Source organism: Antarctobacter jejuensis (assembly GCF_052266595.1).
GTDB classification, from domain to species: Bacteria; Pseudomonadota; Alphaproteobacteria; order Rhodobacterales; family Rhodobacteraceae; genus Antarctobacter; species Antarctobacter jejuensis.
The window spans coordinates 1-54,993 of the sequence record NZ_JBQQXJ010000024.1 but is presented as its reverse complement, the minus strand read 5'-3'; the positions used below and the strand labels follow the sequence as shown (position 1 = coordinate 54,993).

Below are 54,993 nucleotides of genomic sequence, written 5' to 3'. Positions count from 1 at the left end.
GTTTGATCAACGAACTCATCCATAGCGGCCCGGTCAGGCAGCGGCAGCTTTCCAGCATCGTCAGAGGGCGTTCTGCTATTAGGAAGTGTCCAGCGGGGATTGCTGCCCACGCCGCGGATTAAGCAAGCCTCGACGTAGCGGGCGTGACTCTTGGTAAGGTTCTCGTCCTTGCTGATCAGAACGACCGTGTCGGTCCAAAAGCCCTTAGCATCGCGACCGGCTTCGTTTGAATTGTGATAAGAGAGGCGAATTCCGACGCCTTCGGACTCGCCGATATATGCAAGCTGCCGGTCCTGCGCTTCTTCGTCGGCCCCGATGAGGATGTACACGCCTGGACGTTCGATCTCAGGGAAAGCTTCACGAACCCGACGAAGCTGGTTGCGCCGGAAGGCGATCGCCTGGATCGTCGACATCGAGATTTGTGCCACCCGGATGCCATTCGGATCGCCGTCGAGTAGGAATATATTGATGGAGCGTGGCTTCAAGTCATTGCTTCTCAATTGGTATTTCCGGAACTTGGCTTACGTCCAGCCAGTCCTCATGAGCTTTGCGAAGTCTCGCCGTGAAAGAACCTCTGTGCATTCCCGCCAGTCTCGATCGGAGGGTTCGGCGGTTGCATTGTAGCGAAGATCAAACCCCGTCGCTTCACGCTGTGCATTGATGTATTCATCCATCTTCTCTCCCAGCGTCTCGATGTCGTCTATCCACTCATCTCTAATTGTGTCTGGCAGCGAGCCAAACAGGTCAAAGCGATCTCGCATGCGCTCAGAGAGCCTGTCGTACACCTTCTCATCAACAGTTTGCTCGTTTACGAGGTTAAGCATATCGACCTTTTCTCTGGCTTGACCGAAACGCTTAATCCTTCCAATTCTCTGCTCTAGGCGCGTTGGATTCCACGGAAGATCGATATTGATAAGAGTGCCGAGGGTTTGCAGGTTCAATCCTTCACACGCGGCATCTGTCGCAACCATGATCTTTATTTCGTGCTCAGCGACCATTTTCTTGAGTGTCTCGCGCTCGATGCTGACGCTGTCGCCCTTCTGGTAAAGGCGACTCCGAGATGCGCCTGCATAAAGCCCTATCGCCAAGTCGGGATATAGAGCCGCCAAAGAGTCGGCAATCCACTTTGCGGTATCGTAGTATTGACTGAATATTATTGTCCCGTGGTCTAGCCACTTTTCTCTATCAAGAAAGTGAATTGTGGCCTGGAGCTTGGGATCGCCATCAATTCGTTCTAACCGGGAAATGAGGCGCTCCAGTGCCAATTTTTCCTCGGACCCCTCCGCAGTCAGTTCGATAACCTGATCCTCGGTTTCTTCCTCGACAGTTCTGCCGGCCAATAGAGTTCGAGCGGTGTTCAGGCCTGCTGCGATGCTCGAGCAAATCCGCTGCTCCATGAGATTCTTCATAAAGCCGCTCCCCTTCCCGCGCTTGGAGAGAGCCTTGCCGAATGCTCTAGCCTCTCGATACGCTTCCCGGAAATCATCATTGGTCCTAAGCGCCTTACCTTCGAATAGTGCGTCGAAACGCTGTGTGTCGCGGATGTATCTGCGATCAGGATGCAGATCGACACCGATCCTCGGCAGCAACCCTGAGGCTTCGAGGTCAGCGCGTTTTCGTAGAACGATGTGTCGGATGAAGGGGTTCTCTCGCTGAAAAAAAGTGGCACCCGATATCTTCCGCTCAAGATCTTCTTCTAGGATTTCTCGCGTATCATCACTCAATTGCGTGATGGGGGCAGAAGTTTCGGTCTGTCGTTCGTTCAGGCCCAGGTCCTGGCGGATGGCGCTGAAGAGCTTCCGGGCACGCAGTTCATCCGTGGAATTGACAACGGGCAGTGGTGAGCGAAGCAGTTCCCATCCGAAATCCGGGTCGTCTACATTGGTTTGCCCGGAGATAAGCGGCAAGACCGCATCTGGCTGGTGCCATCTCGAATACTCATTACCAAGGACGAAGCGTCCCTTGCCTTTGTGGAGGATGCGCATGAGGTCCCACAAATCCTCTGACCGTGTCTGGATCGGAGTTGCGGTGCCGAGCAATACATGGTCGCTGCGTTCTGCGACTGCGTTGACGAATGCGAGGAGCTCATTCGGGGTACCTGCGTCTCGACCGAAGCCTTGTCGACTTCGGGCCTTGTGCGCTTCATCGAGGATCACGAGCGCGAAGCGCAGACCTAGAAGATGCTGTTTTTCGAGGCTGTCGCGCATCATGAGACCTGTGGACACAATGCCGATCCTCAATGGGCAACGCGCGATCTGTTCCCGCCCCGCAGGAGAGATCACCCGGTCTTCGTGATCGAGCCAGACTTTCTTCTGCGTCTCCCACCTCGCGCAAGGTATCCCGAGCTTGTCGACCATCTCGGTCTGCCACTGCTCGCAGAGCGTTGCCGGCGCGAAGATCACGACAGGCTTTTGGCTCCCACTATCCTTGTCTTGGACTAAGCAAAGGGCGAGCGCCGCAGTGCCGAGCGAGAGTGTCTTCCCAAGACCAACTTCATCGGCAAGAAGGAGGCGGACGATGCCATGGTTGGAATAGTGGCGCAGGCACTCAGTCAAGAAGTCTTGCTGCCACGGCTGTAGAGAAAAACCTTCTCGATAGAGCGGCGACTCTATAAGGGCAGCAGGTGCGATGCCTTCTGGGTCATCGAGTTCGTCGAAAAGCACTTCACGGCGATAGCCGCGCCGATGCACCTCACGGATCACTGCGCGCGGCAATTCCTTTGCCGCTCTCCAGAGGAAGTCGAACTCCTCCTCGATCCAGGCAACGCCCTCTGGGGACGAGTCCTCCCACAGGATTTCATAGTGGCGCTGCCAACCGCTGCTGGTCTCATTCATAGATCCGATGAAGCCCAGCTTTCTGCCGTCCGCGCACTCGATCACGCCGGCCTTGCCATGGAGGAAGCCACAGACGTTATCAGGGGCGACCCGAACCGCCTGGCCGTGCTTCTTCAGAAATGCGTCTAGCCGCCGGTACCGCTCTCGGTTCAGGAGAGCTTCAGCCTCCAGCGCACGCTCGTTCCAACGCCCGATCATCTTGGCTTCGCGCAGCTTGGCGACCTTCAGATCATCGGGGTGAATGTCGACGTTGCAGACGATCTTCACCTCGGGGATCTGATCCAGCAACTCACCGGCCACCTCGAAGAGCGAACTGGTGAAGTAGCCGGCGATCCGCTTGTAACTGCGGGCACCCTTGAGGTGCTCGAGAAGGATCGTCTGATCGAGACGATGCTTCCGTGAAGAGAACCGACGTATGGTCATGTCGCGGGCCCCTCTCTGAGCGCGTTACTGGTTGAACGCGCGAAGGTTCTTGAGACGTCCGCCGAGGACCTCGGCGGCATCACGGACCTCTTGTTCGGGGGCTTTCCGCTCGATGAACGAGAGCATGTCGATCAACAGCGGCCGGATTTCGAGGAAGTCCGGCAGGTCTTCCTGGATCTGGCCCACGACGACCGCCGGTTCCGTTTCCGCCAAAAGCTGCTGCAGACCGATGATCAGTCGGCCGAGCCAGGTCGGACCGATTTCGGTGCTGTCCGTCAGGTCGCGGGAGGCGAACTCGGTCACGCGCTTGAGGCGCGCGCTGTTGGCGGCCATGGTACCCATCACCTTACCGTAGTCGGCAACGCGGAACGCCTTCGCGAAATTCTGGTAGTTGTCGAGCTTGCTGGCGCCCGTCGTCTCCATGTCCATCATGCGGAAGTAGAACCGCTGAATACCGGTCAGGCGGGACCACGTCTCAGCCTCGAGCCCTTCGGGTACGAGAAGGCTGTTGGCCGCTTCTGCAGCTTGCTGGACGATCTCGTCGACGACGGTCTCCTCACCACGCTGGCGCGGTCGCAGCGCGAAGCTTGTCACGTCGTCTCCGCCGATATGGGTGTAGGCGGTGAGCACCTTCAGCGCGGCGGCATATCCCGCCATCTGCAAGTCGGAGTCGTTGAAGACCGGCTCGCCGAGCTTGTCCTTCACCTCGTCATTGAGGTGCATCATGCTCTCGATCTGTCGTTCCACCTCGGTGCGGACGGCGGGGAGGATGCGCTGTTTGAAGCCGGAGCGTTCTCCGGCCGGCCGCTTGCGCAGCATCAGGATGACCGTGCCCTGGACGTAGCCGCCCTTCTTCAGCTCAGAGGTCGTTTCGGTGGCGATGTACCAGGCCGCCACCACCTGGAGCCCTGCAGCCCAGAAGATCCCGACCATGTCCGACCACACACCAGTGTCCTGATGTGTGAACATCACGCACTGCATGCCATTGTCCGGCATGTGCTCAGCCATGGCGCGATAGGCGTCGACCATGCCCCGCCTGAAATCGTCGCCAGTGCCCTTTATGGCAAGCGCGCGACGAGAGTCCCAAACCCACTCATCGAAAGGCGTCGGTGGATTTCGCCGAAGCCATGCTATGAAGTACTCTGTGATTTCATGATAGTGCACCGCATCAGCGTAGGGTGGGTCTGTGATGAATAGGTCGCAATTCATCTCGACTTCAGACGCTGGAAGCGAACGAACAACTCGCCCGGTTTTGATGTTCTCTTTCTTTGCAATCGGCGACTCAAATAGGTCGCGAAATGCAGAAATTGATGCTCGGCATCCGTAGTTATAAAATGTGTTCAGTGCCATGTTGTAGAAAACATCGAGCGCCAGATCGTGTCCAACCGCCGGTGACCATCTCGACATTTTCGACTCAACGTTAAGAATGCGGCATAGTAAGATGTTGAAGTAAGCCTCATGTTCCGAACGCATTTCCTCCTTCAAAGTCGCGTTAAGTAGGAGGTGCCTAGCATTGAAAAGATGGTGCCAGTAAGTCCAGCCCCTTGTTCTAATGGGCTCATCTGTTTTGTCACCGGGTTCAATTGCCATGTCTGGCAACAACCCATCTCGCTGCCAGCGCTCGAGGTTGTCTTTCACAATAGTCTTTACGCGCTCTTCTCGAGCAATATCCGCTTGTGTGACAGCGGCGAAGTAAGTCTGCAGCCGGCCTTGTCCGAGGCTATCTCGCTTAATCCAATGAACCGCGTAGAGGCGCTCTTGGAATACATCGTCAGCGCGAGGCTCAAAGTCGGATTTCTCCCATTTGCGAATCCTATTTATTGTAATGCCGTCTGGTCCGCGAAAATCGCCTCTCAGGCTCTTGATCGAAGTTCGATAGGTTTTTCCATCGAGATCATAAACCATATTGCCATCTTGAACTGTGCCTTTGTCCGCAAGTCTCATGTCGTCAGCGGATACTCCGGAATGCACCTCTATTGAGAAGTTCTTCTTGGCATGGTCTGGAACCAGTCGCGCGATGACCTTTTTGCTTTTCGAGATTATCCAACTTGGCGACAAAGGAACCATCCAGCCTGTCTCTGGGCACCTGGCCTCTAGGCAGTAGATGTACGCCTTGGCGACATTTCCCTCATCGTCGGTTTCAACTCCGAGGTCGCGGATCTTTCTCTTAATGCTATGGGCAAGTCGCTGTTGAGCCCTTTCAATTTCAGCATACTCGGTAGGGCTGGCACCAACGACATTTAGGGCACCCCAAGTCAACATGCACGCGATAGGGTTTAGGTCAGATGCATACACGTCGCACCCAATGCGTGCGGACTCGAATGGAATCGAGCCGCCACCTGCGAACGTATCGCCGACGCGCGGTCGATGCCCGAAGCGCAGTTCGCCCATTTGCCCAATGAGTTCCTGGATCGACCGCGCCTTGATTCCCCACTTGGCAAAGTGGTCGTTCACTGCGGGCCAGATCGGTGCGTATAGCCAAGCCTGATCAACTTCTTCAGGTCGCTTGCAGAAACCGGCTTTCTCTTCGTAGGTCGAGAATGTTTCAAGTGTTCGCTCAATGAGCCGGATCTTGGCGTCGTCGGAAGTGTCCCGATCCCAACGCAGAGAGATGCCTTCCTCATCTGCGTCGAACGGACACTCGAGGTTCAGAAGGCGATCACCAGCGTCAAGCTCGTCGCGCCCTGTGAATGTGAAGTAGTCCCAAGGGTTAGACAGCGAAATGCGTGAAGCGATATGCTTCGGCTTGAGATCATTTTGAACAAAAGCACGTCGCGCGAGTCCGTGATCGTCGAAAGCCATCAATTTCTCGAAGATCTCGAGGTCCTTCTCGCTGTCGCCGGTCTGCGGCAGTAGCGAGCCAAGGACGATGGCGCGCACCAGAATGAGCGGTTTGCGACCTTTCCAGTACGAACCTAGGCCCGTGAGGGTCTGGCCAAGATTCGCCTTCCTTTCCTTCTGAGCCTCGAAAGAAATCTTTTGTGCAGGAAAAACCGCCTCGATGAGGGCGGGCGCGTCCTTCAGCGAGACGGGGGTCAAGTCGTTCATTCAGATCTCGTCGTCAAAAAGGTCGAGGGTCGGCCGGTCACTGGCCTTCCCGATTTGTCTTCTGGCGCGGGGCTGCATCAGATCGCTCTGTGCGACATCTCCAAGCGCGTGTCGAAGGGCGAGCCGCCAGCCACGGCCGGCGTCCTTTACCGTTCCGGTGGCCATTGCCGTCATGCCAAAGAGCCACCACCGTTCCTCCGGGCGAAGCGCCAGCCAGTTGCGGACCGCGACGGCGATCTTGTCCATCTCCATGTCCTCGACCGCCCATGCCAGAACGCAGAGTTCCTTGCCGAGCAACCGGTCAACAGGGTTCTCCCCGACCTTCCAGGCGGATGTCTTCAGGTCATGGGCCTTCAGCCGCGCGTTGAAGGCGCGCTGGACTTCGCTGCGGATCGCGGTCCAGCGTGGGCGGTCCAGAACGACCCGGTCCATCACCGCAAACTCGTCGCTACTGGCCTGCAGTCCGAGGTATTCGCTGATCTGGACCTTCCCGGAGTTGGCCGGAGGGATCCTGACCTTGAAGTGGTGAGGGTCCGACGTTGCAGGCACACCGAACCCGAGCGTCGGCTTGGCATCGCGGCCATCTCCGGCGTCCAGGTTCGTCTTCTTGCCTGCCGTCTGCCCTTTGGGCATTCTCTACGCCTCCTGCACCAGGTCCCCGGGTTTCAGATCCAGCCCCGCGATCTTCGCGAACTCCTTCACGGCAAAGCCGTTCTCGAACTCCACGCCGTCGCTGATCGTGATTGCGACCGGCGCCTGATCCTCCTTCAAGACCTCGCGGAGACTGTTGACGACGCCCTCGATCATGCCGGCTGTCACGGCGCGCTCCTGGAAGCGCACGGTTACGGTGTTTTCGCCTTCGCCGATCTCGATGCGTACGCCCCTGAAGAGCGTGTTGTCATTGTCCTTGAATTTGTTGATGACGCCGTAGACCCGGTCGGTCGTGTCGAGAGAGACACGCTTCCCCTGAAGCCTCGCGGGCTTAGTGTCATCGATCTGAACCCGCTTGTCGCCGCTTGCGGGGATCTGGAAGTCCGCCGTCTTGTTGGCTTCGCCGGCACGTGCATAGACCAGTAGTCGGAGCGCCTCCGGACCGATCTCGAATGGCTGCGTGTAGTCGATGCCATCCTTCGGGTTAGAGCCGTCGAGCGAGTACGTAATCGCCGCCCTAGGTGTCGACTGCAGAGTGACGCGGCGCTTGTCTCCTGCGGGGTCAACCTGATGCCGTATCTTCAGCTCAGCCACCCAGCGAACGGGTGGGCCGCTCTCGAACTTGCCGGTCGGATCCTTGACCCAGAAATACAGCGATCCTTCACTCGTCGAAAAGTTGTCCAGGTCGTCGACCTTCGGATCGGCCTCAGTGACCTCGGCCCTTGGAGAGTAATGAACTACCGGGCTGTCTCCTGCGTTGCGGGGCGTGAGGCTCAGGAGGGACTCGCCTGTGTCCGTGCTTCCCTGCAGCGAGACATTGATCGTCGTCTTTTCCTTCGGGAAAGGGCCCTTCTCGATGTAGCCGTCTTCGCCAAGACGCCACCGCCCTTGCTTCAGAGCCTCAGTCTTTAGCGCCTCCAGACCACCGGCGCCCGGCATCCATGGCCATACCGGATTGCCCTTGGCCCGGCTGACGACGTCCTTCCATGGTGTGCGCCGGTTGTCCTTACCAGAGGGCCAGAGGTACTCCTCGGCCATCGCGAAATACTGGCTGAATTCCTCGGCCATATCGAGCGCGAGCTTGTAGTTGGCGCGCGGGCTCGCAAGCAGGTTCTCGATCTGCAGCTCCGCCGACTGATCTCCTTGGCCAGTTCGCAGCCCATTGTCGATGGTCACCGCCATCAACCGTTCGCTGCCGTCAGTCTCTTCAAGCGCCGGGTAATAGATCCGATTGTACCCAGCTGACAGAGCCTTGTGAAAGCGATCTTCTGCGTCTTCCAGGCGGTCTCGCGCCTCTTCGAACAGGGTGTCGCCAGGCTTAAGCCGCTTTGAGATTTGTTCGATAGCGTACAGCTCCCGAAGCCGATCTTCTACGGCATCGGCGAGATGACTGTCCTGACCAGTAAGCACAAGGAGATTGTTCTTCTCTTGTTGGTAGTCGAAGAAATTCTGCAATTCGTTCGGCGGGACCCGACCGTCCGGGCGGATCACAATCGTGGTGCGAGGGCCGCTGAGACGCAGGTCGTCAAGCTTGGGGAGAACTTGAAGCTCCTGATATGCGCGCTTGCTGGACGGCTGAAGGATACCCGTCAGTCGATTTATCAGCGCTTGGTCGATCTTGGGCTGCGGTATCTCTTTTGCAGTACGCTCAATCTGCCGTGAGAGATTCTCCGTCTCTTTCACGAAGAAGCGCTGTTCCTCTCGATGTAAGTACCAAGCCTGCTCGCGGAGACGTTCGAGTGCCGACAAGAACTCATCCGGCTTTCGATTGGGTGCGGCAAGAAACTCGATAATCTCGCTGTCTGACAGGCCGATCCTGCCACCCACAGCGCGCGAGAGTGACGATGCAAGCAAGAGGGTCATAACCTGCTGGGCGGCGTCGGCTCCGAGCTCGTCATCGATCGTTTCTGAGATAGAATTGCCGGAGTCGGCTATGTCTCGGGTAACAGCAGGGAGAAGCTTGGGAGCGATGCGTTCAATTTCGTCGCGTACCTGGTCGTCGTTCAGGTCCAGATGCTGAGTGCCAATGAGGAACACATCATCTGACTTCCGCTGCTCGACACTCTTCAGAAGTCGTGCAGTGAATTGCATCAAGCCACGGGTCTGCCGGAAGCCTTCATTCTCTTTGAACAGCGCGACAAGATGTTTGAACGAAGGATGGAAAGGATACGTCTCGCGTACTTGCTCAGCAATCTGCTCGATACTTGAGGCAACGATGTACCCGCCATCTTCCGCCTTTTTCACCTGCTGCGCATATTCCTCAGCGATGTCGGCGACCGTTCTTTCGTCCGGCAACTGATCGATCAGGCGCTTCTTAAGGATTTCGTATATTTCGTTTCCCGCCAGCTGGACTGGGGTAATCGTCATTGCCTGGCGGCGCGCCTCCTGCTGCAGATTCCCAACGGCTTCAGCGAGTGCCTTTATTTGAGACTTGTAACTGCCTGATAGGTTAGCGATCACAATGGCGCAGTTCGGAAGCTCTAGAGCTGCGCTCATCAAGGAGCTCAGAGAGTAGACCACCATATCCGCAAGCGTGCCAGCACCCACGGATTGAGTGGCAGCGTTTTGAAGATAAGGTGGTAGCTCGTCCAGTAGGATTAGCGTTGGCTTATCGCCAATGATCTCTTTCCATTTTCTTTGGTCGACTGCCCGGGGGCCGTTCGCCCAATGCGGCCGTATGGCTTCATCGGCACCAAGTTGGGAAGCTATCTCGCCCCAGATGTAGTTGTCGGGGCTGTTGCGACCATTGAAAGCGGCAATCCTTGCCTCTGCAAAGTCGACCCGCTTGTTGAGCTCCTCCGGGAGGACTTCAGGCCGCAAATGCGGATGGCGTGCCAGCAACCCAAGGGCAACCATCATGTGGGTCTTACCACCACCCATGGCTTGGGTAAGCTCGAAAACCGCTTGGTCTGATTTCCCGGATAGACGTAGCATGCCCTCCTTGAAAAGCTGCTCCATTCCGTGCGTCACGAAGTTCCGGGCAAAAAAGTCGCGCCCATCACCATTATCAGCGATCAAGTCAGCGAGGTTTTCGATACCCTCGGCCATCCGATAATCCTTGATCACCGGATTGAACATGCAACCTTGCTTAACTGTCTTGATCACTTGGACTGCTCCCCACGCTTCGTCTCTTCCGCAGCGTTTGGGACCATATGACCGTGGCGACCGCAATAGTCCAAGATCATGACTTCGACCATGTTGGCCAAGGACCGGTGCTCTCTTTCGGCAGCATTTCGCAGCGCGTCCTTGAGGGCTGGATCGAGTCTCAAGGTGAGCGTCGCCGTTTTGTTGCTGGCCATCATGGGGATCCACATGTGCTGCAAAAGTAATGCACACCGCAGTATCACACGCTAGCGCACCATGTGAAAGCCTTGAAAGCGCTCTATCTTGATCACTTGCGTTCATCTCGCGAGCGTTTGGCTGACCGAAGCCGTCTTTGCACCCGCCGACACCTGCTGCGCATCGGCCGCAAGGCGGGTTAAGCCTTCCGTAGGCCCGACTTGCGGCTAGCGGAGGAGATTCCAGAAGCACTGCCGTGGAAGCTGCAAGCTCAAATAGATATGGGAGAAATCTTAACTCTGGATGATTGCTCATGGTTTGTCCGATGCAATCAGAGATCCGAAACTTGCGAGCTGCGCAATCCACTCCTTGGGAAACGACTGCAGCACCTGCGCGAGCGTCACCTCCGGCGCCTGATTCCCGTCCAAAACCGCCTCTACGATTTCAGGCGCGAGCAGGGTCAGGCGCAGGACGCGGGTCATGTAGGAGTGCGCAATCCCCTCGCGCTCGGCCAGTTCGGCGATGGTGGCGAACTCCCCGGATTCGATCATCCGTTTCCACCGAAACGCGCGGGCGAGCGCCTTGACCAGCGCGCTGTCCGCCCGGCGCGACGGCGTGGCGCCGTCCGGCAACTGCATCTCCTTTCGTCCGCCGCGCTTCACGACGCGGAACGGGACGTGGAGCGTCACAGTCTCGGCGATCGGCGCGCTGCGGGTCATGCAGCGGCCTCGATATCGCCGGCCAGCATCTCGCGCGCGAGACCGGCAAGGCCGTCGATGCGCATCTTGACGTTGAGCCCCTCGGTGCCGATGTCGACGCGCTCGACCAGCAACGTGACGATGCGCGCCTGTTCTGCTGGGAAGAGTTCGTCCCACAGCGGGTAGAGTTGCATCAGGGCCATGCGGGCGTCGGCATCGGTGATGTCGTCGGCGTGGGAGCGTGCGGCCTTCCATGTCCCCGCCACGATTTCGGGTTGACGGAACACGGCGCGGAGTTGGTTGATGACGGCTGCCTCGATCTCGCCGGCGGGAACGCGGCCGACCGGACATGATCCGGCGCCGTGTTTCAGCACCGTCTGGCTGACATAGTAGCGGTACAGTCGGTCGCCCTTCCGCGTGTGGCTCGGCGAAAAGGCCGCGCCGTCCGGTCCGAACAGCAGTCCCTTCAGCAGCGCCGGCGTCTCTGCCCGGGTCCGCGCGGCGCGCTTGCGCGGACTCTCCTGCAGGATGGCATGGACGCGGCCCCACATCTCATGGTCAATGATGGCGTCGTGCTCGCCGGGATAGCTTTCGCCCTTGTGGACCGCTTCACCGATGTAGGCTCGGTTCGAGAGCAGCCGGTACAGGTACTTCTTGTCGATCCGGTTGCCCTTGGGCGTCCGGATGCCCTGCCGGGCGACTTCCCGCGCCAGTTCCGTGCATGAGCCGATCTCGAGAAAGCGCGAAAAGATCCAGCGGACGTGCTCGGCGCGTTCGTCATCGATTACCAGTTTCCGGTTTTCGACCCGGTACCCATAGGGCGGCACCCCGCCCATCCACATCCCCTTCTTGCGGCTGGCGGCGACCTTGTCGCGGATGCGCTCGGCCGTTACTTCGCGCTCGAACTGGGCGAAGGAGAGCAGGATGTTCAGCGTCAAGCGGCCCATTGAGGTGGTGGTGTTGAAAGACTGCGTGACCGAGACGAAGGTCACGCCGTTGCGGTCGAACACTTCGACCAGCTTGGCGAAGTCGGCCAGCGACCGGCTGAGACGGTCGATCTTGTAGACCACCACCACGTCTACCAGCCCGTCCTCGATGTCCTCCATCAGCCGTTTGAGGCTGGGGCGCTCCAGCGTTCCGCCGGAGATGCCGCCGTCGTCATACTGATCGCGGACAAGCACCCAGCCTTCGGACCGCTGGCTTGCGATGAAGGCCTCGCAGGCCTCGCGTTGGGCGTGGAGCGAGTTGAACTCCTGCTCCAGTCCTTCCTCGGAGGATTTTCGGGTGTAGACCGCGCAGCGGAGTTTGCGGACAACCTTGGATTTGTCGGCCACCTTTGTCATGACCGGCCTCCCTGACGCTTGAGTCCAAAGAAGACGAGACCGTTCCAACGCGTGCCCGTGATCGCGCGGGCGACCGCCGACAGCGACTTGTAGGGCCGCCCCTGCCATTCGAAACCGTCGACCATGACGGTGACGACATGCTCGACGCCCTGCCACTCGCGCATCAGCCTTGTGCCGGTGATCGGCATGGCGTCCGCGCGGATGCGGCTCTTCTTACGGTCGCCGCCGTCGAGTTCCTCCCCCAGCCGCTCCAGCCGCCGTATGGTCTCGGGCTTCAGCCCGCCATAGGCCAGTTCCTGGATGCGGTAGGCCAGGCGGCTTTCGAGGTAGCGGCGGTTGAAAGGCGGCGGCTCGCTGTCGAACAGTTCGCTCCATTGGGTTTTCAGCTCCGGCGTCGGGGTGGTTTTCAGCGCAGCCAGGCGCGCGGGGATCGTGTCGGTCATGCCGTTCTCCGGTCAGTTGGACCTGCACTACCGCTCTGAAGACCCGAGTTGTGTAGCGGAAAATCTCCGGTTTCGACCGGAAGTTCACCCCTCTCTCGCAGGCGCAAACGGATGAGGCCGAGAGCCAGCAGACCGCACAACTCGGCGCGGCGTTCAGCAGGCGACATCCGGTCGGGATAAAGGGCGTTCGCGTGAACGCGCGGGCGGCGGAGGGAGAAAGCGATCTTGTGTTCCATGCCTGATCGCTGACGTCGGCTGCAGGATTCGACAAGCGATCTCAGATGGTTGTGGGGCTCCAGCGAAACCCTGCGGGGTCTTTCGAAGGTTCACGCGAGACTTGACAGACGCTGAGATTTCTCGGCGCGCCGCATCGGGAATCGTGCCGGCATTTTGCGCGTTCTCAGCTTGATAAAATGTCGATTGCGGGTCGCCGCGCCGGGTTCTAGTCGACTTGAAAACCAACCCAAAAATGAATCGGAGGCGGGATCTATGTATATAGAAAAGAAATACTTTTCTCTCGAGGAAGTCATGGAGCGCTGGCAGATGCCCGAACGTGACGTGGGGTATCTCGCGGAGAACGACGAGCTCAGTCTTTCCGTGCGCGTCAGCCGTCTCTGTCTGGAAGTCGGCCGGCTGATTGCGTCATCCGATTTGGGGCGTTGGGTTTGGGATGCTTGCCAACGATACTCCGGCCTCGTCGATCTGCATGCCGATGACGCCTGCATGGTGTTTCGGTGTGCCGAGCAGCATCTCACCGAGTTCAGAGACCCGAACGGCGACCGCCTCCGCATTCCCGAAGCCAGTCCGTCCGTGCACGTCATGTTGGGTGACCTGCTGGTGCGGCGCGAGGAGCGTGACCGGGTCGAACAGGTGCAAGGATTTGGCGCTGGGATACTCAGATCCGGAAACCTCGCCTTCTCGACCTCGACGGATTTCCGAAACGTCAGCTGGAAAGGCACGCATTATCGCTTTGGCGAAGTCCAGGCGCGTGTGTTGCGAGAGTTGCGCCGCGCGGCCGATGAAGGCGAACCGTGGCAATCCGGAAAGCACCTTCTGACCCAGGCGGGGTCAAGGAGCATGCGAATGGCCGATGTCTTCAAATCGCAGCCCGTTTGGCGCGAGTTGATCGAATCGAACGGCCGGGGCCACTACCGGCTGAGAGCCGAACTGGGCCTGCCCGAATAGAAACCAGGTGGGATGCCGCTCCCCCGTACAGGGGGAGCGCTGTGGGATCACGATCCCCCACCAGACGACAACCATCTGATTTTCCGGAACGAAATTTTTCACGCGTATCCCCCTGCGATCCCCACGACATCCCCCTGGCCGATTTCGCATCCTGATCTCCAACGCAGTCCACGGAGATCACGATGCAGCCGCGTCACCTCAACCAGATCGAGCTTTCCCGCCGGTGGAACATCTCCCATCGCACGCTGGAGCGGTGGCGGAGTATCGGACAGGGCCCGGACTTCCTGAAACTCGGCGGCCGGGTTCTTTATCGCCTGAGCGACGTCGAGGCCTATGAGCAGGACCAGCTTCAGCGCGCGATCAAGGTCAGCAACGCCGTCGACCGGTCCGGCGCGGCCCCGCGTCGACTGACCGCCGATCCCGCCCGCGCCAGCTTCCGCTCTGATCTGGCCCTGCGGGCTCCGCGGGCATGCTGATGTCGCGGCCAATACCATGCGGTCGCCCGGTTCAACCGCCGCGACTCACCGACATCGCGTTCTGCGCCTGGGTGGCGCAGGCCGAGCCGGGTGACCGGCTGATCTATCACACCGGCTTCCTGGCGCTGGATACCTTCAAGCTCTTCACTCGGCTCGACGAGCGCGCGCGCAAGGATCTGATCGACTTGGCAGGCCGGGCGTTCCAGGCCTTCGAACTGGGTCTCGTGCACCTCGTCCAGGAACGGCTTGATATCGACAGGTTTGTCTACGTTGCCGTCGCGCGGCCGAGGTCGAAACACGGCAATGCCGGGTTAACCGAGCTGCTGCTCGAAGGCGCCGAAGCCGCCTGATCGCCTCTTTCTTGAAACGCCCCTCACGGAGATCAATCCATGCCTTTCCCCGAAAACGCCCCCGGCGTCGATGACCTGCCCGGACTCAGCCCGGCGGAGATCGCGTCCCTGCCGGTCGAGTTGCTGGCAATCCTGCAGCGCGAACTCGACGCCCGCCTGAAACAGATCCGGGCCGCGAAGGACCGGTTCGATGTCGGCCTGACCACCCGCTATGCACACGATGCCGCAGCGGCACGCCGGGCGGAGGGCAAGGATGCCGGCACGGTTCGCTTCGCTGACGGCGATTTCACTGTGGTGGCCGACCTGCCCAAACGCATCGACTGGGACCAGGCGCAACTCGCCGCGATGGTCGAGCGTATCCGGTCGGCCGGTGACGATCCCGACCAGTATGTCGACATCGCCTACAAGGTGCCGGAGCGCAAATACGCGGCCTGGCCGGAAGCCATCCGCGCCGGGTTCGAACCGGCACGGACCGTCGGCAGCGGCAAACCGAGCTTCCGTCTGGAAGGGGCGGAGACCGTCTGACCGTCCCGAACACGGCGGTGGGGAAGCCCGGTTCGCAAGGCCGGGCAGGTTCCCCTTCGGCTCCCGGTCATCCCCCGCCGCCGTCAACCCTGTCTCAATCGCAAAGGAGCGCGCCTTGGCATTGCGCATCATCACCGCCGACGAACGCCTGTCGGCCGCCGAAAACAAGACCTCGCTGGCGGTCTTCGGCCCGCCCGGCGTGGGCAAGACCACGCTGGTCAAATCCTTGCCCGAGGACAAGGCCGTCTGCTTCGACCTCGAAGCCGGCATGAAATCCGTTCAGGACTGGCGCGGTCCCAGCATCCCGATCCGCAGCTTCTCGGATTTCCGCGACCTGGTGATCCTGATCGGCGGACCGGACCCGGCGCAGCACCCCGGCAGCTATTACGGTGCCGAGTACCACAAGCATGTGCAGGCGACATACGCCGAAAGCGGTCTGGAAGCCTTCCTGCAGCAACGCTCGATCATCTTCGTCGACAGCATCACCGATCTGACGCGCCAGGCCATGGCCTATGCCAAGCAGCAGGCGGAGGCATTTTCCGAGCGCACCGGCAAACCCGATGTCCGCGCCGCCTACGGCCTTCTGGGCCGCGAGGTCATCCAGGCGCTGAAACACCTCCAGCATGCCCGAGGCAAGACCGTGATCTTCGTGGGCGTGCTGGAAAAACTGACCGACGAATTCGGCACCTCTTCTTGGCTGCCGCAGATGGAAGGCTCGAAAGCCGGCCGCGAACTGCCGGGCATCGTCGACCAGGTCATCTCCATGCAGCTCTTCGCGAAGGACAGCGAGGGCACCTGGGTGCTCGACGAGAAATCGACCGAGCGCCGCCTGGTCTGCACCTCGGGCAATCCCTGGGGGCTGCCGGCGAAAGACCGCTCCGGTCGGCTCGACACGACGGAACGGCCGGACCTCGCCGCACTGCTGGCCAAGATCGATGGGCGGCCCATCCCGGCCGCGCCCCTGAACCCCGCCTGATCCAGAAAAGGATGACCCACATGAACTACGATCTGAACGATGCCGGCCCGCAGATGGCGCCGATGGGCGAACTGATCCCCGACGGCAGTTTCGCCAGGGTGATGATGCGGATCCGCCCCGGCGGGGTGAATGGCGCCACGCCCATGGACGCCGGCCTCCTGAAGGCCTCGCCGCACAGCGATGCCAGGATGCTCGATTGCGAGTTTACCGTCGTCGAGGGGCCCTATGCGCGGCGCAAGTTCTGGCAGAACTTCACCGTTGCCGGCGGCAAGCTCGACGACAAAGGTCAGTCCAAGGGCTGGAACATCTCGAAAAGCACCTTCCGGGCGATGATCGACAGCGCGCTGGGACTGATGCCGGAGGATGCCAGCCAGTCGGCGCGGGAGAAACGGGTGATCGGCGGGCTGAAGCAGCTCGACGGGATCACCTTTGCTGCACGGATCATGGTGGAGACCTCGGACAACGAGACCTACCGCGACAGCAACAAGCTGGCCAATGTCATTCTGCCCAACGAGCCGGTCTATGCGGCGATCATGCGCGGCGAGAGCGTGGCACCCGATCCGGTCAAGGCGCCGCCGCGGAAATCCGCCGCCCCGACGCCTCCGGCCTGGTCGGCGGCCTCTCAGGCACCGGTCGCGCCATCACCTTCAGGCCCGGCAGCGCCTGTCCCGGGGGCAGCGCCCGCCTGGCTGAACAGCTGACGCGATGACCCCGGATGAGTGGCAGGCGCATGTGACGCGCGCGGCGGCAAGGGAGATCGGCAAATGGCTCGAGGCCCGCGGAAGACTGGATCGACCCATCGCAAGCCTCGGGCTTTCCGATCTCGACGCCATGGCATCGCGGGCGATCGGCCGCTACCTGCTCCTGTCCGCGCAGAGGCCGGCGCCACCGGCGGACCCATTCGGCCTCGACAGCCTGCTGATGGGGTGACGCCCGGCGTCTGTGCTCTCTGCGGCCGGCAGGCCCGGGGCTTCGGCTTCTGCCTGCAGCTGAAAAGGGCGCGGTATCCCTCCTACAGTTTCTGTTCGCGCCGGTGCCAGGACATCGGCGCGGACCTTGCCCAGAGGAATTTTGGAATGATCGACAAATCCGACCGCGAGGCCCAGGCCATTCGCGACGCCCGAAAAGGGTTTGCCGCGGCGCTGACCGAGCTCGGCCTGATGGCGCCGTTTTTCCACCGGAGCGCCGCCGAGATCGACCGGCTGATCGAGGCGGCCGTCACCGGCTACATCGACAGCATGCAGTCCCAGGGCGCGAGCCCCGACAACAAGGGTCGGCCCTTCGACGACCCGATCCCCTTCTGAAGGTGCGTGATGATCGACATGAATCACGGCTCGGGAGCGCAATATCTGCCGCCGCTGGGGCTCCCTGACATCACCGCGGCCCTCGGCGCCGCGATCGACGGCGCCCTTACATCTCGGCAGGCGGGTGAGCGGCCCCGGACCTATGTCAGTTCTTCCGGGCTGGGTCGCGCCTGCCTGCGGCAAATCCAGTATGACTTCCTCGCGGTGCCAAAGGATGCGGGCCAGGACTTCGCACCCAGGACCCTGCGGATCTTCGAGGCCGGCCATCGCGGCGAGGACATGGTGGCAAGCTGGCTGCGCCTCGCCGGGTTCGACCTGCGCACCGAGCGGGCCGATGGCCGGCAATTCGGCTTCACCGCCCTGAACGGTCGCTTCAAGGGTCACATCGATGGCTGCCTGGTCGGCGGACCCGTGGCGATGGACTATCCGGCCCTCTGGGAGACCAAGGCGCTCGGCGCGTCGAGCTGGAAGGACACGGTCAAGCGCGGCGTGACGGCCTCGAAACCGGTCTACGCGGCACAGATCGCGCTCTACCAGGCCTATCTCGACCTGCCCAACCCGGCGCTCTTCACCGCGCTCAACCGCGACACGCTGGAAATCTATGCCGAGCTCGTCCCCTTCGACGCGGCGCTGGCGCAGCAGATGAGCGACCGGGCGGTCGCGGTTGTCCGGGCATCGGACGCCCGGGAAGTGCTGCCGCGCGAAGCGATCGAACCCACAGCCGCTGTCTGCAAGGGCGGCATGACCGCCGGGCACTGGCATCCCACCTGCGCCTGGGCGCAGACCTGCTGGAGCGCCCGCACATGATCCCCGAGGCCTATGAGTTCAAGCGGCTGGCGTCGGAGTTCCGGCGGACGTCGATCTATGGCTTCCTCTTCGAGGGCATCGAGGAGGCGCCGGTCTACCATTTCGCCGATCAGGCGGCCTTCGACAGCGACGAGGTCGATGCGCTGGGTCCGCTGATCATGGACAAGCCCCTGCTGCTGCCCCACCCGGCGGTTGTCTTCGAGGTGAAGGACCGGGACCCGATCCGATCCTCCCTGCTGGTCTACGCGCGTCAGTTCGACGATCGCGTCGAGGCGGGCTTTGTGTTCCGCGACGGGAAACGGCGCAAATGGACGGATTGCCTCGTGCATGCCGTCTTCGCGGAGCCGGGCGTGGCGGAGGTCACGGCGCATCCGAAGCTCTCGACCGACGAGGCGAATGTCTATCACGCGGTTGCCACCGGCATTGTCTGGCGGGCGCTCAGCATTCTCGCCCATGCCGGCGAGGCCCGGGACCGCAAGGTCATGCCGGCGCAGCGCGCCGGATACGCGAAGGCCGGCGTCCGGGGCTGGACCTGGCACCAGGTCACCATCGACCTCGAGCGCGCCCGCGCGAAACAGCCGCCGGCGGGAGGGACCCATGCCAGCCCGCGCTGGCACATTAGACGGGGCCATTGGCGCCAGCTGGCCGATGGGCGCCGCGTCTTCGTGCGGGAATGCCAGGTGGGCGATCCCGCGCAAGGCGGAGTGGTCAAGGATTACATGGTGAAAGGCCGGGCCGCATGAGCGACTTCATCCCATCGGCCGAGCAGGCCCGGGCCATCCGCACGGTCAGGACCTGGTTCGAGACCGGGACCGGCACCCAGCAGGTTTTCCGGCTTTTTGGCTATGCCGGATCCGGGAAATCCACCGTCCTGAAGTTCGCGCTCGACGCGCTTGGCCTCGCGCCACATCGCAGCGCCCGCGACGGCATCTGCGTGCCCGGTGTCGTCATCGCCACCTTCACCGGCAAGGCAGCGCTGGTGCTGACCCGCAAGGGCACGCCGGCCCGCACCATCCACAGCCTGATCTACTCGGTGATCGAGGCGACCGAGGCGGAGATCACCGCCGCGACCCGGAAAATGCGCGAGGCCGAGCAAGCTATTCGGACCCTGACCGGCTTCGACCGCACCGCGGCCGAGGCGGGGATCGAGGCGATGCGCCAGGCACTCTCGGCGATGAAACATCCGCGTTTCGCACTGAACCCGCAAAGCGATGCCGCCGACGCGCGACTGATCGTGCTCGACGAGGTGTCGATGGTGGACGAGGAAATGGCGCGCGACCTGATGAGCTTCGGAAAGCCGATCCTGGTGCTGGGCGATCCCGGCCAGCTGCCGCCGATCAAGGGCGAGGGCGCCTTCACGAATGTCGCCCCCGACATCATGCTGACCGAGATCCACCGCCAGGCCGCCGAGAGCGCCATTATCCGTCTGGCGACGCTGGCGCGGGAAGGCGCGCCGATCGGCTTCGGCAGCTACGACGATCACGTCGCCAAGCTCCGCAAGGGCGACATCACGCCGGACCAGGCGCTGCGCGGCGGCCAGCTGATCTGCGGCATGAACGCCACGCGGCTGCAGCTCAACAACGCGATGCGCACCGCCGCCGGGCTTGGCGGCAGCACCTTGCCCAGCGGGGGTGCGGAGAAGATCATCTGCCTGAAGAACCAGAATGACCTCGGGCTGATCAACGGCATGTTTGTCACGCTCGAGGAAATCGTCGACGAGGGCAGCCTCTTCTTCTCGGCCGTGGTGACCGATGAGGACGAGCGCCGCGTGGGACCGCCGAGCCGCGACGGGCGTCCGGCCCGATTGCGCCTCTACAAGGGGCATTTCGAAGACCATGTTGCCTATGACCGGACCCGCCATGACCGCGACTGGAAGGAAAAACGCCTGCTGACCGAGGCGACCTTCGGCTGGGCGATCACCGCCCACAAGGCGCAGGGCTCGCAGTGGGAGAACGTGATCGTCTGGGATGACGGGCTCGGCCGCAGCGAGATCGACCGCCGCCGCTGGCTCTACACCGCCATCACCCGCGCCGAACGCGGGCTCGTCCTCCTGGCATGAGCGCATCATGATCGATCTGAACAATGTCTGGGCCCCGCCGTCTCGCCACGACCTCGGCGCCATCAAGACCCGTCTCGCCGACACTGCGCGCGACTGGCTGCCGGTACTCTTTCCCGAGGCGCGGCTGACGCCCGACCGACGCGCGCTGCGCTGTGCCGATCTCTCCGGTCGTCGCGCCCGCGGCGAGGGATCCTGCCTGATCCATCTGGATGGGCCCTATGCCGGCTGGGGCTTCGACTTCGCCACCGGCGAGCGCGCCGGCCCGGTCGATCTTCTCTACCATGCCACCGGCATGACCGATGGCCGACTGTTCGACGAGGCGGCGCGGCTGGCCCGGATGGAACTGGAAAGCGGCGCGCGCCAGCGGCCGTCGGCACCAGCGCGCCCCGACCATAGCCTCGAAATCCGCCGCATCCTCGAGGATTGCCAGCCGCTGGCCGGGAGTGTCGCCGAGACCTACCTTCAGGCCCGCGGAGTACGGGACCCGGGATCTCCGGACCTGCTCTTTCACCCTGACCTGACCGACTACGACAGCCGACGAGGCTGGCCCGGCATGGTGGCCATCCCGCGCCTGATCACAGGCGGGGCCGTCGGCGGCATCCATCGCACGTTCCTGCTGGACGATGGCAGCGGCAAGGCCCCCGCCGGCAAGAAGATGCTGGGCTCCATCGCTGAGGCCGCGGTGCGGCTGTTCCCGATGTCCGACGATGGCCATCTCGGCGTCGCGGAAGGCATCGAGACAGCGCTGGCCGCTCGGGCGATCTTCGGCACGCCGGTCTGGGCGGCGCTCTCGGCGGATGGCCTGGCGAGATTCAAATGGCCCGACGGCACAGAGCAGCTCACGATCTACGCCGACGCCGGGGACGCCGGCCGCCAAGCCGCCGCCGCGCTCGCGGATCGCCTGAACAGCGCGGATATCCCGAACCGGATCGTGACCCCACTGCATGGTGACGACTTCAACGATGACCTCCTGAAAGGCGCTAGCTGGGCCGATTATGAACCGGCCGCGGTCGATGCCAAGGACCTCGCCGCTGCGGAGGATCTTGCGACCAGCGCGCCGGAGACCGCCGAAACCCTGGCTGCGGCTACGCAGGCGCTGACCAACCCGCCCGATCTGACGGCACTGGGTGCCCTGATGGGGCGTCTTGTGCTGGCCCGTCTCGAGCCCATGGAAGAGCGACACATTCTGTCACAGATCAAGGCGCGCACCGGCATCGCCATGTCGATCCTCGACAAGCAGCTTGGCGTCCTGCGTCGCCGGCTGAACGGAACCGGCGATCTGTCCAAACCCACCGTGCGCCCGGCCTGGGCGCATCGGCTCCGGCTCGATCTTTCCGGCACGCCCGAACGCAACGAGGCCAATGTGATCATCGCGCTGAACTCCGACCCGGACTTCGCCGGCACCATCGCATTCGACGAGTTCCGACAGGAAGTTGTCACGCTGCGCCCGCTGCCCTGGGATGCCCCCGATGCCGAATGTCCGCGGCCCTGGGAGGACAGCGACGATATTCGCCTGGCGGAGTGGTTGCAGCATCGAGACGTGAATGTCGCGCCGCTCGTTGTCGGTCGATCCGTCGGTGCCGTGGCCCGCGAGGCCCGCATTCACCCGGTCCGTGACTTTCTCGACGCCCTGACATGGGACAGCACGCCCCGGATCGCGACCTGGACCAGTACCTACCTCGGCGCCGAGCCGACCGCGTTCCATCACACCATCGGTGCGCTCTGGCTGATCTCGGCGGTGGCCCGCATCTACCGCCCCGGCGTGAAGGCCGACCACATGCTGATCCTCGAGGGGCCACAGGGCGCCCGGAAATCGACGGCGTTGAAGGTTCTGGCCGGCGAGGACTGGTTCACCGACGAGCTTCCGGAACTCGGCTCGAAGGACGCCGCGCTGCACATGCAAGGCGTCTGGATCGTCGAGATCGCGGAACTCGATGCCATCGGCCGTGCTGAAGTCTCCCGCATCAAGGCCTTTCTCACCCGCACCACCGATCGGTTCCGCCCGCCCTACGGCCGTTACACTATCGAGGTGCCGCGCCAGTGTGTGTTCGCCGGAACCGTGAACCCCGACACCTATCTACGTGACGAGACCGGCAACCGCCGCTTCTGGCCGCTCCGCTGCGGCACCATCGACATCGATGCGCTCGCCCACGACCGGGACCAGCTCTGGGCCGAAACCGTCCACCGTTTCCGTGCTGGAGCGATCTGGTGGATCGATGATCCGGATCTGCTGGCCGAAGCCCGCGAGGAGCAGGATCGCCGGTATCAGTCTGACGCCTGGGACGACCTGATCGAGCACTGGCTGACGCACGAGATCCGTACCGTGTCGGATGGATATCCGGATTACGGCAACTCGCGAACCGAGACGGCGCGGCGCTGTGAGCCGCTGCGTGACGTGTCCGTGGGTGAGATCCTGGACGAGGCCATAGGGCTGGAGCCGGGGCACTGGACCCGTGGCGACCAGATGCGCGTCTCGGCCTATCTCAAGGCGAAAGGATGGGAGCGGTATCGTGGGCGCGACGAGCAGGACCGATCTGCAAGCCGCGCGTGGCGGTATCGGCTGCCGAGTTGACAGCCTACTGCTTGGGAAACCTCCTCCCACTCCCGCCATTCAAGGAGCGGCCTCACACAGCCTAAAAGGTTCACTCGGTAGCAGGGCGGCGATTCTGAAGAACTATGGCAACGTAGAGCGCATGGTCGTATGCTGAAAAAAAATAGACCATGTGTGACTGTGAATGCCGAATAACCAACTTCAAGTTTTCCTCGATGCGAATATCGTAATTCGAGGAGGCAAGCCACCCGGTGGACCGGAGATCGAGCGTGTCGGAGACTTGGTGGATGCTGGCCTAATTCATGTGCTGACCACAGATTTGACTGTTGCCGAGGTTTCAAAAAAGCACTCTGCCAATGATTTTGACGTCATAAAGGAGGTGGGCAGGCCGCATTTCCGTCGCATCATTGAGGATACGCTTGGCGCTGAGCTTCCTAAAGTCAGCAAGTCAGAGATCAAGGTTGCGCTCGATAACAAATATGCTGACTCGACCTCCGCAATGTTCGCGTCACTGAAAGCAATGGTCCTTGAAGTTGACAGCGTAAAGCCGAGCACCGTATTCGCTGCTTACTCTGCCGGTAGCGGGTTCTTTTCAGGTGAGGGTAAGAAGGATCAATTTCCTGATGCTTTCACATTTGAGTGCTTGAAGACAGTCTCGACAGAAGCATCGCCCGTCATCATCGTTTCGGACGATGGCGACTTTGACGCGCCTGCGAAGCAGGAAGAAAATATCACAGTCTTGAAGTCCTTGCCCGACCTGTTCAAGCATCTGGGATTCGAAATGGCCCCGCCGCCTGTTGAGGAGTTTCTTGAAGAAAACACCGACGACCTAGCAATGCTTGTAAACAGCGAAGTCGACGACTGGGGGTTAATTGGTGATGTTGAGGATTCCGAGGTCTATGACGTTGTGGTGGACGATGTAGAGATTGAGAGGATTTCTGCCTTCAAGCCCGTTGAAAAAGGTGACTCGATTCTGGCTATCGCAACCCTTCGGGTAAGCGCCCGTGCGAGTTTTACGCATCCAGACTGGGATACGGCATCCTACGATTCCGAAGATAAGGTTCTGATTCCTTGGGATGAAGTGAGCGGAGAAACGGATTTGCATTTGTCGGTGGATGTTTCGATTTCCATCGCTGTTGACGAAGGCGGAAATCCTGAGCAGCTTGACACCCTACGTTTCCGAAACTCCAATTTTCAGTACGTTACGTTACACCCCTCTGAAGACTATAAATAGCCACCGTACTGATCCGACGGTCCGCGTCGAGGTGCATCTATGAAAAGCACTGGGCCGCGGATTGACCTTCTTGCACTCGAGAATTGCACAGTTTCGATCTGGAGGCCGTTCTGTTGAGGTGACAATATAGCTCAGCGGCCCCAGAGGAGATGGGAATCGTCGCTTACATTACGCTCCCATCCAGGCAAATCGCGAAACGCGGTGTCGACCCGGATGGCGTCCTCGCGGCCGCGCACTTCGGCACCTTGAATAAACTGAGCCGGAATGTAGTCGGAGACCTGAACCTCGGCCTGCGGATCGAGTGGAACATTAGAAGGAATGGTCTGCTTGCCGATAATTGTGATACCAGCGCGGTTGCTATGAAACATTGCCTCGAACGCTTCGGCAGATTCGTAGTAAAGCGCGCGAGGCAAAATTTCACGACGCGCGGCATTGGTATGCAAGAAGCGGCAACGGCACTCCCAAAGAATCTCTGGCGAAAGATGGAGTATGACCCAACGCCGGTTCGGGTGATCGTCAATCTTTCTATTCAGCATGTCGCGATTGACGTTAGTGATCGTGGTGCAGATGGTATCAGTCCGCCCGTCAAAGCGATTGCAATCGGTGGTGACAACTTCAAGGCCGCGCCGTCGGCACTCCTGAACGGAAAGAAGGCCATATTGGACAATAGACGGAATGTTCTCAATAGCGGTGAAGTGCAGGACGCGGCAAATGCCGCGTGCCCCGATTATTTCTTTTATGCGGACTTGTTTTCCGGTTTTTATCATAACAATCAGAGAGAAAATCGTAATTTAGTTTTCTTACTTTTCATGACTATTCAATATTTTGGTAATCTTTCCTTTCAAGCTAATTGCGTCAGTGGCTGCGCACCAATCTTTCCAGCTGATGTGCGCCGCCCCGGAGCTTTGCTCTTTTCCCCGATAAAGGTGTAGAACAGATGCTTTCGAATTCATGACGGCATCGTAGAACGAGAAATCCCGATTCCAGCGGATCGCCACAAAATGATCGGCTTTCTCGAGATTACTCGGCCGTAACGAAACTCTTGGGAAAGCGCCGTCAGTTCCAAGGACGCGGGACTTAACTTCTACTCGCCCATATAACGAAGTGTTAACGTCAGAGCCGCGCCGATTCCCACCCTCAACAACGCCTTCCAATGCTGCAGCTACGAGTATCTCTGCCAGCAGGTCATGCGAAATCTTGTCGTATCTTCGGATGCAGTTTGCAGTGCGCAAGATCATAGCCATTTCCCGGGCATCTTCGGCCGCGTGTTCATTCTTGCTCACTAATCTGTTCCTGATTCTGATTGGGGCGTAGTTAGAGCACGTGATTCATTATTCCTTATCTAGTGCAAAGATCGCTGCAAGCCGAAAGTTATGTGCGACGACTTCCCTCGTGCTATCCATGCTCGCCACCAACTGCGTGAACTCACCTCGTAAGGCTGAAAGTCTGCTTCAGCGGCATGTTGCATGCGTAAGGCGGCTGTGACGCATGTCCGTTGTCGGCCTCAGTTGTGCGGATGCACGTTGAGCGATCGGAAGCCACGGACGCTGTGGTTCCGTATGTCCCAACCTCAGCGGTTGTCCCAACCTCGTCCCAACCTCTTGAGGGGGTTGGGACAGGAAAACGTCATTGATTTCAATGCTGTCCCAACCTCCCTCTGTTGTCCCAACCTTTTTCAATACATTCATGTAAGAGAACGGAAGCCGTTGGGAACAAGTACTCCTACGTAAAAGAGTAGCCCCCCGTTGGGACAGGCGAGGTTAGGACGGAAACAAGTCAAGCCATTGAAGTTGCGAGGAAAAGGGCTGTCCCAACCTACCCGGAGGTTGGGACCACGGGCACCGAGGTTGGGACAAGAGCCGTATTTGAGGCGATGCCGCCCCGTCGACGCCCGACCAACAATTTCGCTTTTGCCGCAGCGAGCCGGGTGCTACATCTTGTGGTGACCAAAGCCGAAGGCCCACAACTTGTGAGCCTTTACGATGAACACACCAACCCCCGCACAAGACAACCGCCCCAAACGAGGGGTGGTTCAGGCATCATGCATCCTTGCCCTCGATCTCGGCACCACGACCGGCTGGGCCCTGCGTAGCCGTGACGGGCTGATTACCAGCGGCACGGCCAGTTTCCGGCCTGGCCGATACGACGGCGGCGGGATGCGCTACCTTCGCTTTGGCAACTGGCTGGCGGAACTGGATCGCCTGTCCGGGCCCGTCGCCGCGATCTGGTTCGAAGAGGTGCGGCGGCATCTCGGCACCGATGCGGCACACGTCTATGGAGGTCTTCTCGCCACCCTGACAGCCTGGGCAGAACTGCGTGGAATTCCGTACAGCGGAGTCCCGGTTGGCACGATCAAGAAACACGCCACTGGCAAAGGCAACGCGCCAAAAGGCGCAATGATCGCCGCCGCTCAGGCGCGTGGTTTCAACCCTGCAGACGACAACGAGGCCGATGCCATCGCCATTCTGTTCTGGGCGCTGGAAACGCAGGGAAGCGTGGCATGAAGGGGATGCGGTTCACGCCGAAGGGCTATGGTGGCGAGCGCCGTGACCCCGAGCAGGTCAAGCACGACGGCTGGCATGAACAGCGCATGCTCGCGGTCTCGCTGGACGATCGCCGTCTCACCTGGCCCGAGCGGGAACTGGTCCGCCAGCTCGGTGAGAAGCTCTACGGCAAGCTGCCAGCGGTCCAGGAGGCGCGCAATGACTGACTGGACGACAGCGCGGGTGCAGGACCGCCTGGAGTTGGCGGCGGACATCTTCACGCAGCTGCCCGCAGTGAAGCCTCAGGGGTATTTCAACGCCTGGCCTGAGTACATGTACAGCTTCTCCGATCAGGTGGGTCAGGAGCCGAAGATGCGGCGGCCGCTGCCTCCGCCAAAGATGATCTCGGAGGCGGAGGAGACGCTGCTCTGGCTGCGCTGGCTGGAGAAGGACGATGCGCGGATCCTCTGGCTCCGGGCGAACCGCAAGCCCTGGAAGGCAATCTGCTGGGAGTTCGGGATCAGCCGCCCGACTGCCAGCAAGCACTGGCAGTACGGCATCGCGCTGATCACCTGGCGGCTCTGGGGACGCAAGCCATCGTCCAAGCGATCGAAGCAGTTCGTGATCGAGAATGCGCAGGACCTGTCAAGAAAAATCATTCTGTGATGTGCGTTTTCCGAGAAACATCGGCGGTGGTTTTCATTTCGGCTCGAGGCCTCTAAAAAAAGAACATGATCGCACGAGACGTGAGAGACGCATGGGCGGGATGACAACGAGTTGGGAGCGGGGAAATGGTGGCGGATGACCGCGAAAACATTCTCCCGCCTCCGGCAACCTACTGATTTTACGGGTCCTTCCTGTTTACCTGTGTATTCGGGGGGGCTGGGCTCGACGCTTTCCCAGTAACACCCCCGAAACCACCCGTTTCGTTTCGCTTTGAGCGCGACCCCCAATGAACACTGGGCCTGAGGGCCCGCCGACACCCGCCTGAACCGAAACGCCGGTCCGGGGCCATTTCGTTTTGGCGCCGCACCCGTTTCGCTTTGTGGCCAGCATCCGGATCCATCGATGGACGTCATCGACCTGCCGCTCGGGCAGATCATTCCCTATGCGCGCAACCCGCGGCGCAACGAGAAGGCAGTGGCCACCGTCGCTGCCTCGATCACGGAATTCGGCTGGCGCCAGCCTATCGTGGTCGACGAGGCCATGGTGGTTCTGGCCGGTCACACGCGCCTCGAAGCGGCCCGCCAGCTCGGGCTGGACACCGCACCGGTCCACGTCGCCAGGGGTCTGACCGATGCCCAGGCGCGCGCCTTCCGGATCATGGACAACCGCTCGTCCGAGAACGCCGAGTGGGACAACGAGCTGCTCGGGCTGGAACTCGGCGATCTGCTGAACGCGGAGTTCGATCTCGGGCTGACGGGTTTCACGGACGAGGAACTCGGCGCGCTGATTAACGGGTTGGCCGAGGATGGCACCGGCCCACAGCATGGCGAGGACGAGGTCCCCGAGACGCCCGACACCCCGGTCAGCCGGCCGGGCGACCTCTGGGTCCTGGGCAACCATCGGCTGCTTTGTGGCGACAGCACGGTCGCCACCGATGTCGCGCGGTTGCTGGGGACGGTGAAGCCGATGCTGATGTGTACCGATCCACCCTATGGGGTCGAGTACGACCCGTCTTGGCGCAACCAGGCAGGCACGTCCAAGACCAAACGCACCGGCAAAGTCCTGAACGACGACCGCGCCGACTGGCGGGAGGCCTGGTCCCTGTTTCCGGGTGACGTCGCCTATGTCTGGCACGGCGCGCTGCATGCAAAAGAGGTTGCGGAAAGCCTGGAGGCGTGCGGGTTCGTCATCCGCTCGCAGATTATCTGGGCCAAGGAACGGCTTGTGCTGAGCCGCGGCGATTATCACTGGCAGCACGAGCCGATGCTATATGCTGTCAAGAAATCCGGCAAAGGGCACTGGGCGGGCGACCGCAAGCAGACGACGCTGTGGCAGATCCCGAGCAAGGATCAGGATGCCGACACGGTTCACGGGACGCAGAAGCCCGTCGAATGCATGCGGCGGCCGATCCTGAACAATTCCAGCCCAGGTCAGGCGGTCTACGAGCCTTTCATGGGATCGGGCACCACGCTGATCGCGGCCGAGACCACCGGCCGCGTCTGCTTCGGGATCGAGTTGAACCCGGCCTATGTGGATGTGGCAGTAAAGCGCTGGCAGCAGTTTACTGGGCAACAGGCTGTCCTGGATGGGGACGGGCGGAGCTTTTCAGAAATCAGTGCCGGCAAGCCTCAGTCGCTGGAAGCGGCGCCGTCCTCTGCATCATCGGATGCCGCATAGAAGCGGATATCGGCAACGGCAATATCGGCTTCGAATTCGCGTCCGATGGCAACGATCCCCAATCGGCGCAGCCGCGACGGTTTGAACGATCGCTCCGTGCGATGCGGCTCGAACTCGGAAAACGGTAGAAAGACAGTGGTCCACTCCGACGGCGCGTGGAAGCTTTGACGGTAAGACTCCCAAGGACGCCGGATGTCGGACGTGCGCAGATGCAGGTTGTAGATCTGGTCATTGCCGAGAACATCGAGCCTGATGCCATCCCAATCCGACGCATCCACCGCGTCACCCGCGTCACCGAGGTCGAGTGCAACCTGGAGGAAGCCGCCGTCGTTTTCGAGGCTGACGCCTCCGGTCATCCGGATCGCCTCGCGGCCGTTAACCGTCTCTCGGCGCATCTCGCCACTGGAAACGCCGCCCATGACACGGTCGGAGATCAAGGCCCAGCCGTTGCCCGTGACCGCCAAGGGCGGGTCGAAACGGAGATCGTCAATGATTTCCATCGCTGCTGGCATGGAGTGTCCCTGTTCGCTCATGGCGGAGAACTTAGGAATGGCTGAGCGCGATACAATTGCCCGAGCGCCGGTTCAGTCACGCGCAATGTCGCTCGTCGAGTCCATCGCCAACGTCGCCATGGGCTATGGCGTCGCCGTGACGACGCAGATCCTGATCTTTCCGTTCTTCGGGCTGCACACGACACTGGCGCAGAACCTGACGATGGGGGCGGTGTTCACTGTCGTGAGCATCGCGCGGTCCTATGTTCTACGGCGGATGTTCGAGAGCATGAGGGTCCGAAAAACCGACTGAGATTGCGGACCAAGACGGTGCTCAGAACTGCTGCGTTTCAACTTGCGATCAGAACTTGATCATCTCGCACGCAAACCGGGCAAACCCCGATGTTAGCGTTGATCATGCTGCATGGCGGCAATTCGGGCATGTCGATTGTGCAACTGCAGCATCGGCTTAATTCTTGGGGTGTCGACGCAATCCGGTGTCGGCAGATCACAGGAGGCTCAACATGGCCTACGCACCTATCGACTTCGCACGTTCCAGCCAATCCGGGCTGAAAGCGCGCTTCCAACAGTTCCGTGACATGCTCGAGGAGCATGCCGCCCGCCGCGCAGTCTATCGCAGGACGGTGGGCGAATTGCAGGCACTCAGGGATCGCGACCTTGCCGATCTCGGCTTTCACCGCAGCGACATCCCGCGCATCGCGAGACAGGCGGTCGAAGAAAACACCTGACGATACGACCTTCAGGGCTCTTTCCTCCTCCCTGGAGCCCTGAAATTTGCGGCGACACCGATCTCCTCCCCGGTGTCGCCGCATTCATTTTGACCGGTCCGTTTGGTTTCGGAACTTCCCGCGTCAGTCGTTCGGCAGGCTGTAGACCCGTCCGCGACCCTCGACCTTCTCGGAGGTCACCTCGAGCCCGAGCTTCTTCTTGAGCGCGCCGGACATGGCGCCTCGGACCGTATGCACCTGCCAGCCGGTGGCGGCGGCGATTTCTTCGAGGGTCGCGCCGCCCTCGGCGCGGAGCATCTCGATCAGCTTCGCCTGCTTGGTGCCCCTGCGCGGTATGCGCGCCTTGGGCGCGGCGTCGGTTTCGGCGGGGGCGTCCTGCGGGGCGTTCGCACTCTGCGCGACGTTGGCCGCCGTGGCCGCGCCAGCGCCGCCTTCAGTTTCTATACCGATGGCGGCGAGACCCGCTTTGGTGATGTGCAGAAGGATGGCGTGCCCGTCCGCGTCGTTGCGCCAGATCCGGTTGAGCGCGGCGTCGGCCTTGGTCTGGCTGTCGGTCACGGTCTCTGCGATCAGCCCGCGCGAGAGCAGCGCGCCGACCACCTTGGCGGCGGCGCCGCCGCGCAGGGAGCCGGGCAGCGGCAGGATGTTGCGGTCCTCGCGCTGTGCTGCGGCGCTGAGGATCACGAGCTGGGTGTCGGAAAGCTTGATCATCTGGGTTCGTCTCCTGATCGAAACCGCGACCGTCGCGGTTCTCCTACGACCCCAAGCCGCGCATCTCGCGCGGCCGAGGTTCGGGCGCCAGCCCGAGGTCAGATAAGGTCGAGGCTCCTCAGGGTCGTCGCGGCATCGACAATGCGGTGGGTCGGCACTTCGAGCGTAATGGTCATGCTGTCGGCGTAGCCCCGGGCGTGAATGCCGCTCTCCTCGAGAAGGGCGGCTTCGAGTTCGTCCACCACGCTCGGGATGCGGCTGCGGTCGAAATGCTCCGGCAGGGTCCGGATCGCGATGCGGATGGTGCTGGTGTCCATGGGGCTCACTCCGCGTGCTCGCCTTCGCCGAAGGCGCTGTCGGTGATGCGCTTCAGCAGGCTGGCGTAGTGTTCCAGCGTGCCGACCATCGCCCAGCCCACCTCGTCGGGCGCGCAGTTGAAATGGTCGTCGCTGAGGCTCTGCAGGCGGGCGAGCATGGTGTCGATCTCGGCCTTCTTCGCGATGAAGGCGGCTTGCGCAGCCTCCTTGTTGCGCCGGGCCTTCTCGGCGCGGAGCTGGTGGCGGGGTGTGGTGAGCGGGTTCAGGCGGGTCATCGGCTTGGCTCCGTGGGGTGCGTCGTTTTCGTGTGATCAGGTTCGCTCTGCCGCGCCCGCCTATCCAGTATAATCGAAGCAATTTCAGTGCGTTGATCGGCCTGAAAGGATCATTTCTTGTCATCGGCCAGCCAGCCCATCGGGGTGATCGCGAAGCTGCTGGATCTCTCGGAACGCCGGGTTCAGCAGCTGAGCCGCGAAGGCGTGATCCCCAAGGCGACGCGCGGGCAATACGACCTGATCGGCTCGGTCCGCGGCTACGTGCAGTACCTGCGCGACCAGGCGCTGAAGGCGCAGGCCGGTGCGCCGGACTACGCCTCGGAACGCGCGCGCTTCATCCGGGCCCGGGCCGACCTGGCCGAGATGGAGGCGGAGGAGAAACGCGGCAGCGTGATTGCGGCCGAGTATGTCGAGGGGGCCTGGATCGCCGTTCTGACGCTCCTGCGCACGCGGATCCTGGCGCTGCCCGACAGATTGGCGCCGCAACTGCATTCCGAGGCGAGCCCGGCGGGCGTACGCGACGCGCTGCGGAGTGCCCTTCGCGAGGTGCTGGAAGAACTGGCGGAGAGCGATGTGCGCCCGGAAGACGACAACGACAGCGATGCTGAGACTGCCGGGATCGGAGGTGTTGCACCGGACTGTGCGTACGGCCCTGAAGGTGCTGACGCCGCCGCCGGAACTGACGATCAGTGACTGGGCGGACGCGAACCGGCGGCTGAGCTCGGAGGCGAGCGCCGAACCGGGCCAGTGGCGCACCAGCCGCGCCGAATACCAGCGCGGGATCATGGATGCGATTTCTGATGCGACCATCGAAACGGTCGTGATCATGTCCAGCAGTCAAATCGGCAAGTCGGAGTCGCTTTTGAACATGGTCGGCTACCACATCGATCAGGACCCGGCGCCGATCATGGTGGTGATGCCGACCGAGCGGGACGCGGAAACCTGGTCGAAGGACCGGTTCTCGCCCATGGCGCGGGACACGCCGTGCCTCACCGGCAAGATCGCCGACCCGAAGTCGCGGGACGGCAACAACAAGATCCTGCACAAGCGGTTTCCCGGCGGGCATCTGACCATCGTCGGCGCCAATGCGCCCTCTGGTCTTGCCAGCCGCCCGATCCGGCTGCTGCTCTGCGACGAGGTGGACCGCTACCCATTCAGCGCGGGTGCCGAGGGCGACCCGGTGAACCTCGCGAAGAAGCGGACGGTCACCTTCTGGAACCGCAAGATCGTGCTGGTCTCGACGCCGACGAACCGCGGCGCGAGCCGGATCGAGACGGCCTACGAGGAGAGCGACCAGCGGCAATACTGGGTACCGTGCCCGGACTGCGGCACCGAGCAGGTGCTGACATGGGGCCAGGTTCGCTGGGAAAAGGCCCCGGAAGGGACCCACCGGTCTGAGACGGCGCGCTATCACTGCATCGACTGCGACGCGGCGTGGAAGGATGAGCGGCGGTGGTCGGCGGTCGGGAAAGGCCGCTGGATTGCGAACCGGCCTTTCGCGGGCATCGCCGGGTTCCATCTGAACGAGATCTATTCGCCCTGGGTCCGGCTGGAAGCGATGGTGAGGGCCTTCCTCTCGGCGCGAGCCGGAGGGGATGAGGCGATGAAGACCTTCGTCAACACGTCCCTCGGCGAGACCTGGGTCGAAAGCGGCGAGGCGCCGGACTGGCAGCGGCTGCAGGGCCAGAAGGAGCAGTGGCCGGTCGGGACTGTGCCCCGGCGGGGCCTGTTCCTGACAGCCGGCGTCGACGTGCAGAAGGACCGGATAGAGGTCGATGTCTGGGCCTGGGGCCGAGGTTTGGAAAGCTGGCTCATCGATCACATCGTGATCGAGGGCGGACCCGGATCTGAAGCCTGCTGGCAGGGTCTGAGCGCACTGCTGAGCCGGACCTGGCAGCACGCGAGCGGTGAGCCAATGAGCATCACGCGGCTCGCCATCGACACCGGTTTCGAGACCAGCGCCGTCTATGCGTGGGCGCGCCAGGTGGGCTTTGCGCAGGTCGCGCCGGTCAAGGGCATGGAAGGCTTCAACCGGACCAGTCCGGTCTCTGGCCCGACCTTCGTGGACGCGACGGTCGGCGGCAAACGCCTGCGGCGGGGTGCCCGGCTCTGGACCGTGGCCACCTCGACCTTCAAGGCCGAGACCTACCGCTTCCTGCGGCAAGACCGGCCGACACCCGAAGAACTCGTCGGCGGCGCGACCGAGCCGCCAGGGACGATCCACCTTCCGGGCTGGACGGATGGCGAATGGCTGAAGCAGCTGGTGGCCGAACAACTGGTGACGGTGCGCAATAAGCGCGGCTTCGCCAAGCTCGAATGGCAGAAACTGCGGGAACGCAACGAGGCGCTCGACTGCCGGGTCTATGCCCGCGCGGCCGCCTGGATCGTCGGCGCGGACCGCTGGTCCGACCGGCACTGGCAGGAACTCGAACGGCAACTTGCCGCTCCGGAACCGGTTTGTGCCGGGGGCACTACTGGTCCGGGCAAGCCGCGTCCGGCCACGCGACGGCGTGCGGTGCGCTCGAGCTACATGGGGTGAGCCGAACGATCAGTGCAGCCGCTTGGCGCGGCTGCGCTGGAAGGCCTCGAGGGCGGTCTTGCGCTTCGCGGCGATCTCGCGGACGCGTTCCATGATCTCAGCTTCGCCGAAGTGGGTGGGGTGGAACGGTCCGCCGTACCAGCGCACCATCTCCCTGTGCTGGGGGTGACCGCGCTTGGCGATCGCCTCGAGGAAGTCCATGAAGCCCGGCGGGCCACCGACGTCTTCGGGCGGCGCGGTGCGCTCGCCGCCGAGAAAGACGGGATAGTCGATAGACGGGTCCGCCGCTTCGACATGCTCGACGATGATGCGGTGCTGCCAGTCGTCCCCGAAATCGTAGGTGTAGAGAAACTCCGTGACCCCGCGGTCGGTCAGCGTGCCGAGGCGCATGCCCTTGGCCTGGTAGACCTTGTGGCCCCAGAGATCATCCTCGCCGGTCGGTTCGCCATAGACCCGTTCGCCGACGGTGAACTGGTAGAGGTGATCATTCTCCCAGGGCATGACCGCCTGGATGACCTCGTGCAGGGCGCGAAGGTTGGTGGTCAGGCTCACCGCAACCCGACGCCAGATGATGGGTTCGAGATGCGCAAGTTCGATGCGGAGGTGGGCAATCTGATCGGTCATGTCGGCCTGGTCGGAGGGGTTCGGGCGCAGGATAGAGGCAGGCCAGCATGGCGACAATTACCGAACTGCGCGCCCGCCGGGACGCGTTGGCTGACCAGCGCGCCTCGGGCGTCGCCCGGGTCAGCTACGACGGCAAGAGCGTGGACTATCGCAGCGTGGCCGAGATCGACCGGGCCATCGAAGCCCTCGACCGCGAGATCGCCACGGCCGAGGGTCGGCGGGTGGTGCGCCAGATCCGCGTGACAACGGTGAAGGGCCTCTGAACCCATGCGCCTATTCGGAATGTTCGGCCGCCGCCCCACCGGCGGGTCCACCACCGTGCGCGCCCGGCTCGAAGGCGCCATGGCGAAACGGAGGTTGCGCGGCTGGAACCCGCCGCTGGAAAACATCAACGCGCTGGTCGCCTGCGGCGGCCCGCGTCTGCTGGCGCGCTCACGCGAGCTGGTGGTCACGAACGGCTACGCGGCCAATGCCTGCGAGGCCTTCGCCGCGAACCTTGTCGGCGACGGGATCAAGCCCTCCTCGCTGATCGGAGATGCCGATCTGCGCGACCGCATCCAGCGGCTCTGGCTCGCCTGGACGGATGAGGCCGACGCCGACGGTCTGACCGACTTCTACGGCCTGCAGGCCATGATCGCGCGCGAGATGTTCGTCGCGGGCGAATGCTTCGTCCGGCTGCGCCCGCGCCGGGCCGAGGACGGGTTGCTGGTTCCGCTGCAACTGCAGCTCCTGCAGTCGGAGATGCTGCCCTCCGAGAAGACCGAGACGGCAGCGAATGGCAACCGCATCCGCTGCGGGATCGAGTTCGATGCGATCGGCCGGCGCGTGGCCTACCACTTCCGCCGCAGGCATCCCGGCGACAGCACGGATCAGGGAGCGATGATCCCCGAGACGGTGCGCGTGCCGGCAGAAGATGTCCTGCACATCTACCGCCCCATCGACGCAGGCCAGATCCGTGGCCTGCCGCATGTGGCACCGGCCATGGTGCGGCTCTTCCTGCTCGATCAATACGACGACGCCGAACTCGACCGGAAGAAAACCGCGGCGATGTTCGCCGGCTTCATCACCAAGACCGCGCCGGAAGAACCGATGCTGGGCGAGGCCGAGGCGGATCTCGACGGGTCGGCCATCGCGAGCCTCGAGCCTGGCACGATGCAGGTGCTGCTGCCGGGCGAGGACGTGAAGTTCTCGTCGCCGGCCGATGTCGGCAGCAGCTACGAGGCGTTCCAGTACCGTACGCTGCTGTCGGTATCGGCCTCGCTGGGGCTGCCCTATCACCTCGTCACAGGCGATGTCCGGCAGGCGAACTATTCGAGTCTGCGGGCCGAGCTCGTCGAGTTTCGCCGCCGCATCGGCCAGCTGCAGCATGGGGTGCTGGCGCATCAGCTCTGCCGACCGATCTGGCAACGCTGGCTGGAGACAGCGGTGATCTCCGGAGCGCTCGACGGGACCGATCCGGCGATTCTACGCCCGGTGCAATGGATCCCGCCACGCTGGGACTGGGTCGATCCGCTCAAGGACATCCAGGCGCAGGTGCTGGCGATGGAAGCGGGTCTCACCTCGCGCCGCAAGGTGGTCGAGGCCACCGGCTACGACATCGAGGAAGTGGACCGCGAGAACGCAGCGGATGCCACGCGCGCCGCGGCCCTCGGCCTGCGCTACCGCACGAGCCCGGGCGAGACGCAAGGCGCCCGCGCGACACCTGCGGCACGCCCCGATCCGGCGGACTGCACCGCCACCGAACAGGAGTAACAACATGAACAGCTGGTACACGATCCGCGCCCTCGCGACGGGCGCGGAAGTGTCGATCTATGACGAGATCGGCGCCTATGGCGTCTCGGCGAAGGGCTTCCTCGCCGAGCTTGGCGCATTGCCCGAGGGCACGCCCATCGATCTCAGGCTCAACAGCCCCGGCGGGTCGGTCTTCGACGCCGTGGCGATCTTCAACGCGTTGTCCCGCCACGCCGGCACGGTGACGGTCTGGATCGACGGCATCGCCGCCTCGGCAGCCTCCTATATCGCCATGGCGGGCGACGAGATCGTCATGCCCGAGAACGCCTTCCTGATGATCCACGATCCCCCGGGGCTGGTCATGGGCACGGCCGAGGACATGCGGTCCATGGCCGGCGCCCTCGACAAGGTGAAGGGCAGCCTGGTGTCCGGCTACGCGGCGAAGTCGGGACGGACCGCGGAGGAGGTCTCCGCGCTGATGGCGGCCGAGACCTGGTTCGATGCGGCAGAGGCTTTCGCGCAGGGCTTTGCTGACCGTGTTGCCGAGCCGGTCCGGATCGCCGCGCGCTTCGACATCGCCCGGTTCCGGAATGCGCCACCGGCGGTGACCGATGCTGTGGACACCACTGGTGGTGACGACGATGCCAACGGTCGCCAGTCCGGGGAAACTGCTCCGGCCGCCGATGTCGAGGCGAACCCCGAGCCTCAGGCGCTGGAAACGCCACCCAGCGCAGGCGCTCATCTCGATCCCGTGGCGATCCGCGCCGAGGCCATCGCCCATGCCCGCGCCGTGATCGATCTCTGCCGTCTCGCGGGACAGCCGCAGATGGCCGGGCGCTTCCTCGAACAGGAGGCCGATGTCGATGCCGTGCGTGCGGCGCTGCTCGCCGTGAAGGTGCAGGCCGAACCCGAGATCGCCCCGCATCACCCGCAGCCCGGCCGGAGTTCGGCCGCGCGTCCCTGGGGCGAGATCGTCGCCCGCACCTTCAAGCTGAAAGGCTGACCCCATGACCACGCTCACCGAAGGCAAACACCCGGGCGGCTTCCTCGTCTGGGAGGCCTTCCGCGACTACACCCGCGAGACGATCACCGTGGCGAGTGGCACGCTCGAACCCGGCACCGTGCTGGGCAAGATCACCGCCAGCGGCAAATACGCCGCCCACGATTCCGCCGCCGTCGATGGCACCGAGACTGCCGTCGCCGTTCTCTGGGGCAAGGCCGACGCAAGCGCCGGCGATGTTGCCGCCGTCGCGCTCGTGCGCGGACCCGCCATCGTCAACCGACACGACCTCGTCTTCGCCGGCGCACCCAGCGATCCCGAGATCGCCGCCGCGCACACCGCGCTGCTCGCTGCCGGCATCCTCGCCCGCTGACCGCAACTCTCCACAAGGTTATCCACATGGCCACCATGGATATCTTCGAGGCCGATGCCTTTTCGGTCATCGAACTCACCCGCGCGCTGGAAAACATCCCGTTCAAGCCTGCGCTGCTCTCCTCGACCAGCCTCTTCAGCCCTCGCGGCGTGCGCGCCCGCACCGTGGTGATCGAAAGCCGCGACGGCACGCTCTCGCTGATCCCGTTCTCCGAACGAGGCTCGGCCTACGATCAGCAGGTGCCCGAGCGGCGCAACATACGCGCCTTCGTCTGCCGCCAGTTCAAGAAGCAGGACGTGATCTGGGCCTCCGAGATCCAGTCGGTCCGCGACTTCGGCTCGGAGTCGGCCACCCAGCAGGTCCAGACCGAGGTGGCCCACCGCCTGCGGCGCCTGCGCCAAGATGCCGAGGCCACCTTCGAATACCACTTCCTGAACGGTATCCAAGGGCTGGTGAAGGACCCCAAGGACGGGGCGACCGTGATCGACTATGCGGCCGAGTTCGGCATCACGCCGGAGGCCGAGATCGACTTCGACCTCGACAACGCGACACCTGCGTCTGGTGCCTTGCGCAAGCGCTGCCAGGCGCTGATCGAAAGCGTGGAGGTAAGTCTGGGCGGTCTCGCGGCCGGTGCCGTACAGGTGCGTGCCGAATGCGGCTCGGCCTTCTTCGCCGATCTGGTGGCGCACAAGGAAGTGCGCGAGACCTATCTCAACACCGCCGCCGCGGCCGATCTGCGCGGCCGGGTCGCCGACGAGGTCAGCTTCGGCGGTATCACCTTCCGCCGCTACCGGGGCAGCTCCGCCTTCGGCGTGCCGACCGACAAGGCGTATTTCTATCCCGAAGGCGTCGAGGGGCTCTTCGAGATCTACCACGCCCCCGCCGACACCTTCGAGACGGTCAACACGCTCGGCCTGCCGCTCTACGCCCGAACCATCCCGGACCGGGATCGCGACGAATGGGTGCGGCTGGAGATCGAGAGCAACCCGCTGCCGATCTGCACCCGGCCGCAGGTACTTCGCCAGGCGCGGCGAACCTGATGAACGCCTTCGCCGTCGCCCTCGATGCGCTCTTCACGGATGCGCATTTGGGTCGGGACGCCGTCTACACCGCCGAAGGTGGCATCCCGGTGCTGGTGCGCGCCATGCTGCGACGGGCGGACGACATCGGCAGCTTCGGCGAGGCGCGCATCTGGTCGGAAACCACCCGGCTGGATCTGCGTGTCGCCGAGGTGCCGCACCCGCGTCCCGGCGACCGCATCGAGATCGACGGCGAGGCTTTCCTCGTCCAGGGCGAGCCGGTCCGGGATCGCGAGCGGCTCGTCTGGACCGTGGATTTGCGCTTGGCGTGAAGCTGAAACCGGAAACGGTGACTTACCGGAAGCGGCTCCAGGCCTTCTGGAAGGAGCTGGCGATGTCTTCCCAGGCGTTTTCCATGCCTTTGCGCATGTCGTCCCAAGCGGCATCGCTGGCGGCCTGGGCTTCCTTCATCCGGGCCTGCGCCTCGTCACGCTGCCTGCGCATCTCGGCGAGTTGCTTCTCATAGTTTGCCTTGTTCTCGGCCTGCGCGGCTTTCGCCTGCGCCTGCAGCTTGTCGATTTCGGCGTTCCACTCATCGAGCTTCGCCTTCATCTTCTCCACATATGCGTCGCGATCCATGTCTTCCTCTCCTCCTTTTCCCGCAGGGAGTGTGTCACATGAAGGCCGGAAACTGAATGGCAGCGCCCTTGCGGTTCAAGCTCGATGTCGATCCCGACATCGCTGCGATGATGCAGAAAGAGATTGCCGCCGGTGAAAAGGCGGTTGGCGCGGCCATGCGCGAGGCCGGGGCCGGGCTCAAGACCGCCTGGCGTGGTCAGATCACCGGCGCGGGGCTCGGCAACCGCCTCGCGAACTCGATCCGGCTTGCGACCTTCCCGAAAGCGGGCGAGAGCCTGAACGCCGCAGCGCTAGTCTGGTCGAAGGCGCCGGTCATCGTCGGTGCCCACGACACTGGTCCGCTAATCCGTTCGAAGCATGGGTTCTGGTTGGCGATCCCGACCGTGGCGGCTGGGAAATCACTGAGGGGCGGCCGGATCACGCCGGGTGAATGGGAACGTCGGCGGGGTCTGCGACTGCGCTTCGTCTACCGGCGCCGGGGACCGAGCCTGCTGGTAGCGGAAGGGCGGCTGAACAGTCGGGGTCTCGGCGTCGCGTCACGGTCCAAGACCGGCCGAGGGCGAATGACGGTGCCAATCTTCCTGCTCGTCCCGCAGGTCAAGCTGCCGAAGCGGCTGGATCTGGATCGCGACGCCGAGCGGGCCCTCGACAGCGTGCCGGGGTTGATCGTGGCGAACTGGCGTTGAGGGGTGTTAGTCTATTCTCCCGAGGAAGGCACCACCAAGGTTCAATTTACTGTTCTTTCCAGCTTTGCCGCGAAGGAGCCAATACTCGACTGCATCAGCAGCGCGGACGATACCTGTGTTGCAGCCGACCAGGAGATCGCCCAGAGAGCCAATTCAATGAGAACTTCTGACACGGGTCCGTGACTCGGACTCAATACCCGCAGCTCGTCGCCAATCCTTGATTTAGCTTCGACTTCCGAAACATACACAGATCTCCCTAGGAAATTTGGATGAGTGACCTCACAAAGGACGCCATAGTGCGCCATGAGGTCACTATGCCCTTTAATTTTCGAAACCCTCTTAAGGATAGTGAGAATATTTGTGGGATTCAACTCTTTCTCCGCATCGGGTAATCTCGAAGAGAATACCGACTTAAGAATTAACTCTTCAAGCTCAGTGCTGGCAATGATATGATTCGAAAAATCTAATTTTTGCAGATCCTCCAGCGTTGGGGAGACTTTTCGCGAGACATCCAGAAACTGCACAACACTCTCTACAGCGGCGCGAGCGACAATTGCAGAGGCGATAGTTTCGCCGCCGCCTAAGGATTTTACTGCGCTTCGAAGGAGTTCTGCGGTTCGCCATACGGACATGACTGTGTAAGCTTCCAAATTTTTCAAAGAATCCGTCCAGTAGATCTTATTTACGGCCCATGGTGAATCGTCCAAAGATATCGCCTCCTGAATTTCATTATCAAAAGCCTCTTTTGTCTTAAATCGCCAGCCATATCTTTTTGGAAAATCCTTGGAGAAATCATTAAATCGCTTGACGCTATCATTTGCGCATCCGACCCAAGAATTGCCCCCGCTTGCTTTCTCGATCAGTCTATTTGGTATTTTGGGAACAGGCTCAATTGTTCGCCGGTCACCCTTTTTGTTGGTTGGTTGCTTTGGCATCGAGTATGTCCTTTTTCTTGTGACAATACAGGAGCATGCTGCCTTGGCAACTTCTCGCGAAACCATCCTCGCCGCGCTGCACGCGCGGCTCTCGGCGCTGCCTGCCACCGCCCTGCGCGGCGAGGTGCTGCCCGAACGTATCCCGACCGATGGCCTGCTGATACTGCGCGACGGCGAGCCGGGCGAGCCGGAGGTTACGCTCTCGCCGCTGACCTACCACTACCAGCACCGTGTCGAGATCGAGGCAGTCGTTCAGGGCAATGAGCGCGACACCGCATTCGACACGCTCTGTGCCAGCACCGGCGCAGCACTCGCCGCCGACCGGACGCTGGACGGGTTCTGCGACTGGGTCGAGGCCGAAGCGCCGCGGCCCGTGGACCTGCCCGTCGAGGGCGCGGCCAGCCTGAAGGCTGCCGTGATCCCCGTCGTCCTCCACTACACCACGGCCGATCCGCTGGCCTGACCCCGACAACCCGAGGAGAACACCATGGCACGAGCTTTGGGGGCGCGGGCGCAGATGGCGCTTGCGTTCGAGACGACCTATGGCACGCCGCCCGCGAGCGGTTTCACGAAGATGCCGTTTGCCAGCACCACGCTCGGCGCCGAGCAGCCGCTGCTGAACTCCGAGTTGCTGGGCTACGGCCGCGATCCGCTGGCACCGATCAAGGACGCGGTGACGGCCGACGGCGACGTGGTCGTGCCGATCGATGCGGCCGGGTTCGGTTTCTGGCTGAAGGCGGCCTTCGGGGCACCGACGACCACTGGCACCGGCCCCTGGACCCACGAATTCCAGTCCGGGTCGTGGACCCTGCCGAGCCTCTCCATCGAGACCGGCATGCCGGAGGTGCCGCGCTACGCGCTGTACAGGGGCTGCGTGCTGGATCAGCTGACCTGGCAGATGCAGCGTTCGGGGCTCCTGACCGCGACGGCCAAGCTCGTCGCACAAGGCGAGACGGTCGGAACGACGTCGAACGCGGGCGCACTTGCCGAGCTTGCCCTGAAGCGCTTCGGGCATTTCAACGGCGCGATCACCCGCAACGGCGCGGCGCTCGGCAACGTGGTCTCGGCCGACATCACCTATGCCAACAATCTCGACCGGATCGAGACGATCCGCTCGGACGGCCGCATCGATGGCGCGGATCCGTCCATCGCGGCGCTGACCGGCTCCATCGAGGTCCGCTTCGCCGACAGTTCCCTTGTGACGCAGGCGATCAATGGCGAGGCCTGCGAGCTGGAATTCAGCTATGCGCTGCCATCGGGCGAGAGCTTCACCTTCACCGTGCATGCCGTCTACCTGCCGCGCCCGCGGATCGAGATTTCCGGGCCGCAGGGCGTGCAGGCGAGTTTCGACTGGCAGGCCGCGCGCGACAGCGTGGTCGGCCGGATGTGCACCGCAACCCTCGTGAACGATGTGGAGACATTCTGATGCTGACGCTCGACCTGACCAACGCCCCGCGCTGGCATGACCTGGCCGCTGGGGTCCGGGTGCAGCTGCGCCCGCTGACCACTGCGCTGATGGTCGCGACCCGCAGCGATCCCTCTGTCGAAGCGATCCCCATCGAGGCCTCCGACGAGGCGCGCGCGCTCGCCTTCGCCAAGGCGCTGGCACGCCGCGCCGTGCTGGCCTGGGAGGGCATCGGCGATGTTCAGGGCAATTCCATCGATCCGGGCCCCGAGGCCATCGACGCGTTGCTCGACATCTGGCCGATCTTCGAGGCCTTCCAGCTCAGCTACGTCTCGAAGGGTCTGCTGCTGGAGCAGGAAAAAAACGTCTCTGCGCCCTTGCCGAGTGGTGCTTCGGCGGGGGCGACGCTTATTGCGCCGCCTGTTCCGGACGCTGTCCCGACTGCCCCGAACGGCTGAACGCACCGCTGACTTTCGAGGGCTGGCAGGTCTGGGACCTGGTCGGCCGCCTCGGTGGCCAGACCCGCATCCTGCCCGGCGCGGTCACGGGCTGGGACATGAGCGCTGCCCTGCATCTCGCCGCGGCGCTCGGCGTGCCGCCCGCCGCGGTGGCCGAACTTCTGCCCACCATCGAGGCGGTGATGGTGCGCAGGACGAACGAGCAGCTCGCCGCTGCCCGCGACTGATCCGGAGCTTCAAGACATGGCCGAAAAGCGCGTTTCCGTCCGCCTTTCCGCGGTGGGCGGCCGGCAGGTGCGCGCCGAGCTGGAAGGGGTCGGCGAGGCCGGAGCCCGAGGCTTCGGCCGACTCAGCCGCGAGATGGAGGCCGCGAATGCACGCATGGCCGCCTTTTCCCGGCGCGTCCGGGTTGCTTCTGCTGCCGCGGTGGCTGCCGCGACCGCTGCAGGTGTCGCCATGGTGCGCACCGGCCTGCAGACGGTCGACGCGCAGGCCAAGCTCGCGCAATCCCTCGGCACGACCGTTGCCTCGATCCAGACGCTGGAACGCGCAGGGGAACTCGCCGGCGTCTCCATGTCCGGCATCGAGCAGGCGACCAAGGATCTGACGCGACGGTTGAGCCAGGCGGCTGCGGGCGGCGGTCCGGCCGCACAAGCACTGTCGCGGCTCGGGCTCTCGGCCTCGGAGCTTCTGGCTTTGCCGCTCGACCAGCGCGTGGGCGCGATCAACGCCGCCATCGAATGCTTCGTGCCGGTGGCGGAGCGCGCGGCCGTCGCGGGGCAGCTCTTCGGCGAGGAAGGCTCCATCGCCATGTCGCGGATCGACACGGCGACGTTGCGCCAGGCAACCGAGGACGTGCGGGATTTCGGCGTGGTGGTGTCCGAACAGGATGCCGACCAGATCGAGCGAACCAACGACGCGATCTCGCGGCTCGGGCTGATCTGGCGCGGGCTCTCGAACCAGCTGGCCGTCGCCGCGGCCCCGGCGCTTGAAGCCGTCGCCAATGCCATGGCGGCGCTGGCCAGCCGCACCGGGCCGCTGGGCATCGCGATCCGCGGTCTCTTCGACAACATCGGCCGGTTCACGACCTATGCCGCGACCTTCGCCGCCTTCCTCGCGGGCCGCTGGGTCGCCGGGATGGCCGCGGCGGCGCTCTCGGTCCGGGGACTTGCCACGGCACTCGTGGTTCTGCGTGGCGCTCTCATCCGAACCGGCATCGGCGCACTGATCGTTGGCGCCGGCGAGCTGGTCTACCGGTTCTCGCAATTGGTGGAACGGGTCGGCGGGTTGGGCGAAACTTTCCGCCTACTCGGCGCGCTGGCCTCGGAGGTCTGGTCGCGGATCGGGCTGACGCTCGATGCGGCACTGGCCAGCATGGCGGCCGGTTGGCAGGACCTGCGCGCGGCGGGGTTTGATGCCCTGCAGGGGCTGGTCGATGGCGTCGTGGCTTTCGGCGACCGGACCGTGGCGGTCTTCCAGGGCGCCTATGACGCGGCCGTGGCGATCTGGGGCAGTCTGCCAGGAGCCATCGGGGATTTCGCCTTCGAGGCGGCGAACGGGCTGATTTCCGGCGTCGAGGCCATGTTGAATGGCGTCGTCACCCGGATCAACCGCTTCGTCGAGACTCTGAACAGCGCGCTCGCGCTTCTGCCGGACTGGGCCACCGGTGGCGCGTCCATCAAGATCGGCCAGCTCGATCCGGTCAGTCTCGGCCGGGTCGACAACCCCTTCGCGGGACAGGCCCAGGCAGCCGGGGTCGCCGCGGGGGAAGCCTTCGCCGCAGCGCTGTCCCGCAGCTACGCTCAGGCCCCCGATCTCGCGCTGGGCAGTGCCGCCGAGGACGCCCGGTTCCGCGCCGCCGGGTACCGCGAAGCCGCCAGCATGTTGTCAGATGCGGCCTCGCAACCGCTCGCCAGCTGGCAGGCCCTGCAGGCGGCGGTCTCGGGCACAGGCACAGCTGCCGACACCGCGCTTTCGGACGCCGCGCTTGCTGCTGATGGGCTTGGCACGAGACTCGACAAGGCGGGCGATGCAGCCAAAAGCGCTGGCGGGGCAGCAAAGGAGGCCGGATCGGCCGCGAAGGACGCCGCGGATGCGGCAGCCAAGGCAACCGAGAAAGCGGCGACCGGCTGGAAGGCGGTCACGCAGGCGCTCTCTGACTATGCCAGGTCCGCCCGCGACATCGGTAGCGATATCGGCCAGACGCTGGTCGGGGCCTTCGGCGCGGCGCAAAATGCCATCGGCGAGTTCGTGAAGACCGGAAAGCTCGATTTTCGCGATCTCGTCGCCTCGCTCATCGCCGATCTGGCAAAGCTTGCCGCCCGGCGTTTCATCCTCGGGCCCATCGCCAACGCCCTCGGCGGCGCGCTTGGCGGTCTCGGCGGTGTCTTCGCCAACGTGTTCCACGCCGGTGGCGAGGTTGGTGCCCGCGCCCCGGGCCGCGTGGTGCCGGCCGCGGTCTTCGCCGGTGCGCCGCGCATGCATGGCGGTGGCTGGGCCGGGCTGAAGCCGGACGAGGTCCCGGCCATCCTGCAGCGGGGCGAGCGCGTGCTCTCGCGGAAAGAAGCCGCCGGTTACGGCGCAGGCGCGCCCAGTATCAACGTGACGATCAATGCCCGCGACGCGGAAAGCTTCCGGCAATCCCGAACCCAGGTGGCGGCGGACATCGCCCGGGCGGTCTCGCTCGGGCGCAGGGGAATGTGAGCCATGGCGTTTCACGAGGTCCGGTTTCCGGACGACATCAGCCGCGGCGCCCGCGGCGGGCCGGAGCGGCGCACGCAGATCGTCGAACTTGCCTCTGGCGCGGAGGAACGCAACGCGAGCTGGGCCAACTCCCGCAGGCGCTATGACGTGGCCTATGGCATCCGCCGCGCGGACGATCTCGCGGCGGTGGTGGCTTTCTTCGAGGCGCGCAACGGCCGGCTGCACGGGTTCCGGTTCAAGGACTGGGCGGATCACAAGTCCTGCCTGCCATCGCAGGTGCCGGGCCCGACCGACCAGGTCATCGGCACCGGCGATGGCACGACCACCGCCTTCCAACTGGCGAAGGCATATGCCTCCGGCGGACAGGCCTGGTCGCGGGTCATCACCAAGCCAGGCGCCGGCACTGTCCGGGTGGCCGTAGATGGCATCGAACAGGGCAACGGTTGGGCGGTGGATCCGACGACCGGGCTTTTGGGGTTCGCTGCGGCGCCCGGCAATGGCGTCGCGATCACCGCCGGGTTCGAGTTCGACGTGCCGGTCCGCTTCGACAGCGATCTGCTCGACGTCACGCTCGATGTCGAACGGCTCGGTTCGATCACCTCCATTCCGCTGTTGGAGATCCGGCGATGAATGACGAGACCAACTTTCTCTCGGCCGCCCTGCGCGACCTCATGGCCTCGACCGCCGCGATCCTCGCGATCTGGGGTGCACTTGGCGGGGCCACCAATGCCCTGACCACGAAGATGCGGCTTCGCGATGCGCTGCGCCACATCCTGCTGGGCGGGCTGATCGCCGCCGGCATGGGCAGCCTTTCGATGGCGCTGGTGGCGCAATGGCTGGGCCTGCCGCGCGAGGCCATCCCGGCCGGCGGGGCTGCGGGCTCGGCCGCTTATCTCGTCGGCGTCTTCGGGCCCGCCTTCATCGAGGTCATCCTGGCGCGGCTGCGCAATGCCAGGTGGGACGGCAGCGATGTCTGAGCTCGCGCGTCTGACCCGGCGCCTGCGCTGCGACATCCGCGACCCCCGGCGCGCCCTCGAACACCGGCTCCGCATCGGCCTCGCGGTGGCCCTGCTTCTCTTTCTCGTCTCTCTTCTGAGGTAATTCCATGCACATGACCGACCGGGGCCTGCTGGCCCTTGCCCGGCACGAGGGGATCGTGCCCGGGCCCTATCTCGATATCGCCAATGTCTGGACTTTCGGCATCGGCCACACGGCCTCGGCCGGCGATCCCGATCCCGCAACCATGTTGCGCGGCATGCCCGGCGATCTCGACGCCGGGATCCGGGTCGCCTTCCGGCTCTTCCGCGCGGACCTCGCCCGCTACGAGGCGGCGGTGCGCAAGGCGGTGACCGTGCCGCTGGAGCCGCATGAGTTCGATGCGCTGGTCTCCTTCCACTACAACACCGGGGCGATCGCGCGGGCGACGCTGACCCGGCTGCTGAACGCGGGCGACCGCGCAGCTGCCGCGGTGGCCTTCCTGAACTGGCGCAAACCCGCGGCCATCATCCCCCGGCGCGAGGCCGAGCGCGATCTTTTCCGCGATGGCACATATCTCGGCGGCACTATCCCGGTCTGGTCGGTCGATTGGCATGGGCGCGTGGATTACGCGCGCGCCATTCGCCGGCTCAGCGAAGAGGAGGCGCTGGCGCTGCTGCGCCCGGCACCGGTGAGTGCCGCTCCCGCAAGACCGGCCAGCCAACCCGGCTGGCTCACTCGTCTCACCCAGCTTTTCACCCAGCTTGTCCGGAGGACCTGATCCCATGCGCTACATCCGCCCCAACTCCCTGACCTGGTGGGCCGGCCTCTGCGCCGTTTCCACAGGCACCGGCGCCCTGTTCCTGCCGGAACACGACCAGCTCTCAAGCCTGGCGCGGCTCGTCTCCATGCTGGCCGGGGCCGGCGATACCTCGCCGATAACGCTGATTTCGCTTGGGCTGGGCCTCATCGGGCTGCGCGACCGGATCGAGCGCGGCTTCCGGGTGGAGGGGCGATGAAACGCCTCGACGCGGAGCTGCAGGCGCATCTCGACGAGGGCACAACCACGCTCTGCTGGTGCTGGCGGATCACCCGGTCCGACGGCACCACCTTCGGCTTCACCGATCACGACGTGACGCTCGAGTTCGAAGGCACGAGTTTCGAGTCCGAGAGCGGGCTCACGGCTTCCGAGATTCGCGCGGGCACGGACCTGTCGGTCGATGCACAGGACGCTGCGGGGGTGCTGAGCTCGGACCGGATCACCGAGACCGACATCCTCGACGGCCGCTGGGACAATGCCGAGGTCGAGGTCTGGCGGGTGAACTGGTCCAACCCGCGCCAGCGCGTGCTCCTGCGCCGCGGCGCCATCGGACAGATCCGGCGCGGGCGGCTCTCCTTTGTCGCCGAGGTCCGCTCGCTCGCCCATGTGCTCGGCCAGACAGTCGGGCGCACCTTCCAGGCAACCTGCGACGCAGCGCTCGGCGATGCCCGCTGCAAGCTCGATCTCGAGGCACCGACCTACAAGGGGTCCGGAACGGTCGAAGCCATCCTGCGCGACCGGTCCTTCCGCGCCACTGGCCTCGGTGGTTTTGTGCCGGCCTGGTTCACCTTCGGCACGCTCACCTGGACCACGGGCGCCAATGCCGGGCGGATCGCCGAGGTGGGGTCTCATGATCGGGCGGATGCCACGGCAACGGTGGGACTGCTCGAGGCGCCGGTCCGGACCATCGCCGAGGGCGATACCTTCACGATCCACGCCGGCTGCGACAAGCGGATCGAGACCTGTGGGGCGAAGTTCGCCAATGTGGCGAATTTCCGGGGGTTTCCGCATATCCCGGGGCAAGACGCGGTCATTCGCTATGCCACGAAAGATGGCGGGCACACGGGAGCTGTGCTGTGAAAGCCGCGGACCCCGCGCTTGCCATTGCTGCCGCGCGCGCCTGGCTGGGCACGCCCTACCACGACCAGGCGAGCCTGCGCGGCGTCGGCTGCGATTGTCTCGGCCTTGCCCGCGGGGTCTGGCGCGAAGTGGTCGGCTTGGAGCCGTTCCCAATCCCGCCTTACAGCCGCGACTGGGGTGAGGTCAGCCCCCGCGAAGTGCTGGCCGAGGGCGCGCGCTCGATGATGATCGAGGTGGCCCCGGCCGATGCCGGCCCCGGCGCGCTGCTGCTCTTCCGCATGGAGCGCCGCGCCATCGCCAAGCACGTCGGGATCCAGACCGGGCCTGAGCGCTTCATCCATGCCCGCGAGACCCTCGGTGTCATCGAGGAACCCCTCAGCCCCACCTGGCGCCGGCGGATCGCCTTCGCCTTTCTCTTTCCAGACCGGACCTGACTCATGGCCACCCTCGTTCTCGGCGCCGTTGGGGCCGCCATCGGCGGCAGCATCGGCGGAACCATTCTCGGCATCGGCGCCGCCACCATCGGTGGCTTTGTCGGCTCGACCCTCGGTTCCGTCGTCGACAGCTGGATCGTCTCCTCGCTCACACCCGCCCAGCGGATCGAGGGCGCGCGGCTGGAAACCCTGCGCATCACGTCGTCCACCGAGGGCGCGGTCATTCCGCGGCTCTTTGGGCGCATGCGGATTGGCGGCAACATCATCTGGGCCACCGATTTCCGCGAGCGGAAGAAGACCTCGACGCAGGGAGGTGGCAAGGGTGGCGGCGGGCCCAAGGTCAAGACCACCGAGTATTTTTACTACGCAAGCTTCGCCGTGGCGCTCTGCGAGGGCGCCATCACCGGCATCGGCCGCATCTGGGCCGACGGCAAGCTGCTCGATACCTCCGGGATTACCTGGCGCTGGTATCCCGGCGACGAGATCCAGACCGCCGATCCCTTCATCGCCGCCACCATGGGGTCCGACGAAACCCCGGCCTATCGCGGCACGGCCTACGTGGTCTTCGAGGATCTGCCGCTGAAAAACTACGGCAACCGCCTGCCGCAGCTCTCCTTCGAGGTCTTCCGCCCGCTGGCCGGCGACGACGGCATGGAGACGCTGATCCGCGCGGTCACCCTGATCCCCGGGGCCGGAGAGTTCGTCTATGCCACGACGCCGATCCGCAAGGGGCAGCTTGGCAACACGAGCTCCGAGAACGTCCATGCGCGCTCGGATGCCACGGACCTCATCGTGGCGCTCGACCAGCTGCAGGCGGCGCTGCCCAACCTCGAAAGCGTGAGCCTCGTCGTCGCCTGGTTCGGCAGTGACCTGCGCGCCGGCCAGTGCCAGATCACACCGCGTGTCGAGGTCTCGAACAAAGTAACTACGCCGCAGTCCTGGCGGGTGAACGGGCTCGACCGCGCAAGCGCGCCGCAGGTCAGCATCGATGTCTCGGGCCGCCCGGTCTTTGGCGGCACACCCTCGGATGCCTCGGTGGTGGAAGCAATCCGCGAGATCAGGGCGCGCGGCTGGCGGGTTACGCTTTATCCCTTCCTGCTGATGGATGTGCCCCCGGGCAACAGCCTGCCAAACCCGTACTCGGACAATGCCGGCACGAACGGCCAGCCGGCCTTTCCCTGGCGCGGGCGCATCACCTGTTCACCCGCCGCCGGCTTCGAGGGAAAGGTGGATCAGACGGCTACGGCGGCCAGCCAGGTTGCGGGTTTCTTCGGGGCAGCTCTGCCATCCGATTTTTCCGTCGCGGGCGAAGTGGTCAGCTGGACCGGCGGTGCCGACTGGGGGCTACGCCGCATGATCCTGCACTACGCGCATCTTTGTGCCGCGGTCGGTGGCGTCGATGGTTTCCTGATCGGTTCGGAATTGCGCGGGTTGACCACGATCCGCAGCGGGGCCTCCACGTTTCCGGCGGTTCAGGCGCTGCGGGACCTGGCCGGAGATGTGCGCGGTATCCTCGGCCCCGCCACGCAGATCAGCTACGCGGCCGACTGGTCGGAGTATTTCGGGCATCACGTCACCGAGGCTGGCGGCTCCGGGCCGGACGATTTCTCGGGGATCGCGTACAGCTTGCCGATCGTTGTCGGGGACTGGAAGGTCTTCGTTCCGCAGCTGGCACCGGATTTCACGAGCTGGCGGCTGCATGTCTATTCCAGCGGTACGACCCTCGACCTCGCCGATGTCACCCTCGGCAGCAGCATTTCCCAGACCGGCACCGACGCCAAGGCAACCTATTACGCGATCTGCGACGTCTGGGTCGCCGATGTCCCGCTCGGCACGGAGCTCACCTATTCCGACGTCATGACGATCCAGCAGGGCACCTCGATCGGCATCTGTAACGACATCGTCACCATATACCGTCTCACCCAGGCCGATCTCGACAGCGTCACGCCCGACGGGCTGAAGATGACCCGCTTTGCCAGCGTGGTCGCCTCGCGCAATACCACCGCCTCCGCGCCCGGGTCCTATACCCGGTCCCTCAGCTACATCCGCAACGATGCCGCGGTAGTGGCAATCCGCATCGTGCTGCAACTCGAAGAACCCTACTACAGCGGTGCCTACGACAAGGTGGTGAGCTACAGCAGCCCGGTCCTGCCGCTTGCCAGGTCCGAGCCGGTCACCAGCGTCTATTGCCATCTCGACCCGCTCTGGGCCGACGCGGAGATCGATTTCGTCGGCATCGACAATTACATGCCGCTCTCCGACTGGCGCGATGGACGCGAGCATAGCGATGCCCTGAACGGTTGGCCCTCGGTCTATGACACGACCTACCTGCAAGAGAACATCGAAGGCGGCGAGGGCTACGACTGGTACTACGGCTCGGCCTCGGATCGCAGCAATCAGGCGCGCAGCCTGATCGAGGACGACTACGGCAAGCCCTGGGTCTTCCGCTACAAGGATCTGCGGAACTGGTGGGCGAACCAGCACTTCGACCGCCCCGGCGGGATCGAGAGCGGCACGCCGACAGCCTGGATCCCGCAGTCAAAACCCATCGTCTTCACAGAGTTCGGCTGCCCGGCCATCGATCGCGGTACCAATCAACCCAACGTCTTCCACGACCCGAAATCCTCCGAGAGCGCGGTGCCGTATTTCTCGCGCGGCTGGCGCGACGATGCGATCCAGCGGGCGTATTTCGAGGCGACGCTGACTTACTGGAGTGAGGCATCGAAAAACCCGGTCTCCGCCACCTATGGCGGACGGATGATCGATCTCGGAGAATGCGCCGCCTGGACCTGGGATGCGCGGCCCTATCCGCATTTCCCCGAACTGACGGATATCTGGGCCGACGGGCCGAACTGGCAGCGCGGTCACTGGCTCACGGGCCGTCTTGGAACCGGGTCTCAGGCCGCGCTCGTGCGCGACCTCTGCCTGCGCGCCGGTCTGCCCGCCAGCCGGATCGACACCTCGGGACTCGTCGGCTCGGTCGAGGGCTACATCATCACCGCGCTGGAAACTCCGCGTGCGTCGATCTCGACGCTGGCCCGCCACTTCGGCTTCGATGCGGTCGAGACGGAGGGCCTGATCCGCTTCGTGATGCGTGGCCGCGCGCCGGTGGTGGCGCTCACCCATGGTGACCTGGTCGCCCCGCGCGAAGGCGATCTCTTCGAGCTGACCCGCGCGCAGGAAACCGAACTGCCTCAGGCCCTGAAGTGGCAGGTCACGCGGGCTGATGGCGACTATGACACGGCGCAGGTCGAAGCGCGGCGCATCACCGTGGACTCGACTCGCATCACCTCCGAGAGCTTCCCCATCGCCGTCCCGCCCGAGGAGGCCGAGCGCCGTTGCCAGCGCGCGCTCATGGAAGCCTGGACGGCCCGGGAGACGGCCACCTTCCGCCTGCCACCCTCACGCCTTGCGCTGGACCCGGCCGATGTCGTGATCCTCGCCCATGACGGCCGGGACAATGCCTTCCGCCTGACCTCCATCGCGGACAGCGATGCCCGTGGGATTGAAGCCCTGCGCCAGGACCTCGACAGCTTCGAGATCCCACCGGGAACGGCCCGCGGGGCAACGGTGAGCGAGGCGGTCAGTTTCGGCACACCGGAGATCGTTCTCCTGGACCTGCCGCAACTCAGCGAGGACGTCGCGGCGCATCGGCCCCTGGTCGCCGCACACGCCATTCCCTGGCCCGGCGACATGGCGGCGTTCCGCAGCCCGTCGACCGATGGGTTCGAGCTGCTGACGACATTCGGCAATGCAGCCCGGATCGGAACGCTGGTGGAGGATTTCCACGCGGGGCCGACCTCGCGCTTCGATCTCGGCAACGTGCTGGTGGTCGATCTCTATTCCGGCACGCTCGAAAGCATCTCGGATCTGACGCTGTTCGGCGGGGCCAATGCGCTGGCCGTCGAGAGCGCGCCCGGGGTCTGGGAGATCGTGCAGGCGGGTACGGCCGAGCTGATCGCGCCAGGACGGTATCGCCTGACCCGGCTTTTGCGCGGTGTACGAGGCACGGAAGGCACCATTGGCAACCCGTCACCTGCGGGAGCCCGCGTTGTGGTGCTCGACGAAAGCCTCGCGTCGCTGCCGATCACCGAGGCTGATCTCGGCATCCCATGGAACTGGCGCATCGGACCGGCAAGCCGACCAGTCAATGATGACAGCTATGTGGCTCAGACCTTCGCACCCGAAGGGGCGGGCCTGCGGCCGTTTTCCGTCGCGCATGTCGAGCAGCCGTGGCGCAGGCCACGGGTGCCTGGCGACCTGACCATCCGCTGGACACGCCGGTCCCGCGCGCTCGCCGCCGACAGTTGGGGTGGGCTCGAGGTGCCGATGCTCGAGGAATTCGAAGCCTACGAGGTCGAGATTCTCGACGGCGCAACCGTGAAGCGGGTGCTGAACACGACCACCACCAGCGCGGTCTACAGCGGCGCTGACCAAACCGCCGACTGGGGCGCGCCCCTCGGCCCCGGCGACAACCTCACCATCCGCATTTTCCAGCTCTCCGCCCTCGTCGGGCGGGGCGCGTACAAAACTGTCACGCTGACATTCTGAGGATCCCATGTCCGACGCCACGACCCATCTGATGCTGCCATACATCGCCGCGGCACAGGCCCAGAAGCATGTCACCCACAACGAGGCGCTGCGGATCCTCGACGGGCTCGTCCATCTCTCGGTGCTCGACCGGGACCTGGCCGCGCCGCCCGGCAGCCCCGCCGATGGCGACCGCTACATCGTCGCCTCGGGCGCGACGGGCGACTGGGCGGGTTGGGACCTGAACGTGGCTCTGTGGACCGACGGCGCCTGGCTGCGCCTGCCGCCGCGCACCGGATGGCGCGCGTGGGTCGAAGACGAGAACCTTCTGCTCGTCTTCGAAGGGTTCGGCTGGGTCGGGACCACGCCGGCGGAGCTGCAGAATCTCGCGCTGCTAGGACTCGGAACGACGGCGGATGGGGCGAACCCGTTCTCGGCCAAGCTGAACGCCGCGCTGTGGACGGCGAAGACCGTGGCGGAGGGCGGCACGGGCGATCTCTTCTACACGATGAACAAAGAGGCAGCCGGCGACGATCTCGGTCTCACCCTGCAGACCAGCTTCGTGACCAAAGCGCTGGTGGGCCTCTTCGGCTCAGACCGTTTCCGCCTCGCGGTCTCGGCGGACGGCAGCACCTTTTTCGACGGACTGATTGTCGACAACGCCACGGGCATCGTGCACCACCCCCGGCTGCCGCGGTTCAAGGCCTACACCGATTTCGACAACTACGTCGGCGTCGGCGCATGGACCACGATTGGCATCAACAACACCGACTATAACGTCCAAGGGGCCTTCGACGCGGCGAATTACCGGTTCGTGGCGCCCGCAGACGGCACCTACCTTTTCGGCGCGACGCTGCTGTTCAAGGTCAACGCCAGCACCTCGGCGCGCATGAGCGGGCGGCTTTTGCTGAACGGCTCAACCGAGATCCGTGGATCGCGGGGCGAAGTCACCAGTTCGCATGTCTCCGAAGCCACAGCGTGTTGATTTCCGCTGAGAAGTGACCCGGTTTTTTCACCGAGATTTGACCCACCCTTGTTTATTCCTCGGCGGTCATGTTGTGGTCAATGCCGGCGTCTCCTTTCTTGTTTTCTTGGCGGCTTCGGAACTGGCTTTGAAGCGGTAGCTGTCGTTGCCGGTTTCCAGGATGTGGCAGCGGTGAGTGAGCCGGTCCAGGAGCGCGGTTGTCATCTTTGCATCCCCGAAGACCTGCGCCCATTCCGAGAAGCTGAGGTTTGTGGTGATGATTACGCTGGTACGCTCGTAGAGTTTGCTCAGGAGGTGGAACAGAAGCGCGCCGCCTGATGAACTGAACGGCAGGTATCCCAGCTCGTCGAGGATGACCAAGTCGACCTTGGTGAGCATCTCGGCCATTTTCCCGGCTTTTCCGAGCGTCTTTTCCTGTTCCAGCGCGTTGACGAGTTCCACCGTCGAGTAGAAGCGAACCTTGCATCTGTGATGCTCGATAGCCTGAACGCCGATGGCCGTT

Annotated in this window: 58 protein-coding genes and 2 pseudogenes (1 of these 60 only partly in view); 42 read left to right on the top strand and 18 right to left on the bottom strand. The window is 63.6% G+C overall.

The window, feature by feature from the left end:
- The 8 genes from ACTXGA_RS22740 to ACTXGA_RS22700 form a co-directional block, all read right to left on the bottom strand.
- Positions 1-485: the 5' portion of a GIY-YIG nuclease family protein gene (locus tag ACTXGA_RS22740; protein WP_443397007.1), read on the bottom strand. It extends 226 nt beyond the left edge of the window; the window shows 485 of its 711 coding nt (coding positions 1-485); it begins with the start codon at positions 483-485; its stop codon lies off the left edge, out of view.
- Between the two features lie 36 nt (positions 486-521).
- Positions 522-3,257 (bottom strand): phospholipase D-like domain-containing anti-phage protein, encoded by a 2,736-nt coding sequence (locus tag ACTXGA_RS22735; protein WP_443397006.1) that lies wholly within the window; start codon positions 3,255-3,257, stop codon positions 522-524.
- A gap of 24 nt (positions 3,258-3,281) precedes the next feature.
- A complete protein-coding gene (locus ACTXGA_RS22730; RefSeq protein ID WP_443397005.1) occupies positions 3,282-6,305 on the bottom strand; it encodes an anti-phage-associated DUF1156 domain-containing protein in 3,024 nt (1,007 codons plus the stop codon).
- Positions 6,306-6,938: an anti-phage-associated DUF3780 domain-containing protein gene (locus ACTXGA_RS22725; RefSeq protein ID WP_443397004.1), complete on the bottom strand. Its 633-nt coding sequence runs from the start codon at positions 6,936-6,938 to the stop codon at positions 6,306-6,308.
- Between the two features lie 3 nt (positions 6,939-6,941).
- Entirely contained in the window at positions 6,942-10,061 is a 3,120-nt protein-coding gene (locus ACTXGA_RS22720) for an anti-phage-associated DUF499 domain-containing protein (protein WP_443397003.1), read from the bottom strand.
- Between the two features lie 485 nt (positions 10,062-10,546).
- Complete coding sequence (locus ACTXGA_RS22710; RefSeq protein WP_443397002.1) at positions 10,547-10,954, bottom strand: ParB/RepB/Spo0J family partition protein; 408 nt, start codon at positions 10,952-10,954, stop codon at positions 10,547-10,549.
- Positions 10,951-12,276 carry a recombinase family protein gene (locus tag ACTXGA_RS22705; protein WP_443397001.1) on the bottom strand — a complete coding sequence of 442 codons (1,326 nt, stop codon included), beginning with the start codon at positions 12,274-12,276 and terminating at the stop codon, positions 10,951-10,953. Before ACTXGA_RS22705 ends, ACTXGA_RS22710 begins: the two co-directional genes overlap by 4 nt.
- Entirely contained in the window at positions 12,273-12,719 is a 447-nt protein-coding gene (locus tag ACTXGA_RS22700; protein ID WP_443397000.1) for a DUF2924 domain-containing protein, read from the bottom strand. The genes ACTXGA_RS22705 and ACTXGA_RS22700 overlap by 4 nt, the downstream gene beginning before the upstream one ends.
- Before the next feature lie 489 nt (positions 12,720-13,208).
- Between ACTXGA_RS22700 and ACTXGA_RS22695 the strand changes: the two genes are divergently transcribed.
- The 13 genes from ACTXGA_RS22695 to ACTXGA_RS22635 all read left to right on the top strand — a co-directional run bounded on the left by ACTXGA_RS22695 (position 13,209) and on the right by ACTXGA_RS22635 (position 24,186).
- Positions 13,209-13,904, top strand: coding sequence for a hypothetical protein (locus ACTXGA_RS22695; RefSeq protein WP_443396999.1), 696 nt, complete (start codon positions 13,209-13,211; stop codon positions 13,902-13,904).
- Positions 13,905-14,086: 182 nt separating this feature from the next.
- Positions 14,087-14,380, top strand: a complete 294-nt coding sequence (locus ACTXGA_RS22690) for a helix-turn-helix transcriptional regulator (protein WP_443396998.1) — start codon at positions 14,087-14,089, stop codon at positions 14,378-14,380.
- Positions 14,374-14,730: a hypothetical protein gene (locus ACTXGA_RS22685; RefSeq protein WP_443396997.1), complete on the top strand. Its 357-nt coding sequence runs from the start codon at positions 14,374-14,376 to the stop codon at positions 14,728-14,730. Before ACTXGA_RS22690 ends, ACTXGA_RS22685 begins: the two co-directional genes overlap by 7 nt.
- Positions 14,731-14,769: 39 nt before the next feature.
- On the top strand, positions 14,770-15,255 hold the full coding sequence (locus tag ACTXGA_RS22680; protein WP_443396996.1) for a hypothetical protein: 486 nt from the start codon (positions 14,770-14,772) through the stop codon (positions 15,253-15,255).
- Positions 15,256-15,370: 115 nt separating this feature from the next.
- A complete protein-coding gene (locus ACTXGA_RS22675; protein ID WP_443396995.1) occupies positions 15,371-16,231 on the top strand; it encodes an ATP-binding protein in 861 nt (286 codons plus the stop codon).
- 20 nt (positions 16,232-16,251) lie between these two features.
- Positions 16,252-16,932 carry a hypothetical protein gene (locus ACTXGA_RS22670; RefSeq protein ID WP_443396994.1) on the top strand — a complete coding sequence of 227 codons (681 nt, stop codon included), beginning with the start codon at positions 16,252-16,254 and terminating at the stop codon, positions 16,930-16,932.
- A gap of 4 nt (positions 16,933-16,936) precedes the next feature.
- On the top strand, positions 16,937-17,161 hold the full coding sequence (locus ACTXGA_RS22665; protein ID WP_443396993.1) for a hypothetical protein: 225 nt from the start codon (positions 16,937-16,939) through the stop codon (positions 17,159-17,161).
- Between the two features lie 146 nt (positions 17,162-17,307).
- On the top strand, positions 17,308-17,535 hold the full coding sequence (locus ACTXGA_RS22660) for a DUF6511 domain-containing protein (protein WP_443396992.1): 228 nt from the start codon (positions 17,308-17,310) through the stop codon (positions 17,533-17,535).
- 9 nt (positions 17,536-17,544) lie between these two features.
- Complete coding sequence (locus ACTXGA_RS22655; protein ID WP_443396991.1) at positions 17,545-18,342, top strand: hypothetical protein; 798 nt, start codon at positions 17,545-17,547, stop codon at positions 18,340-18,342.
- Complete coding sequence (locus ACTXGA_RS22650; protein WP_443396990.1) at positions 18,339-19,085, top strand: hypothetical protein; 747 nt, start codon at positions 18,339-18,341, stop codon at positions 19,083-19,085. The genes ACTXGA_RS22655 and ACTXGA_RS22650 overlap by 4 nt, the downstream gene beginning before the upstream one ends.
- Positions 19,082-20,401 (top strand): ATP-dependent DNA helicase, encoded by a 1,320-nt coding sequence (locus tag ACTXGA_RS22645; protein WP_443396989.1) that lies wholly within the window; start codon positions 19,082-19,084, stop codon positions 20,399-20,401. The genes ACTXGA_RS22650 and ACTXGA_RS22645 overlap by 4 nt, the downstream gene beginning before the upstream one ends.
- 7 nt (positions 20,402-20,408) lie before the next feature.
- The gene (locus ACTXGA_RS22640; RefSeq protein WP_443396988.1) at positions 20,409-22,973 is read left to right on the top strand and encodes a VapE domain-containing protein; all 2,565 of its coding nucleotides are present in this window, start codon (positions 20,409-20,411) and stop codon (positions 22,971-22,973) included.
- Between the two features lie 163 nt (positions 22,974-23,136).
- The gene (locus ACTXGA_RS22635; protein WP_443396987.1) at positions 23,137-24,186 is read left to right on the top strand and encodes a PIN domain-containing protein; all 1,050 of its coding nucleotides are present in this window, start codon (positions 23,137-23,139) and stop codon (positions 24,184-24,186) included.
- Positions 24,187-24,317: 131 nt separating this feature from the next.
- Here ACTXGA_RS22635 and ACTXGA_RS22630 read toward each other — a convergent pair whose 3' ends face one another.
- Both ACTXGA_RS22630 and ACTXGA_RS22625 read right to left on the bottom strand, forming a co-directional pair.
- Complete coding sequence (locus ACTXGA_RS22630; protein WP_443396986.1) at positions 24,318-24,953, bottom strand: DarT ssDNA thymidine ADP-ribosyltransferase family protein; 636 nt, start codon at positions 24,951-24,953, stop codon at positions 24,318-24,320.
- Positions 24,954-24,986: 33 nt separating this feature from the next.
- Positions 24,987-25,469 (bottom strand): hypothetical protein, encoded by a 483-nt coding sequence (locus ACTXGA_RS22625; RefSeq protein WP_443396985.1) that lies wholly within the window; start codon positions 25,467-25,469, stop codon positions 24,987-24,989.
- 699 nt (positions 25,470-26,168) lie between these two features.
- Between ACTXGA_RS22625 and ACTXGA_RS22620 the strand changes: the two genes are divergently transcribed.
- The 4 genes from ACTXGA_RS22620 to ACTXGA_RS22605 all read left to right on the top strand — a co-directional run bounded on the left by ACTXGA_RS22620 (position 26,169) and on the right by ACTXGA_RS22605 (position 29,012).
- Positions 26,169-26,690, top strand: a complete 522-nt coding sequence (locus tag ACTXGA_RS22620) for a crossover junction endodeoxyribonuclease RuvC (RefSeq protein ID WP_443396984.1) — start codon at positions 26,169-26,171, stop codon at positions 26,688-26,690.
- Complete coding sequence (locus ACTXGA_RS22615; protein WP_443396983.1) at positions 26,687-26,896, top strand: hypothetical protein; 210 nt, start codon at positions 26,687-26,689, stop codon at positions 26,894-26,896. Before ACTXGA_RS22620 ends, ACTXGA_RS22615 begins: the two co-directional genes overlap by 4 nt.
- Positions 26,889-27,335, top strand: coding sequence for a DUF6362 family protein (locus ACTXGA_RS22610; protein WP_443396982.1), 447 nt, complete (start codon positions 26,889-26,891; stop codon positions 27,333-27,335). The genes ACTXGA_RS22615 and ACTXGA_RS22610 overlap by 8 nt, the downstream gene beginning before the upstream one ends.
- 402 nt (positions 27,336-27,737) lie before the next feature.
- Complete coding sequence (locus ACTXGA_RS22605) at positions 27,738-29,012, top strand: DNA modification methylase (RefSeq protein WP_443396981.1); 1,275 nt, start codon at positions 27,738-27,740, stop codon at positions 29,010-29,012.
- Here the strand turns inward: ACTXGA_RS22605 and ACTXGA_RS22600 are convergent.
- On the bottom strand, positions 28,964-29,545 hold the full coding sequence (locus ACTXGA_RS22600) for a CIA30 family protein (RefSeq protein ID WP_443396980.1): 582 nt from the start codon (positions 29,543-29,545) through the stop codon (positions 28,964-28,966). The genes ACTXGA_RS22605 and ACTXGA_RS22600 overlap by 49 nt on opposite strands.
- Positions 29,546-29,561: 16 nt before the next feature.
- Here ACTXGA_RS22600 and ACTXGA_RS22595 point away from each other — a divergent pair, with 16 nt between their 5' ends.
- Complete coding sequence (locus ACTXGA_RS22595) at positions 29,562-29,816, top strand: DUF7220 family protein (protein ID WP_443396979.1); 255 nt, start codon at positions 29,562-29,564, stop codon at positions 29,814-29,816.
- 211 nt (positions 29,817-30,027) lie between these two features.
- Positions 30,028-30,252: a DUF1127 domain-containing protein gene (locus tag ACTXGA_RS22590; protein WP_443396978.1), complete on the top strand. Its 225-nt coding sequence runs from the start codon at positions 30,028-30,030 to the stop codon at positions 30,250-30,252.
- Between the two features lie 123 nt (positions 30,253-30,375).
- Here the strand turns inward: ACTXGA_RS22590 and ACTXGA_RS22585 are convergent, their stop codons facing one another.
- The 3 genes from ACTXGA_RS22585 to ACTXGA_RS22575 all read right to left on the bottom strand — a co-directional run bounded on the left by ACTXGA_RS22585 (position 30,376) and on the right by ACTXGA_RS22575 (position 31,555).
- On the bottom strand, positions 30,376-30,963 hold the full coding sequence (locus ACTXGA_RS22585; protein WP_443396977.1) for a DUF3489 domain-containing protein: 588 nt from the start codon (positions 30,961-30,963) through the stop codon (positions 30,376-30,378).
- Between the two features lie 98 nt (positions 30,964-31,061).
- Positions 31,062-31,280 carry a hypothetical protein gene (locus ACTXGA_RS22580; protein ID WP_443396976.1) on the bottom strand — a complete coding sequence of 73 codons (219 nt, stop codon included), beginning with the start codon at positions 31,278-31,280 and terminating at the stop codon, positions 31,062-31,064.
- 5 nt (positions 31,281-31,285) lie between these two features.
- Positions 31,286-31,555: a hypothetical protein gene (locus ACTXGA_RS22575; protein ID WP_443396975.1), complete on the bottom strand. Its 270-nt coding sequence runs from the start codon at positions 31,553-31,555 to the stop codon at positions 31,286-31,288.
- Positions 31,556-31,672: 117 nt separating this feature from the next.
- Here ACTXGA_RS22575 and ACTXGA_RS22570 point away from each other — a divergent pair, with 117 nt between their 5' ends.
- Both ACTXGA_RS22570 and ACTXGA_RS22565 read left to right on the top strand, forming a co-directional pair.
- On the top strand, positions 31,673-32,248 hold the full coding sequence (locus ACTXGA_RS22570) for a terminase small subunit, Nu1 (RefSeq protein WP_443396974.1): 576 nt from the start codon (positions 31,673-31,675) through the stop codon (positions 32,246-32,248).
- Complete coding sequence (locus tag ACTXGA_RS22565; RefSeq protein ID WP_443396973.1) at positions 32,157-34,094, top strand: phage terminase large subunit family protein; 1,938 nt, start codon at positions 32,157-32,159, stop codon at positions 34,092-34,094. The genes ACTXGA_RS22570 and ACTXGA_RS22565 overlap by 92 nt, the downstream gene beginning before the upstream one ends.
- 9 nt (positions 34,095-34,103) lie before the next feature.
- Here ACTXGA_RS22565 and ACTXGA_RS22560 read toward each other — a convergent pair whose 3' ends face one another.
- Positions 34,104-34,718 carry a plasmid pRiA4b ORF-3 family protein gene (locus ACTXGA_RS22560; RefSeq protein ID WP_443396972.1) on the bottom strand — a complete coding sequence of 205 codons (615 nt, stop codon included), beginning with the start codon at positions 34,716-34,718 and terminating at the stop codon, positions 34,104-34,106.
- Positions 34,719-34,765: 47 nt separating this feature from the next.
- Between ACTXGA_RS22560 and ACTXGA_RS22555 the strand changes: the two genes are divergently transcribed.
- The 6 genes from ACTXGA_RS22555 to ACTXGA_RS22530 are packed head-to-tail and all read left to right on the top strand — an operon-like array spanning position 34,766 to position 39,173.
- Positions 34,766-34,981, top strand: coding sequence for a phage head-tail joining protein (locus ACTXGA_RS22555; protein WP_443396971.1), 216 nt, complete (start codon positions 34,766-34,768; stop codon positions 34,979-34,981).
- 4 nt (positions 34,982-34,985) lie between these two features.
- A complete protein-coding gene (locus ACTXGA_RS22550; protein ID WP_443396970.1) occupies positions 34,986-36,470 on the top strand; it encodes a phage portal protein in 1,485 nt (494 codons plus the stop codon).
- A 4-nt stretch (positions 36,471-36,474) separates the two neighbouring features.
- Positions 36,475-37,452: a head maturation protease, ClpP-related gene (locus tag ACTXGA_RS22545; protein ID WP_443396969.1), complete on the top strand. Its 978-nt coding sequence runs from the start codon at positions 36,475-36,477 to the stop codon at positions 37,450-37,452.
- Between the two features lie 4 nt (positions 37,453-37,456).
- Positions 37,457-37,822: a head decoration protein gene (locus tag ACTXGA_RS22540; RefSeq protein WP_443396968.1), complete on the top strand. Its 366-nt coding sequence runs from the start codon at positions 37,457-37,459 to the stop codon at positions 37,820-37,822.
- A gap of 26 nt (positions 37,823-37,848) precedes the next feature.
- Complete coding sequence (locus ACTXGA_RS22535; protein WP_443396967.1) at positions 37,849-38,862, top strand: major capsid protein; 1,014 nt, start codon at positions 37,849-37,851, stop codon at positions 38,860-38,862.
- Positions 38,862-39,173, top strand: a complete 312-nt coding sequence (locus tag ACTXGA_RS22530; RefSeq protein ID WP_443396966.1) for a head-tail joining protein — start codon at positions 38,862-38,864, stop codon at positions 39,171-39,173. The genes ACTXGA_RS22535 and ACTXGA_RS22530 overlap by 1 nt, the downstream gene beginning before the upstream one ends.
- A gap of 22 nt (positions 39,174-39,195) precedes the next feature.
- Here ACTXGA_RS22530 and ACTXGA_RS22525 read toward each other — a convergent pair whose 3' ends face one another.
- The gene (locus tag ACTXGA_RS22525; RefSeq protein WP_443396965.1) at positions 39,196-39,480 is read right to left on the bottom strand and encodes a sll1863 family stress response protein; all 285 of its coding nucleotides are present in this window, start codon (positions 39,478-39,480) and stop codon (positions 39,196-39,198) included.
- Positions 39,481-39,536: 56 nt separating this feature from the next.
- On the opposite strand from ACTXGA_RS22525, the gene ACTXGA_RS22520 reads away from it, so the two are divergent.
- Complete coding sequence (locus ACTXGA_RS22520; RefSeq protein WP_443396964.1) at positions 39,537-40,166, top strand: DUF6441 family protein; 630 nt, start codon at positions 39,537-39,539, stop codon at positions 40,164-40,166.
- A gap of 41 nt (positions 40,167-40,207) precedes the next feature.
- Here the strand turns inward: ACTXGA_RS22520 and ACTXGA_RS22515 are convergent, their stop codons facing one another.
- Positions 40,208-41,101, bottom strand: coding sequence for a hypothetical protein (locus ACTXGA_RS22515; RefSeq protein ID WP_443396963.1), 894 nt, complete (start codon positions 41,099-41,101; stop codon positions 40,208-40,210).
- Positions 41,102-41,144: 43 nt separating this feature from the next.
- Between ACTXGA_RS22515 and ACTXGA_RS22510 the strand changes: the two genes are divergently transcribed.
- From ACTXGA_RS22510 to ACTXGA_RS22445, 14 genes and pseudogenes are all read left to right on the top strand, one after another.
- Complete coding sequence (locus ACTXGA_RS22510; RefSeq protein WP_443396962.1) at positions 41,145-41,564, top strand: acyl-CoA transferase; 420 nt, start codon at positions 41,145-41,147, stop codon at positions 41,562-41,564.
- Positions 41,565-41,588: 24 nt separating this feature from the next.
- Entirely contained in the window at positions 41,589-42,527 is a 939-nt protein-coding gene (locus ACTXGA_RS22505; protein ID WP_443396961.1) for a phage tail tube protein, read from the top strand.
- On the top strand, positions 42,527-42,964 hold the full coding sequence (locus ACTXGA_RS22500; protein WP_443396960.1) for a hypothetical protein: 438 nt from the start codon (positions 42,527-42,529) through the stop codon (positions 42,962-42,964). The genes ACTXGA_RS22505 and ACTXGA_RS22500 overlap by 1 nt, the downstream gene beginning before the upstream one ends.
- The gene (locus ACTXGA_RS22495) at positions 42,961-43,191 is read left to right on the top strand and encodes a DUF7697 family protein (RefSeq protein WP_443397008.1); all 231 of its coding nucleotides are present in this window, start codon (positions 42,961-42,963) and stop codon (positions 43,189-43,191) included. The genes ACTXGA_RS22500 and ACTXGA_RS22495 overlap by 4 nt, the downstream gene beginning before the upstream one ends.
- Before the next feature lie 16 nt (positions 43,192-43,207).
- Positions 43,208-45,667, top strand: coding sequence for a phage tail tape measure C-terminal domain-containing protein (locus tag ACTXGA_RS22490; protein ID WP_443396959.1), 2,460 nt, complete (start codon positions 43,208-43,210; stop codon positions 45,665-45,667).
- A 3-nt stretch (positions 45,668-45,670) separates the two neighbouring features.
- Complete coding sequence (locus ACTXGA_RS22485; RefSeq protein ID WP_443396958.1) at positions 45,671-46,297, top strand: phage distal tail protein, Rcc01695 family; 627 nt, start codon at positions 45,671-45,673, stop codon at positions 46,295-46,297.
- Positions 46,294-46,644 (top strand): hypothetical protein, encoded by a 351-nt coding sequence (locus ACTXGA_RS22480; RefSeq protein WP_443396957.1) that lies wholly within the window; start codon positions 46,294-46,296, stop codon positions 46,642-46,644. The genes ACTXGA_RS22485 and ACTXGA_RS22480 overlap by 4 nt, the downstream gene beginning before the upstream one ends.
- Before the next feature lie 128 nt (positions 46,645-46,772).
- Complete coding sequence (locus tag ACTXGA_RS22475) at positions 46,773-47,423, top strand: lysozyme (RefSeq protein WP_443396956.1); 651 nt, start codon at positions 46,773-46,775, stop codon at positions 47,421-47,423.
- A 4-nt stretch (positions 47,424-47,427) separates the two neighbouring features.
- On the top strand, positions 47,428-47,661 hold the full coding sequence (locus tag ACTXGA_RS22470; protein ID WP_443396955.1) for a hypothetical protein: 234 nt from the start codon (positions 47,428-47,430) through the stop codon (positions 47,659-47,661).
- Positions 47,658-48,542 (top strand): phage/gene transfer agent baseplate hub protein, encoded by an 885-nt coding sequence (locus ACTXGA_RS22465; RefSeq protein ID WP_443396954.1) that lies wholly within the window; start codon positions 47,658-47,660, stop codon positions 48,540-48,542. The genes ACTXGA_RS22470 and ACTXGA_RS22465 overlap by 4 nt, the downstream gene beginning before the upstream one ends.
- Positions 48,539-48,976, top strand: a complete 438-nt coding sequence (locus ACTXGA_RS22460; RefSeq protein ID WP_443396953.1) for an NlpC/P60 family protein — start codon at positions 48,539-48,541, stop codon at positions 48,974-48,976. The genes ACTXGA_RS22465 and ACTXGA_RS22460 overlap by 4 nt, the downstream gene beginning before the upstream one ends.
- 3 nt (positions 48,977-48,979) lie before the next feature.
- Positions 48,980-50,629 (top strand): annotated as a pseudogene (locus ACTXGA_RS22455) (baseplate multidomain protein megatron); the annotation flags it as partial.
- Between the two features lie 528 nt (positions 50,630-51,157).
- Positions 51,158-53,527: pseudogene (locus ACTXGA_RS22450) on the top strand (baseplate multidomain protein megatron); the annotation flags it as partial.
- Between the two features lie 7 nt (positions 53,528-53,534).
- Complete coding sequence (locus ACTXGA_RS22445; RefSeq protein ID WP_443396952.1) at positions 53,535-54,491, top strand: DUF2793 domain-containing protein; 957 nt, start codon at positions 53,535-53,537, stop codon at positions 54,489-54,491.
- Positions 54,492-54,557: 66 nt separating this feature from the next.
- On the opposite strand, the gene ACTXGA_RS22440 is transcribed toward ACTXGA_RS22445, so the two are convergent.
- Positions 54,558-54,993, bottom strand: a 436-nt coding sequence (locus tag ACTXGA_RS22440) for an ATP-binding protein (RefSeq protein ID WP_443392036.1), incomplete at its 5' end; no start/stop codon positions are given.

Coding starts and splice junctions, on each gene's coding strand:
- ACTXGA_RS22735 (WP_443397006.1), bottom strand. CDS start 3,257: ATGACCATACGTCGGTTCTCTTCACGGAAGCATCGTCTCGATCAGACG.
- ACTXGA_RS22730 (WP_443397005.1), bottom strand. CDS start 6,305: ATGAACGACTTGACCCCCGTCTCGCTGAAGGACGCGCCCGCCCTCATC.
- ACTXGA_RS22725 (WP_443397004.1), bottom strand. CDS start 6,938: ATGCCCAAAGGGCAGACGGCAGGCAAGAAGACGAACCTGGACGCCGGA.
- ACTXGA_RS22710 (WP_443397002.1), bottom strand. CDS start 10,954: ATGACCCGCAGCGCGCCGATCGCCGAGACTGTGACGCTCCACGTCCCG.
- ACTXGA_RS22705 (WP_443397001.1), bottom strand. CDS start 12,276: ATGACAAAGGTGGCCGACAAATCCAAGGTTGTCCGCAAACTCCGCTGC.
- ACTXGA_RS22700 (WP_443397000.1), bottom strand. CDS start 12,719: ATGACCGACACGATCCCCGCGCGCCTGGCTGCGCTGAAAACCACCCCG.
- ACTXGA_RS22695 (WP_443396999.1), top strand. CDS start 13,209: ATGTATATAGAAAAGAAATACTTTTCTCTCGAGGAAGTCATGGAGCGC.
- ACTXGA_RS22690 (WP_443396998.1), top strand. CDS start 14,087: ATGCAGCCGCGTCACCTCAACCAGATCGAGCTTTCCCGCCGGTGGAAC.
- ACTXGA_RS22685 (WP_443396997.1), top strand. CDS start 14,374: ATGCTGATGTCGCGGCCAATACCATGCGGTCGCCCGGTTCAACCGCCG.
- ACTXGA_RS22680 (WP_443396996.1), top strand. CDS start 14,770: ATGCCTTTCCCCGAAAACGCCCCCGGCGTCGATGACCTGCCCGGACTC.
- ACTXGA_RS22670 (WP_443396994.1), top strand. CDS start 16,252: ATGAACTACGATCTGAACGATGCCGGCCCGCAGATGGCGCCGATGGGC.
- ACTXGA_RS22665 (WP_443396993.1), top strand. CDS start 16,937: ATGACCCCGGATGAGTGGCAGGCGCATGTGACGCGCGCGGCGGCAAGG.
- ACTXGA_RS22660 (WP_443396992.1), top strand. CDS start 17,308: ATGATCGACAAATCCGACCGCGAGGCCCAGGCCATTCGCGACGCCCGA.
- ACTXGA_RS22655 (WP_443396991.1), top strand. CDS start 17,545: ATGATCGACATGAATCACGGCTCGGGAGCGCAATATCTGCCGCCGCTG.
- ACTXGA_RS22650 (WP_443396990.1), top strand. CDS start 18,339: ATGATCCCCGAGGCCTATGAGTTCAAGCGGCTGGCGTCGGAGTTCCGG.
- ACTXGA_RS22645 (WP_443396989.1), top strand. CDS start 19,082: ATGAGCGACTTCATCCCATCGGCCGAGCAGGCCCGGGCCATCCGCACG.
- ACTXGA_RS22640 (WP_443396988.1), top strand. CDS start 20,409: ATGATCGATCTGAACAATGTCTGGGCCCCGCCGTCTCGCCACGACCTC.
- ACTXGA_RS22635 (WP_443396987.1), top strand. CDS start 23,137: ATGCCGAATAACCAACTTCAAGTTTTCCTCGATGCGAATATCGTAATT.
- ACTXGA_RS22630 (WP_443396986.1), bottom strand. CDS start 24,953: ATGATAAAAACCGGAAAACAAGTCCGCATAAAAGAAATAATCGGGGCA.
- ACTXGA_RS22620 (WP_443396984.1), top strand. CDS start 26,169: ATGAACACACCAACCCCCGCACAAGACAACCGCCCCAAACGAGGGGTG.
- ACTXGA_RS22615 (WP_443396983.1), top strand. CDS start 26,687: ATGAAGGGGATGCGGTTCACGCCGAAGGGCTATGGTGGCGAGCGCCGT.
- ACTXGA_RS22610 (WP_443396982.1), top strand. CDS start 26,889: ATGACTGACTGGACGACAGCGCGGGTGCAGGACCGCCTGGAGTTGGCG.
- ACTXGA_RS22605 (WP_443396981.1), top strand. CDS start 27,738: ATGGACGTCATCGACCTGCCGCTCGGGCAGATCATTCCCTATGCGCGC.
- ACTXGA_RS22600 (WP_443396980.1), bottom strand. CDS start 29,545: ATGAGCGAACAGGGACACTCCATGCCAGCAGCGATGGAAATCATTGAC.
- ACTXGA_RS22595 (WP_443396979.1), top strand. CDS start 29,562: ATGGCTGAGCGCGATACAATTGCCCGAGCGCCGGTTCAGTCACGCGCA.
- ACTXGA_RS22590 (WP_443396978.1), top strand. CDS start 30,028: ATGGCCTACGCACCTATCGACTTCGCACGTTCCAGCCAATCCGGGCTG.
- ACTXGA_RS22585 (WP_443396977.1), bottom strand. CDS start 30,963: ATGATCAAGCTTTCCGACACCCAGCTCGTGATCCTCAGCGCCGCAGCA.
- ACTXGA_RS22580 (WP_443396976.1), bottom strand. CDS start 31,280: ATGGACACCAGCACCATCCGCATCGCGATCCGGACCCTGCCGGAGCAT.
- ACTXGA_RS22575 (WP_443396975.1), bottom strand. CDS start 31,555: ATGACCCGCCTGAACCCGCTCACCACACCCCGCCACCAGCTCCGCGCC.
- ACTXGA_RS22565 (WP_443396973.1), top strand. CDS start 32,157: ATGCTGAGACTGCCGGGATCGGAGGTGTTGCACCGGACTGTGCGTACG.
- ACTXGA_RS22560 (WP_443396972.1), bottom strand. CDS start 34,718: ATGACCGATCAGATTGCCCACCTCCGCATCGAACTTGCGCATCTCGAA.
- ACTXGA_RS22555 (WP_443396971.1), top strand. CDS start 34,766: ATGGCGACAATTACCGAACTGCGCGCCCGCCGGGACGCGTTGGCTGAC.
- ACTXGA_RS22550 (WP_443396970.1), top strand. CDS start 34,986: ATGCGCCTATTCGGAATGTTCGGCCGCCGCCCCACCGGCGGGTCCACC.
- ACTXGA_RS22545 (WP_443396969.1), top strand. CDS start 36,475: ATGAACAGCTGGTACACGATCCGCGCCCTCGCGACGGGCGCGGAAGTG.
- ACTXGA_RS22540 (WP_443396968.1), top strand. CDS start 37,457: ATGACCACGCTCACCGAAGGCAAACACCCGGGCGGCTTCCTCGTCTGG.
- ACTXGA_RS22535 (WP_443396967.1), top strand. CDS start 37,849: ATGGCCACCATGGATATCTTCGAGGCCGATGCCTTTTCGGTCATCGAA.
- ACTXGA_RS22530 (WP_443396966.1), top strand. CDS start 38,862: ATGAACGCCTTCGCCGTCGCCCTCGATGCGCTCTTCACGGATGCGCAT.
- ACTXGA_RS22525 (WP_443396965.1), bottom strand. CDS start 39,480: ATGGATCGCGACGCATATGTGGAGAAGATGAAGGCGAAGCTCGATGAG.
- ACTXGA_RS22520 (WP_443396964.1), top strand. CDS start 39,537: ATGGCAGCGCCCTTGCGGTTCAAGCTCGATGTCGATCCCGACATCGCT.
- ACTXGA_RS22515 (WP_443396963.1), bottom strand. CDS start 41,101: ATGCCAAAGCAACCAACCAACAAAAAGGGTGACCGGCGAACAATTGAG.
- ACTXGA_RS22505 (WP_443396961.1), top strand. CDS start 41,589: ATGGCACGAGCTTTGGGGGCGCGGGCGCAGATGGCGCTTGCGTTCGAG.
- ACTXGA_RS22500 (WP_443396960.1), top strand. CDS start 42,527: ATGCTGACGCTCGACCTGACCAACGCCCCGCGCTGGCATGACCTGGCC.
- ACTXGA_RS22490 (WP_443396959.1), top strand. CDS start 43,208: ATGGCCGAAAAGCGCGTTTCCGTCCGCCTTTCCGCGGTGGGCGGCCGG.
- ACTXGA_RS22485 (WP_443396958.1), top strand. CDS start 45,671: ATGGCGTTTCACGAGGTCCGGTTTCCGGACGACATCAGCCGCGGCGCC.
- ACTXGA_RS22480 (WP_443396957.1), top strand. CDS start 46,294: ATGAATGACGAGACCAACTTTCTCTCGGCCGCCCTGCGCGACCTCATG.
- ACTXGA_RS22475 (WP_443396956.1), top strand. CDS start 46,773: ATGCACATGACCGACCGGGGCCTGCTGGCCCTTGCCCGGCACGAGGGG.
- ACTXGA_RS22470 (WP_443396955.1), top strand. CDS start 47,428: ATGCGCTACATCCGCCCCAACTCCCTGACCTGGTGGGCCGGCCTCTGC.
- ACTXGA_RS22465 (WP_443396954.1), top strand. CDS start 47,658: ATGAAACGCCTCGACGCGGAGCTGCAGGCGCATCTCGACGAGGGCACA.
- ACTXGA_RS22445 (WP_443396952.1), top strand. CDS start 53,535: ATGTCCGACGCCACGACCCATCTGATGCTGCCATACATCGCCGCGGCA.